The 57,671-nt window shown below is 39.8% G+C and carries 59 protein-coding genes (1 of these 59 running past the window's edge); 35 read left to right on the forward strand and 24 right to left on the reverse strand.

Features of this window, described 5'->3' with window-relative positions:
- Window positions 1–308, reverse strand: a 308-nt coding sequence (locus BMW42_RS12560) for a transposase (protein ID WP_171260729.1), incomplete at its 3' end; no start/stop codon positions are given.
- A gap of 116 nt (window positions 309–424) precedes the next feature.
- Here BMW42_RS12560 and BMW42_RS12565 point away from each other — a divergent pair.
- Complete coding sequence (locus BMW42_RS12565) at window positions 425–691, forward strand: hypothetical protein (protein ID WP_092768375.1); 267 nt, start codon at window positions 425–427, stop codon at window positions 689–691.
- Window positions 692–1,363: 672 nt separating this feature from the next.
- Here the strand turns inward: BMW42_RS12565 and BMW42_RS14990 are convergent.
- From BMW42_RS14990 to BMW42_RS12600, 7 genes are all read right to left on the reverse strand, one after another.
- Window positions 1,364–1,480 carry a hypothetical protein gene (locus BMW42_RS14990; protein WP_416224331.1) on the reverse strand — a complete coding sequence of 39 codons (117 nt, stop codon included), beginning with the start codon at window positions 1,478–1,480 and terminating at the stop codon, window positions 1,364–1,366.
- 16 nt (window positions 1,481–1,496) lie between these two features.
- Window positions 1,497–1,832 carry a transposase gene (locus BMW42_RS12575; protein WP_092768285.1) on the reverse strand — a complete coding sequence of 112 codons (336 nt, stop codon included), beginning with the start codon at window positions 1,830–1,832 and terminating at the stop codon, window positions 1,497–1,499.
- Between the two features lie 28 nt (window positions 1,833–1,860).
- Window positions 1,861–2,175, reverse strand: a complete 315-nt coding sequence (locus BMW42_RS12580) for a helix-turn-helix domain-containing protein (RefSeq protein ID WP_092768287.1) — start codon at window positions 2,173–2,175, stop codon at window positions 1,861–1,863.
- Window positions 2,176–2,325: 150 nt separating this feature from the next.
- Window positions 2,326–2,805: a GFA family protein gene (locus BMW42_RS12585; protein WP_092768289.1), complete on the reverse strand. Its 480-nt coding sequence runs from the start codon at window positions 2,803–2,805 to the stop codon at window positions 2,326–2,328.
- Window positions 2,806–2,958: 153 nt separating this feature from the next.
- Window positions 2,959–4,128 carry a zinc-binding dehydrogenase gene (locus BMW42_RS12590; RefSeq protein ID WP_092768291.1) on the reverse strand — a complete coding sequence of 390 codons (1,170 nt, stop codon included), beginning with the start codon at window positions 4,126–4,128 and terminating at the stop codon, window positions 2,959–2,961.
- A gap of 153 nt (window positions 4,129–4,281) precedes the next feature.
- Complete coding sequence (locus tag BMW42_RS12595) at window positions 4,282–5,484, reverse strand: MFS transporter (RefSeq protein WP_092768293.1); 1,203 nt, start codon at window positions 5,482–5,484, stop codon at window positions 4,282–4,284.
- Window positions 5,477–5,929, reverse strand: coding sequence for a RidA family protein (locus BMW42_RS12600; protein ID WP_035265310.1), 453 nt, complete (start codon window positions 5,927–5,929; stop codon window positions 5,477–5,479). The genes BMW42_RS12595 and BMW42_RS12600 overlap by 8 nt, the downstream gene beginning before the upstream one ends.
- Before the next feature lie 66 nt (window positions 5,930–5,995).
- On the opposite strand from BMW42_RS12600, the gene soxR reads away from it, so the two are divergent.
- Entirely contained in the window at window positions 5,996–6,496 is a 501-nt protein-coding gene (gene soxR, locus BMW42_RS12605; protein ID WP_092768295.1) for a redox-sensitive transcriptional activator SoxR, read from the forward strand.
- Between the two features lie 53 nt (window positions 6,497–6,549).
- Here the strand turns inward: soxR and BMW42_RS12610 are convergent, their stop codons facing one another.
- Window positions 6,550–7,473: a DMT family transporter gene (locus tag BMW42_RS12610; protein WP_092768297.1), complete on the reverse strand. Its 924-nt coding sequence runs from the start codon at window positions 7,471–7,473 to the stop codon at window positions 6,550–6,552.
- Between the two features lie 797 nt (window positions 7,474–8,270).
- Here BMW42_RS12610 and BMW42_RS12615 point away from each other — a divergent pair.
- From BMW42_RS12615 to BMW42_RS12625, 3 genes are read left to right on the forward strand one after another with little or no spacing between them, the layout of a single operon-like run.
- Window positions 8,271–9,398, forward strand: coding sequence for a Re/Si-specific NAD(P)(+) transhydrogenase subunit alpha (locus BMW42_RS12615; RefSeq protein WP_092768299.1), 1,128 nt, complete (start codon window positions 8,271–8,273; stop codon window positions 9,396–9,398).
- An 11-nt stretch (window positions 9,399–9,409) separates the two neighbouring features.
- Window positions 9,410–9,733 carry a proton-translocating transhydrogenase family protein gene (locus BMW42_RS12620; RefSeq protein WP_092768301.1) on the forward strand — a complete coding sequence of 108 codons (324 nt, stop codon included), beginning with the start codon at window positions 9,410–9,412 and terminating at the stop codon, window positions 9,731–9,733.
- 3 nt (window positions 9,734–9,736) lie between these two features.
- Complete coding sequence (locus BMW42_RS12625; RefSeq protein ID WP_092768303.1) at window positions 9,737–11,182, forward strand: NAD(P)(+) transhydrogenase (Re/Si-specific) subunit beta; 1,446 nt, start codon at window positions 9,737–9,739, stop codon at window positions 11,180–11,182.
- A gap of 41 nt (window positions 11,183–11,223) precedes the next feature.
- Here BMW42_RS12625 and BMW42_RS12630 read toward each other — a convergent pair whose 3' ends face one another.
- The 6 genes from BMW42_RS12630 to BMW42_RS12655 form a co-directional block, all read right to left on the reverse strand.
- Entirely contained in the window at window positions 11,224–11,841 is a 618-nt protein-coding gene (locus BMW42_RS12630; protein ID WP_143047418.1) for a GNAT family N-acetyltransferase, read from the reverse strand.
- A 103-nt stretch (window positions 11,842–11,944) separates the two neighbouring features.
- Window positions 11,945–12,352: a ribosome silencing factor gene (rsfS, locus tag BMW42_RS12635; RefSeq protein WP_035265319.1), complete on the reverse strand. Its 408-nt coding sequence runs from the start codon at window positions 12,350–12,352 to the stop codon at window positions 11,945–11,947.
- Between the two features lie 99 nt (window positions 12,353–12,451).
- Window positions 12,452–13,225 (reverse strand): hydroxypyruvate isomerase family protein, encoded by a 774-nt coding sequence (locus BMW42_RS12640; protein WP_092768307.1) that lies wholly within the window; start codon window positions 13,223–13,225, stop codon window positions 12,452–12,454.
- 12 nt (window positions 13,226–13,237) lie between these two features.
- Window positions 13,238–14,113 carry an NAD(P)-dependent oxidoreductase gene (locus BMW42_RS12645; RefSeq protein WP_416224332.1) on the reverse strand — a complete coding sequence of 292 codons (876 nt, stop codon included), beginning with the start codon at window positions 14,111–14,113 and terminating at the stop codon, window positions 13,238–13,240.
- A 35-nt stretch (window positions 14,114–14,148) separates the two neighbouring features.
- On the reverse strand, window positions 14,149–14,937 hold the full coding sequence (locus BMW42_RS12650; RefSeq protein WP_092768311.1) for a crotonase/enoyl-CoA hydratase family protein: 789 nt from the start codon (window positions 14,935–14,937) through the stop codon (window positions 14,149–14,151).
- A gap of 110 nt (window positions 14,938–15,047) precedes the next feature.
- On the reverse strand, window positions 15,048–17,852 hold the full coding sequence (locus tag BMW42_RS12655; protein WP_092768313.1) for a GacS-like sensor histidine kinase: 2,805 nt from the start codon (window positions 17,850–17,852) through the stop codon (window positions 15,048–15,050).
- Window positions 17,853–18,003: 151 nt separating this feature from the next.
- Between BMW42_RS12655 and cysM the strand changes: the two genes are divergently transcribed.
- From cysM to BMW42_RS12675, 4 genes are read left to right on the forward strand one after another with little or no spacing between them, the layout of a single operon-like run.
- Entirely contained in the window at window positions 18,004–18,924 is a 921-nt protein-coding gene (gene cysM / locus BMW42_RS12660) for a cysteine synthase CysM (RefSeq protein WP_092768315.1), read from the forward strand.
- A gap of 16 nt (window positions 18,925–18,940) precedes the next feature.
- Window positions 18,941–19,762, forward strand: coding sequence for a 3'-5' exonuclease (locus tag BMW42_RS12665; protein WP_035265329.1), 822 nt, complete (start codon window positions 18,941–18,943; stop codon window positions 19,760–19,762).
- A gap of 9 nt (window positions 19,763–19,771) precedes the next feature.
- On the forward strand, window positions 19,772–21,139 hold the full coding sequence (gene rlmD, locus BMW42_RS12670; RefSeq protein WP_092768317.1) for a 23S rRNA (uracil(1939)-C(5))-methyltransferase RlmD: 1,368 nt from the start codon (window positions 19,772–19,774) through the stop codon (window positions 21,137–21,139).
- A gap of 53 nt (window positions 21,140–21,192) precedes the next feature.
- Entirely contained in the window at window positions 21,193–23,499 is a 2,307-nt protein-coding gene (locus BMW42_RS12675; RefSeq protein ID WP_035265331.1) for a RelA/SpoT family protein, read from the forward strand.
- A gap of 54 nt (window positions 23,500–23,553) precedes the next feature.
- Here BMW42_RS12675 and BMW42_RS12680 read toward each other — a convergent pair whose 3' ends face one another.
- The gene (locus tag BMW42_RS12680) at window positions 23,554–23,985 is read right to left on the reverse strand and encodes a hypothetical protein (RefSeq protein WP_092768319.1); all 432 of its coding nucleotides are present in this window, start codon (window positions 23,983–23,985) and stop codon (window positions 23,554–23,556) included.
- A gap of 79 nt (window positions 23,986–24,064) precedes the next feature.
- Window positions 24,065–24,841 (reverse strand): SDR family oxidoreductase, encoded by a 777-nt coding sequence (locus BMW42_RS12685; protein ID WP_092768321.1) that lies wholly within the window; start codon window positions 24,839–24,841, stop codon window positions 24,065–24,067.
- A gap of 107 nt (window positions 24,842–24,948) precedes the next feature.
- Here BMW42_RS12685 and mazG point away from each other — a divergent pair, with 107 nt between their 5' ends.
- The 9 genes from mazG (at window position 24,949) to yjgA (ending at window position 31,627) form a co-directional block, all read left to right on the forward strand.
- Entirely contained in the window at window positions 24,949–25,743 is a 795-nt protein-coding gene (mazG, locus tag BMW42_RS12690) for a nucleoside triphosphate pyrophosphohydrolase (RefSeq protein ID WP_092768323.1), read from the forward strand.
- The gene (locus BMW42_RS12695; protein ID WP_092768325.1) at window positions 25,736–26,146 is read left to right on the forward strand and encodes a ComEA family DNA-binding protein; all 411 of its coding nucleotides are present in this window, start codon (window positions 25,736–25,738) and stop codon (window positions 26,144–26,146) included. The genes mazG and BMW42_RS12695 overlap by 8 nt, the downstream gene beginning before the upstream one ends.
- A 153-nt stretch (window positions 26,147–26,299) precedes the next feature.
- Window positions 26,300–27,757: a polynucleotide adenylyltransferase PcnB gene (pcnB, locus tag BMW42_RS12700; protein ID WP_092768327.1), complete on the forward strand. Its 1,458-nt coding sequence runs from the start codon at window positions 26,300–26,302 to the stop codon at window positions 27,755–27,757.
- Window positions 27,754–28,242 (forward strand): 2-amino-4-hydroxy-6-hydroxymethyldihydropteridine diphosphokinase, encoded by a 489-nt coding sequence (gene folK / locus BMW42_RS12705; RefSeq protein ID WP_092768329.1) that lies wholly within the window; start codon window positions 27,754–27,756, stop codon window positions 28,240–28,242. The genes pcnB and folK overlap by 4 nt, the downstream gene beginning before the upstream one ends.
- A 40-nt stretch (window positions 28,243–28,282) precedes the next feature.
- Complete coding sequence (gene panB / locus BMW42_RS12710; protein WP_035265341.1) at window positions 28,283–29,092, forward strand: 3-methyl-2-oxobutanoate hydroxymethyltransferase; 810 nt, start codon at window positions 28,283–28,285, stop codon at window positions 29,090–29,092.
- Between the two features lie 2 nt (window positions 29,093–29,094).
- Window positions 29,095–29,934, forward strand: a complete 840-nt coding sequence (gene panC / locus BMW42_RS12715) for a pantoate--beta-alanine ligase (protein WP_092768331.1) — start codon at window positions 29,095–29,097, stop codon at window positions 29,932–29,934.
- 39 nt (window positions 29,935–29,973) lie between these two features.
- Entirely contained in the window at window positions 29,974–30,825 is an 852-nt protein-coding gene (rapZ, locus tag BMW42_RS12720; protein WP_035265345.1) for an RNase adapter RapZ, read from the forward strand.
- Window positions 30,822–31,091, forward strand: coding sequence for an HPr family phosphocarrier protein (locus BMW42_RS12725; RefSeq protein ID WP_035265349.1), 270 nt, complete (start codon window positions 30,822–30,824; stop codon window positions 31,089–31,091). Before rapZ ends, BMW42_RS12725 begins: the two co-directional genes overlap by 4 nt.
- A gap of 2 nt (window positions 31,092–31,093) precedes the next feature.
- Window positions 31,094–31,627 (forward strand): ribosome biogenesis factor YjgA, encoded by a 534-nt coding sequence (yjgA, locus tag BMW42_RS12730; protein WP_035265351.1) that lies wholly within the window; start codon window positions 31,094–31,096, stop codon window positions 31,625–31,627.
- Between the two features lie 57 nt (window positions 31,628–31,684).
- Here yjgA and BMW42_RS12735 read toward each other — a convergent pair whose 3' ends face one another.
- Entirely contained in the window at window positions 31,685–33,325 is a 1,641-nt protein-coding gene (locus BMW42_RS12735) for an acyl-CoA synthetase (RefSeq protein WP_092768377.1), read from the reverse strand.
- Window positions 33,326–33,589: 264 nt separating this feature from the next.
- On the opposite strand from BMW42_RS12735, the gene BMW42_RS12740 reads away from it, so the two are divergent.
- From BMW42_RS12740 to BMW42_RS12750, 3 genes are read left to right on the forward strand one after another with little or no spacing between them, the layout of a single operon-like run.
- On the forward strand, window positions 33,590–35,332 hold the full coding sequence (locus BMW42_RS12740; RefSeq protein WP_092768333.1) for a neutral/alkaline non-lysosomal ceramidase N-terminal domain-containing protein: 1,743 nt from the start codon (window positions 33,590–33,592) through the stop codon (window positions 35,330–35,332).
- A complete protein-coding gene (locus BMW42_RS12745; protein WP_092768335.1) occupies window positions 35,329–36,618 on the forward strand; it encodes a D-arabinono-1,4-lactone oxidase in 1,290 nt (429 codons plus the stop codon). The genes BMW42_RS12740 and BMW42_RS12745 overlap by 4 nt, the downstream gene beginning before the upstream one ends.
- 3 nt (window positions 36,619–36,621) lie before the next feature.
- Complete coding sequence (locus BMW42_RS12750; protein WP_092768337.1) at window positions 36,622–37,821, forward strand: alanine racemase; 1,200 nt, start codon at window positions 36,622–36,624, stop codon at window positions 37,819–37,821.
- A gap of 59 nt (window positions 37,822–37,880) precedes the next feature.
- Here BMW42_RS12750 and BMW42_RS12755 read toward each other — a convergent pair whose 3' ends face one another.
- Complete coding sequence (locus BMW42_RS12755) at window positions 37,881–39,500, reverse strand: glutamate synthase-related protein (protein WP_092768339.1); 1,620 nt, start codon at window positions 39,498–39,500, stop codon at window positions 37,881–37,883.
- A gap of 325 nt (window positions 39,501–39,825) precedes the next feature.
- Between BMW42_RS12755 and thrS the strand changes: the two genes are divergently transcribed.
- Together thrS and infC are read left to right on the forward strand one after the other, a co-directional pair.
- Entirely contained in the window at window positions 39,826–41,748 is a 1,923-nt protein-coding gene (thrS, locus tag BMW42_RS12760; protein WP_092768341.1) for a threonine--tRNA ligase, read from the forward strand.
- Window positions 41,749–41,819: 71 nt separating this feature from the next.
- Window positions 41,820–42,305, forward strand: a complete 486-nt coding sequence (gene infC, locus BMW42_RS12765) for a translation initiation factor IF-3 (RefSeq protein ID WP_373683335.1) — start codon at window positions 41,820–41,822, stop codon at window positions 42,303–42,305.
- Between the two features lie 369 nt (window positions 42,306–42,674).
- Here infC and BMW42_RS12770 read toward each other — a convergent pair whose 3' ends face one another.
- Window positions 42,675–43,184 carry an Hsp20 family protein gene (locus BMW42_RS12770; protein ID WP_092768343.1) on the reverse strand — a complete coding sequence of 170 codons (510 nt, stop codon included), beginning with the start codon at window positions 43,182–43,184 and terminating at the stop codon, window positions 42,675–42,677.
- Window positions 43,185–43,464: 280 nt separating this feature from the next.
- Here BMW42_RS12770 and BMW42_RS12775 point away from each other — a divergent pair, with 280 nt between their 5' ends.
- The 6 genes from BMW42_RS12775 to BMW42_RS12800 all read left to right on the forward strand — a co-directional run bounded on the left by BMW42_RS12775 (window position 43,465) and on the right by BMW42_RS12800 (window position 46,223).
- Window positions 43,465–44,082, forward strand: a complete 618-nt coding sequence (locus BMW42_RS12775; RefSeq protein ID WP_035265364.1) for a glutathione S-transferase family protein — start codon at window positions 43,465–43,467, stop codon at window positions 44,080–44,082.
- A 72-nt stretch (window positions 44,083–44,154) separates the two neighbouring features.
- Window positions 44,155–44,454 (forward strand): hypothetical protein, encoded by a 300-nt coding sequence (locus tag BMW42_RS12780; RefSeq protein WP_092768345.1) that lies wholly within the window; start codon window positions 44,155–44,157, stop codon window positions 44,452–44,454.
- Window positions 44,451–44,876, forward strand: coding sequence for a YqaA family protein (locus BMW42_RS12785; protein ID WP_092768347.1), 426 nt, complete (start codon window positions 44,451–44,453; stop codon window positions 44,874–44,876). The genes BMW42_RS12780 and BMW42_RS12785 overlap by 4 nt, the downstream gene beginning before the upstream one ends.
- 158 nt (window positions 44,877–45,034) lie before the next feature.
- Window positions 45,035–45,229 carry a 50S ribosomal protein L35 gene (rpmI, locus tag BMW42_RS12790; protein WP_004278281.1) on the forward strand — a complete coding sequence of 65 codons (195 nt, stop codon included), beginning with the start codon at window positions 45,035–45,037 and terminating at the stop codon, window positions 45,227–45,229.
- Between the two features lie 11 nt (window positions 45,230–45,240).
- Window positions 45,241–45,600 carry a 50S ribosomal protein L20 gene (gene rplT / locus BMW42_RS12795; RefSeq protein WP_004867327.1) on the forward strand — a complete coding sequence of 120 codons (360 nt, stop codon included), beginning with the start codon at window positions 45,241–45,243 and terminating at the stop codon, window positions 45,598–45,600.
- An 83-nt stretch (window positions 45,601–45,683) separates the two neighbouring features.
- Complete coding sequence (locus BMW42_RS12800) at window positions 45,684–46,223, forward strand: adenylate kinase (RefSeq protein WP_092768349.1); 540 nt, start codon at window positions 45,684–45,686, stop codon at window positions 46,221–46,223.
- Here the strand turns inward: BMW42_RS12800 and BMW42_RS12805 are convergent.
- Window positions 46,208–47,233 (reverse strand): hypothetical protein, encoded by a 1,026-nt coding sequence (locus tag BMW42_RS12805; RefSeq protein ID WP_092768351.1) that lies wholly within the window; start codon window positions 47,231–47,233, stop codon window positions 46,208–46,210. The genes BMW42_RS12800 and BMW42_RS12805 overlap by 16 nt on opposite strands.
- Window positions 47,234–47,402: 169 nt before the next feature.
- On the opposite strand from BMW42_RS12805, the gene pheS reads away from it, so the two are divergent.
- From pheS to BMW42_RS12820, 3 genes are all read left to right on the forward strand, one after another.
- Window positions 47,403–48,383: a phenylalanine--tRNA ligase subunit alpha gene (gene pheS / locus BMW42_RS12810; RefSeq protein WP_035265373.1), complete on the forward strand. Its 981-nt coding sequence runs from the start codon at window positions 47,403–47,405 to the stop codon at window positions 48,381–48,383.
- A 120-nt stretch (window positions 48,384–48,503) separates the two neighbouring features.
- Window positions 48,504–50,885, forward strand: coding sequence for a phenylalanine--tRNA ligase subunit beta (gene pheT / locus BMW42_RS12815; RefSeq protein WP_092768353.1), 2,382 nt, complete (start codon window positions 48,504–48,506; stop codon window positions 50,883–50,885).
- The gene (locus BMW42_RS12820; protein ID WP_035265376.1) at window positions 50,882–51,178 is read left to right on the forward strand and encodes an integration host factor subunit alpha; all 297 of its coding nucleotides are present in this window, start codon (window positions 50,882–50,884) and stop codon (window positions 51,176–51,178) included. The genes pheT and BMW42_RS12820 overlap by 4 nt, the downstream gene beginning before the upstream one ends.
- A 140-nt stretch (window positions 51,179–51,318) precedes the next feature.
- Here BMW42_RS12820 and BMW42_RS12825 read toward each other — a convergent pair whose 3' ends face one another.
- From BMW42_RS12825 to trxA, 3 genes are all read right to left on the reverse strand, one after another.
- A complete protein-coding gene (locus tag BMW42_RS12825; RefSeq protein WP_035268570.1) occupies window positions 51,319–51,603 on the reverse strand; it encodes a hypothetical protein in 285 nt (94 codons plus the stop codon).
- Between the two features lie 401 nt (window positions 51,604–52,004).
- Entirely contained in the window at window positions 52,005–53,273 is a 1,269-nt protein-coding gene (gene rho, locus BMW42_RS12830) for a transcription termination factor Rho (protein ID WP_035268567.1), read from the reverse strand.
- 319 nt (window positions 53,274–53,592) lie between these two features.
- Window positions 53,593–53,919 (reverse strand): thioredoxin, encoded by a 327-nt coding sequence (gene trxA / locus BMW42_RS12835; protein WP_035268564.1) that lies wholly within the window; start codon window positions 53,917–53,919, stop codon window positions 53,593–53,595.
- Window positions 53,920–54,188: 269 nt separating this feature from the next.
- Here trxA and ppx point away from each other — a divergent pair, with 269 nt between their 5' ends.
- The 3 genes from ppx to tilS all read left to right on the forward strand — a co-directional run.
- Complete coding sequence (gene ppx, locus BMW42_RS12840; protein WP_092768355.1) at window positions 54,189–55,709, forward strand: exopolyphosphatase; 1,521 nt, start codon at window positions 54,189–54,191, stop codon at window positions 55,707–55,709.
- Window positions 55,710–55,776: 67 nt separating this feature from the next.
- Window positions 55,777–56,601 (forward strand): acetyl-CoA carboxylase carboxyltransferase subunit alpha, encoded by an 825-nt coding sequence (locus tag BMW42_RS12845; protein ID WP_092768357.1) that lies wholly within the window; start codon window positions 55,777–55,779, stop codon window positions 56,599–56,601.
- Window positions 56,538–57,671: the 5' portion of a tRNA lysidine(34) synthetase TilS gene (gene tilS / locus BMW42_RS12850; RefSeq protein ID WP_092768359.1), read on the forward strand. 219 nt of this gene lie beyond the right edge of the window; 1,134 of the gene's 1,353 nt are visible here — the first part of the coding sequence; the start codon lies at window positions 56,538–56,540; its stop codon lies off the right edge, out of view. Before BMW42_RS12845 ends, tilS begins: the two co-directional genes overlap by 64 nt.

Consider the following 57,671-nt stretch of genomic DNA (forward strand, 5'->3'; position numbering starts at 1 on the left):
ATATACTTTTGTCTTCTACAAAGTGTACTGTAATCTGGCGCTGTCCAATTTAATCCGCAAAGTTTAATCAGACTTTGCACAAAGCCAGTGACCATACGTAAAGACAGACGAAATAAGGATTTAATCATTAAGCAGCATTGGATGGCTGCGTCGGAGTAGGTTTGATTTCGTCCTTGTTTGCCTTTTGATAGAGCATACCATTGCGTAGTAGGATCAAACCAAATGGCAATATTTCCGCGATTAATGAGTGCTCGGTTATATGCGGGCCAATTGGTTGTGCGGTAGATTTTGTGTGTAGGCTTCTTCATTTGAAAATTATATGGCTGAAGAAGCCCTTAAGAATAGCTTTGTGAAACAAAGCCTAATGGAACTAAAACACATTATTTATTTGATAAGAATGGGAAATATACTGGGAAATGGTGTTATGAAAATATTTTTATCAGATGTACAACAAGTATTCAGCGGCTTATTGACCCATAAAATCAGTCGAGAGGAAGCTGAAGAGTGGGCAAGAATAAGGAGGAATGCGCTTGACCATAATGAATTGTTTTTTGATCCTCCTACTGAAGAGGAGCTTCTATGGAAAGCAATAATTTATTTGAGTGGTGTAGCTTTAAAAATATCACCTGAGGAATATATGGAAGATGATGATGGTATCAAAGAGATGTTTAATACTTATTGGTCAAAGTGATGTGGCGTCATGTATTAAACTGGACGGTATATTTAGCCAGACTTTGAGGAAGTTTAATACACTGCTTTATCGAATAGATAAAGGATGTGTGGATATGGGCTATGAAGCCAAATGTGGGTTTTCAAAATGATGAGTGGTTTTAAAAACCCAGGAGACTTTTTACTCATTTTGACTTATTTTTTTATTTTTCAGGCTACATTGACTCTCTTTGGTTGGCAATTAAAAGAGAAAAGAGAAAAGATATTGAACTGGAATATTGTAATTGGCTCGCTTCCATTTGTACTCAGTATTGAATTGTTGTTTGATCACTATCAGAATTCATTTTTTGGGGAACTAACATTAATTCTCACTTATTTTTGTATATGTTTTGCTTTAAATACATTTTTTTGGATATTTAGTTTTTTATTTAAATTAATTCTACTTAAAATTAGATGGTATTTTTTTTCTTATATCAATGTTATAGGCGGTTGGATATTTTCAATATTAATTTAAATATTATCAGAAGCTTTGGCTTTGTTATATAAATTTTTTTATATGAATAAATCTTTATTAATTATAGGAAATATAATTTTTTATTTTAATTGATTTGAATCAGGCGGTTATGAATTATTGTTTGAAACAAAGCCTCTTGGTTATTATATTTTTTTGCTTGGTATAAATATTAGGGTTCTTTCATAAATCATTTTTACTCAGTTCTAAATTATAAATCCCTGCGATTAAACTGAATCTTAATCCCAAACTTTTGCCACGGTTGCGATATCGCTCAGCAAGGATTTTGAAGGTCTTCAAAGTCCCAAATACATGCTCAATTCCAATTCTTCTTTTCTTGATTGTAAACTTTTAGCTCGGGATCTAGTTTACAGTACTTTTTTGCTTTTAATGGAAATAGACTATTTGGATACACCGTATAAATCCCTTGATAGCCTTTATCTGCAAGGATAAAAGACCCTTTAGGAATTTGATTCATGTTGCGTTTGAAAAGCTCGAAATCATGTACAGCACCACAACTCGTGCATAAACTCAGAACTTGCTGTGTTCTATAATGGATAAGGGCTTGTACTTTGAAAGTATGAGCTTTCTTCTTACCACTATAGCTTTTCTTCTGTTTTTTTAGGTCTTTGTATTGGAATTTCTGTAGCATCTACGATCACCACATTCCAGTCGATACCTTAGCCTTCAGGCAAACTCTTGGGTAAATTAAATAGATTGGACTTGATCAGGCAATCCTCTACGTGGAGGACGATTCTTGAAGCAGTAGGCTCTGACATACCATAACTTGTTGCGACATGAAACAATGTTCGATATTCACGCCAATAACTTAAGCACAGAAGGATTTGATCTTCTACACTTAACTTAGATGGTCTACCTTTAGCAGGTACAAGCATTTTTAGCTGTTCAGCCATTAAATCAAAGGTTGACCATGAGATGCCTGTATATCGCTTAAAATGTGTTTCAGAAAGCTTCTTTGAGTCGATGTATTTCATTCGAAAATTATGTATGAATATTTAAAATTATTCGGTACAAATAATCAGTAAAGGATAGATCTTTTTTCGATTTATGAAAGAGATCTAATTTAAATTTTTCAATCATTGGTTTAAACAGTGTTCAAGTGAAGTCATATTTTATTAGTGATTTTATTTTAGGATTCTATTAGTTAACCCTTTTAAAATAAACTTAGCTGCTTGAGTTTGACTCTGGATAAAACCATTATATTTTGGCAAATCATCAGCTACATCTTGCACACGACGATGGTAAAAAATATGCATATTTTCAGGGGGAACTTGCGAGAAGTCTTTTAAGTTCCATTTAGGAATAAATACCAACTGATCTAATATTCCAAATTCAATAGAAGGGGAATGACATTGTTTGCATATCCCACGACGGATATTGGGTGGTGATTTCAAACGTTTAAAATTAGTCTGTTCAATATTTAAATCACAAACATCTTGTTTCAAGAATACTAAAACATCTGAAAATGCCTTACTTGTATATTCTTGGCAAACTTGGCAGTGACAAATAAAATGTGCGATAGGGGCATGAGAAAAGCGAAAAGTATTTGCGCCACAAGAACAACTTGCTTCAACATTGAAAGGCATGTGATTTACATTTGACATAAAACTTCCTTATTTAAGATCTATTCATAGATGAAATTAAAAATTTAAAGTTCGATTGAGTATCATGCAGGATGAATGAGGGAATCTGATGAAGTCTGAATCTTCTAGTTAAAATTCCATGAGCACTGATATCGTATAGAACCTAAAGAATATCTAAAGTGCACTGATATCAGATCCGATCTTTTTGGGGTCGACCAAAATTTTAGCGTGTTGTTCAGGATCACCTAAGGCCTGAAAAGCATCTTTAACTCCTGCAAGACCTACAACGCCCGTTATCAGAGGAGAACAATCAATTTGACCTTCAGCGATCATATGGAGCGCGTCTCTGAACTCCAGTGGCGTATAACCAATCACAAACTGGATTTCGATTTCTTTGTTTAAAGCCAAAGCGGGTTCGATGCTGTCGGATTGCATACATACACCCACACCGATAATTTTAGAAAATAATGGCGCACCGTTAATAATCTGTTGAAGGATGCCTGGCATCCCGACACATTCAAAAATCACAGGACGTTTGGGTAAAGCACCTAATTTGTCAGCCACACGCCACGCATGCCACCATGGAATATGCATAGACTGAATCTTTTCAAAAATACCGATCCCATAGTTAATCGCTTCAGAAGCATCACCCAATAAACCGTATTCTTTCCAACTCTCAAAAGGCGATGATTGTTTAGGATCAATGACGACATCTGCGCCACAAAGTTGAGCCAGCCGACGGCGATTTGGTGAAAAGTCACTGGCAATAATTTTTTTAACACCAATCGCTTTGAGCATTAAAATGACACCTAAGCCTACTGGACCACAACCAATAACAATTGCAGGTTCTGATTTCTTTATTCTGCTCCGACGTACTGCATGTAAAGCAACCGCCATTGGCTCGGTCATTGCCGCAAGATCGGGATGTAATCCATTTGGCACCGCAAACATGAGTTGAGATTGCACCAAGATTTGTTCGGCATAACCACCAGAAGCTTGAGGGGAAAGACCAGTCGCTTGATAACACCACTGATCAACTTTCAATAGTGGCATCGCACAAACTAAGGTATCTATTTTAAATTTTTTTCTAGTTTTAGGACCATAATCTAGAACACGACCGCAAAATTCATGCCCCATGACAAAACGGTCTGTTGACTTTGCAACACCTTTTAGACCCACTTTAGCCGTAAGTTCATGCATGTGGTCACAACTATGTTGCATATGTAAATCACTGCCACAAATACCACATCGCACAACTTCTAATAAAGTTTGTCCTTGTGATGGTGTTAGATGGCTGACATCTTCAAGTGTTAATTCATTTTGATGACATACAACAGCTTTCATTCTTGTCCACGAATATTTTTTATAATGATAGTGAACAGTGTGTGTGATTACGCACAAGAGATACACAGCTTTAGAGGACTGAATGATGACTGCAGAGGCTAAATTATTGAAAAAGCCTCCATTTATAGAGGCTTAACATGCATATTTTATGAGCTAGCTGAGTTGGGCTCGATGATAACGTTGATCCACTAGCGTGAATAGTGCCGTACAACTGACCAGAATTAATCCTACGATACACGCCATTGCCCATCCACCATGATCCCAAGCATAAATTCCTAGCGCGGAACCACTTGCGCCACCAATAAAATAGCTGGTCATATAAAGTGAATTTACACGAGATTTAGCATCCGGTCTTAAATTAAAAATCACATTCTGGTTGCTACTATGCACCAATGCTAGACCGAGATTCATCAGTCCAAAACCGATGATATAGCAACTTAAATAGAATGCACCTAAATAAAGGAATATCCATGCGCTACCTAGGATTAAAATGCCAAACCAAGTGATTTGTTTGACGTAACCACGATCGGCGATCTTACCAATTTTCTTGGTGGACAAGGCGCCAAATACGCCAACCAGAGTGACTAAACCCACCATGACATCTTCAAGAGAAAAAGAGGATTTAAGTAAAATAGAAATGGTGGAGAAGAGGATGCTCATCGTTGCAAATGCAAAGGCACCAATGATAGAGCGATAGATTAAACGAGGCTCTTCTTTAAGTAGCAACCCCATGGATTTAAACACAGCATAATAATTAATTTTAGAGCTAGGAATATAAGGCAGACGAATATTAAGTACCACAGCGACCATTAACATCAAAATTCCACTGACGATATAAATGAGCTGCCAATTAAATAAGTTGGATAACAAACCAGCTAAACTGGTCGAAATCAAAATACCAACCAATAATCCGCTCATCAGTAACCCGACCACTTCGCCTGTTCGTTCTGGTCGAACCGCCATCGTGGCAAACGGAATCAAAATTTGTGCTGCAACCGAGAAAAGCCCAGTGATAATTGTGCCAGCCCATAACATATAAAGGTTGAGCGAAAAAGCACAAATAAATAATCCCACTGCTGCAAAGAACATTAAAAATGGGATTAATTTCGTTTTATTGAGAATATCACCAAGTGGTACGATAAAAAGCAGTCCGACAGCATAAGAGACTTGAGCCAAAGTAACAGTTAATGCCACATCTGTTGCAGGGGCATTAAAGTAAAGTTGAACAGAGTGAATTAAGGGCTGCGAATAATAATTAGCGCCTGCACAAATACCACAAGCAATGGCCATCAACCAAAGTAAAGCAGTGTCATTCGTGATGTCTTTTTTATTTAAATCGTCAAGATCGTTATACATGAATAAATGGCTCAGTGGATGAGGAGCAGTAAGCTGTGGCTTCGATTTCAATTTGCATGGCGTCTAATGCCAAGCGAGACACAGGGATTAGTGTGCATGCTGGGAAATTTTGATCTTTCCATATTGTATTCATTTTCAGATTTAACAGGTGATGTTTTTGTTGGTCAAAATTGACAATCAAAACGCTTAGAACAGCAATGTTATAAAAGTCGATATGTGCATAGCTGAGAGCGATTTTGAGATTTTCGAAGACTTGGTTGAGTTGTTCTGAATAATCAGTGGAATAATGTCCTTCGGCATTTTCACCACCTTGACCTGATATATGAACGACTGTGTTGAAGTGTTTGACCTCACAGATGTGGCTATATCCAAGTTGCCTTGGAGAATAAAGCTGAGGCGGATTTTTAGTGGTTAAACTAAACGTTGGCTTATTTGGTTTTGTCATTCTATCGTCTCTGTATTAAGCTTAGAAAAGAATTATGAAAGCTCAACTTAACTTGAGGTCAAGAGCATGGAAGAACAAAAATTACAACAGTGGCTCAGTATAGGCGCGTTAGCTGCTCGAAGTGGTGTATCGGTCGCAGCACTCAGATTTTATGAAGACAAAGCACTTATTTGGAGTGTGCGGACGGAAGGAAATCAACGGCGATATCCACGATATATGCTGAGAAGGATTGCCATCATCAAAGTGGCACAGCAGGTTGGGATTTCACTCTCTGAAGTGAAGCAAGCATTTAACATACTCCCTAAGAATAAAACCGCGACTAAATCAGATTGGACCGCATTATCGAGTGCATGGCAAAAAATTTTAGATCAAAAAATCTTAAATATGCTTCAACTTCGTCAACAACTGGATTGGTGCATTGGTTGTGGGTGCTTATCTTTAACTGAATGCCCACTAAGAAATGAAAATGATCAAATGGGGTCTACATCGTCGGGTTCTCACTTTGTTCCACTCGACATTAAATTTGACGATAATCAAGGTAAAATAGAAATTCACTATGAAGACTAAGCTTGATCGTGAAGCGCTATTTTGAAATTTGAACTGTGAGGTTAATGTTGTCTTTATTTCAGTTTAGTTTTGGAAAGCGTAATCATCATCACGCCCAATATATTCAGCGCACAACCAAACCATTGAATCATATTCATTGATTCCCCTAAAAAGATAGTCGCCAATATAATGGTCAGAATTGGTCCGAGTGAACCAATCATGGCTGTTTGAGAAGCACCTAAACGAGCAATACTTTGCGCAATGAGAATAGTTGGGATCACCGTTACCCCAATGCCTAATGCAACACCATATCCGATTACTTCCATGGGTTGTTGAAGGATATTGGATACAGGGCTTGGCTGAGCAATAAAATAGTGAAGAATCGTCCCTAAGCAGGCGATAGACATCGCTAAGCCTGTAAAATTCCAGGATCCAAATTTCTGAATTAATTTTGGAGTCATTAATAGATAACTTGCAAAGCAAATCGCACTTGCGAAAACTAAACTCACACCTAGCCAAAAATTACTTTCATGAGGCACATTGCTTTGTTCTTGGAACATCACAATAAGCGTACCGCCATAACTTAGTCCAATTGCAAAAATAGTCTTCAGTGAAAGAGGATGTTTGAAAATTACACTTGATGCAATTACTGTCATGGTGGGATATAGAAATAGGATAATACGCTCCAAAGAGGCACTGATGTACATCAGACTCATAAAATCGAGCCAACTTGAAAAATAATATCCAATCAAACCAGCAACGAGGAGTAGTGCCCAATCCTGCGCTGAAAATCCACGATTACGGTGTCGGTTCAACCAACAAATAAAAAGAAAAACGGGTAAGGCACTGAGCATCCTTAAGGCAACCAGCAATGTTGCATCAACATCTTCAGAAACTGCATAAGCTTGTTTGATTAAGATCGCTTTACTACTAAACAAGAATGCTGCCAACAGCGCATATAAACTCCCTAACTGAGTGGGAGTCAGCTTAAGTACCATAAATGTTAAAAATCAATTTTAAATAATGAAAGTATAAGCCAATCTTCATTTTAAGCTCTAAAATTCAATCTCTAATTTTCGCTTAATCACCTACCTAGCGACATAAGGAGTTTTGATTTTTTGTTTAAATGCATCATTGTGGTGCGTAATATGAAAAAAACAGTGGTCTATCAACCCAAAAAATACATCAAAAAAATATTTCAAATTTTTTTTGCACGGTTTGTAAGCATTCTTTTCAAGAATCTGTCATCTTGTATTTCATCTTTAAGCCAAAATCTAAGCCCAATGTGTAAACCTAGATTTATCTAAATTTTGTCTTATTTATAATTTTTAAGAATGTCGTGAGAATTTGAATCGATTAGTCTGATTTTTTGTCAATTCGGCAAATTGAGATTTATGAGAATGAAAGAAGCAACTAAAAATGTGACATGCACGGCGCTTTAACACAATCAAAAGGGATAAAAAGAAAGCTAAAAAATGTCAGAATGATCAAAGCTTAATAAAGTCAAGCTCCCTATACTGACGATAAATTAGAAAAAAGTTTCTTTTTTGTTAAAAAATGGATCGAAAATTAAACGAATATGAAACTATTTTTTATGAAAATGATAGATCAAATACCATGAAATTTTGTGATGATTGTGAATCATGAGTTCAAAATGAGGGTATTTATTAAATAAATATTGGGTGGTAATTTAAAAAAGTTCAATTAGAATCCAAAAAATTCACATGAATACATCCAGGGGTATATCGCAGGAATGCGATATCTACTTTAAAAAAAATTAGCTTGAGGAATGCTCATGCAGATCGGAATCCCTACCGAAACTGTAGTTGGTGAAAGTCGTGTAGCTGCGACACCAGAAACAGTAAAGAAGTTAATTGGTGCTGGTCACAGTGTCGTTATCCAACGTAATGCAGGTGTTAAAGCTGCTTATATTGATAGTGCCTATGAACAGGTTGGTGCAAAAATTGTTGATGATGCTTATACCGGCAGTCAATTGGTTTTAAAAGTTCGCGCACCTAAAGGCGAAGAAATACAAAAATTAGCCCCAAACACCACAGTGGTTGCGATGTTTGATCCGTACCGTAATACGGAACTTGATCAATTCGCTGCTCAGCAAGTGTCTGCATTTGCACTTGAGTTATTACCACGTACGTTATCTCGTGCCCAAAATATGGACGTGTTGTCATCACAAGCAAACTTGGCAGGTTATAAATCTGTGCTTCTTGCGGCGGCAGAGTACCAACGTATGTTCCCAATGTTAATGACAGCGGCGGGTACGGTTAAACCAGCTCGTGTAGTCATCATGGGTGTTGGTGTAGCAGGCTTACAAGCGATTGCAACAGCCAAACGTTTAGGTGCTATTGTTGAAGCGACAGACTTACGTCCAACAGCTAAAGATCAAGTTGAATCTTTAGGCGGTAAATGGTTAGACGTACCAATGTCAGCAGAAGAGCAAGCGCGTGCTGATGAAGCTGCTAAAAATGGTTATGGTTGGATGCCTGGTGAACAATATATTAAAGACCAAGCTGCAATTGTAGACAAAGCGGTATCGAATGCTGACATCGTGATCACGACGGCGCTTTTACCAGGTCGTGCTGCACCGCGCTTAATTAAAGCTGAAACAGTTGCCAAAATGAAACCAGGTTCAGTCATCCTCGATATGGCAGTTGAAACTGGCGGTAACGTTGAAGGTTCAAAATGCGGCGAAACTGTTGTGACTGATAATGGCGTGAAAATTTTGGGTGTCCCAAATATTCCAGCGACCGTTTCTACAGAAGCTTCAGCGCTATATGCACGTAACGTTTATAACTTTGTTGAAACGCTTTTTGATCAAGATAAAAACTACAGTATCAATCAAGAAGACGAAATCCAAAAAGCATTGCTTGTCACTCATGGTGGTCAAGTGCTGTTGAAGCGTGGCTAAGGAGACTGATCATGGTTGAAACTATTACAATTTTTGTCCTCGCAATCTTCGTAGGTTATTACGTTGTTTGGGGAGTGACACCTGCGCTTCACACGCCACTGATGGCCGTAACGAATGCATTGTCTTCAATTATTATTGTCGGCGCGATGATCCAAACTGTTGGTCTACCTGTTATGGGTGTTGAGGGGGCTGTGAGTTTCGATACCATCAATGTGGTGAGTGTATTAGGTGCGATCGCTGTTTTCTTAGCAAGCATTAATATTTTTGGTGGCTTCGCTGTAACCGCTCGTATGCTTGAAATGTTTAAGCCAAAGCAAAAGAAAAAAGAGGGTTAATACATGGAATTTATTCGTGAGTATGCGGATTGGTTTTACCTAATCGGTGCCGTTCTTTTTATCTTAACTTTGCGTGGCTTGTCTGGTCCTAAGACAGCAATTGCAGGTAACCGTTACGGTATGATTGCAATGGCAATCGCCGTGTTAACAACTTTCTTTGTTGCTGATAATCCTGTGGTATGGATGATTGTCGGTGCAATGGTATTGGGTGCGGTCGTTGGTATTGCTCGTGCTCGTACAGTGCCTATGACACAAATGCCAGAAACAGTTGCTCTCATGCACTCACTCGTGGGTCTTGCTGCAGTGTTGATTGCGATCGCTGCAATTATTCACAACAACAAGCTCATCGAGCTTGAGCCAGACTTACTGGCTGCAAATGGTGTGAACTTCCATGAAATGAGTCGCGTACATTTATTCGAATTATTCGTAGGATGTTTCGTTGGTGCCATTACATTCACTGCATCGGTATTTGCTTATGGTAAATTGGCGGCAAAGAAATGGGCAAAAACGATTTCAGGTGTATGGGTTAAACCTGTTCAAGCTTTGATTTTTATTGCGATGCTAGCAGCAGGGATTCACTTCTTCTTGACGAGTAACATGACCTCTTTCTGGGCAATGACAGCACTTGCTTTAGCCTTTGGTTGGGTATGGATTGCACCTGTTGGTGGTGGTGATATGCCAGTTGTGGTGTCTTTGCTTAACTCATTTTCTGGATGGGCGGCAGCAGGGATTGGTTTCACGCTTGAAAACAACATGTTAATTGTTGCAGGTTCGCTTGTAGGTTCATCAGGTGCAATTCTGTCTTACATTATGTGTAAAGCAATGAACCGTTCAATCATCAACGTATTGTTTGGTGGTGCAATGGGTGGTGCTGCAGCACCGACAGCAGCAGCTGGTGCAGCAGTTCAACGTAACTACCGTTCTGGTTCTGCTGATGATGCTGGCTTCTTAATGTCAAATGCAGACAGTGTTGTTATTGTACCGGGTTATGGTATGGCGCAAGGTCGTGCTCAAAATGCGGTGAAAGAGCTTGCAAACTTATTGAAAGAGCAAGGTGTAACTGTACGTTTTGCGATTCACCCAGTGGCAGGTCGTATGCCTGGTCATATGAACGTTCTTTTAGCTGAAGCAGATGTTCCGTACGAAGACATCTTAGAGATGGATGAGATTAACTCAGACTTCCCAGCAACAGATGTGGTATTGGTCATCGGTGCGAATGACGTCGTTAACCCTGCAGCGAAAGATGATCCAAACTCGCCAATTTATGGTATGCCTATTCTTGAAGCACATAAAGCTCGTACCATTATGGTGATCAAGCGCTCTATGGCAACAGGTTATGCGGGTCTTGATAATGACTTGTTCTATAACGACAAAACAATGATGATCTTTGGTGATGCGAAGAAAGTTGTTGAAGATATGACGAAAGCCATCAACGGTACAGGTCACTAATTCATAGCTTGTTTTTAAAAAACCACCTTCGGGTGGTTTTTTTATTTTTCATGCGTAGGTTTTCGCCACATTCCCCAAATTTCAGGTGCATCGTAGGGCAGATCGCGAAGGTGAAAGATCACTTCAAACCCATAATGACGATAGAGTCCAACATTGCTTGGTGTTGCAGTTTCTAAATAGCATGGGATATCGTTTTGATCGCTCTTTGTGAGAATAGGTGCTAAGACTTTGCTGGCTAAGCCTTGTCCTTGGTGGTCAGGACTTACACCTATGAGTTGTAAATAATAATGCGCCTCACCGGGATGATGTTTCTGCACCAGATTAATGATGTGAATAAATTTCACCAGTTGTCTTAAACCGATAATCTTCGTTAATTGAGGGAGTAGTTTAACCTGCTGAATGAGGTTTAAATCCCACTGATTTGGCGGAATCCAAAGTGCAGCAACTGAGCGATCGGGATTGGTATAGACTTCATCATATGGTTGAGCGATATCTTTCAATTGGATACTAAAGAATTGCTCAAGTTTTGTATGTTTTTGTTGGAAACTCAGTTTTTCAGCTTGGATCGCCCAGTTGCAAAACTCTTCGTTCCAAAAGGATTGCATTAATGTTTCTACCAATGCATCGTGATCTATTCTTGTGGCTTTTATCATGGTCATATCAAGGTAAACCAAATTAGTGAGTTCTTTTTTGTTGGCTTTATTGTTATTAATATAAAATGCACAGTATAAAAAAGCGACCAAGAAGGTCGCTTTAATATGTTTATGCTACAGAATCTGTAGTTGAAGCATTACGCCATAAGTTTTCTAGATCATAAAACTTACGTGCTGTAGGTAACATCAGATGTACTACAACAGTGCCAAGATCAACAAGGATCCATTCTGCATCGCTTTCGCCTTCAATACCGATAGGGCGAAAACCTGCTTTACGTGCTTCATCAGCGACGTTGTTTGCAAGCGCTTTCACGTGACGTGTAGAAGTACCTGAAGCAATGACAATTGCATCTGCAACATTGCTCACTTCGCTAACATCAATCGTTGTGATTTCTTTTGCTTTAACGTCAAGCAATGCTTCTTGAACAACTTTTAAGCAAGCTTGAACGTCTTGTTTTGGAGAATTCAAAGAGAGTTCGTGAGAATTAGAAGCGCCGGGCGATGGTTCTAAATTCATGAGAAGTGTATTTTCCTGACTATAACTCATCTTTCACTATAGCGCTTTCTGCTTGAAAATTCAAACTTTGAACAAATTTTATACCACAATATGATGATATTAAAGAAGTTTATTTTTCCATTCGAAAGAATCTGTTGAATGAGATTGGGGGCGATATTCGGCTGCGACAAATCCTTCATACATGCTATTTGCAATGCATTCAAAAATAGCGGGATAGTCAATTATCCCTGTGAGTGGTTCATGGCGACCTGGTACATCTGCAAATTGGATATGCCCAATGTGTTGCATATTTTCTTTGAGTGACAGAATCAGGTCTTCTTGCATTCTAGCCATGTGATAGCAATCGAATTGCATTTTTAGAGCTGGATGATTGACGTCTTTCAGTAACTCTTTGGCTTGATGCATTGTTTGAATCATGAAGTTGGGCATATCAAAGCCATTAATCATCTCAAAAACGGGTTGAATCCCATGCGCTGTGAGGATCTCGCTGACATATTTAAGATTTGAGACCAAGGTTTCATAGCAGACCTGATATTCAACATTATCTGGTTGCTTACCAGCCAAAATATTCACTCGAGGTATATTGAGTGAGCATGCATATTCAATCGCTAAGTCAACAGCTTGTTTAAATTCATCAGTTTTACTTGGGATACTTGCTAATCCGCATCCGCCTTGCATTAAATCTCCGGCAGGAACGTTGATGAGACACAAGCTAAGTTGATGTTCATTAAGTTCATGCTGAATTTGCTCAATACTCAGCTCATATGGAAATTGAATTTCTACATGTTGGAATCCATATTCAGCAGCTAGCGCAAAGCGTTCAATGAGTGGAACTTCTGTAAAGATCATCGATAAATTAACAGCGAGCTTCATATTGAATGCGACCTATTTATTATTTTGTTCAACTTGCAGAATGACTGAGGCAAGGTCTGATTCAGAAAAGCCATTGGATTGATGCGCTTTCAATTGTTCTAAGGCTTGTTGAGCGACAGGAATATTAAGGTCAAATTTTCGAGCCAAACTCAAGGCGTTATTTAAATCTTTAGACAGGGTCTGAACTTTCCATTGCACAGGCTCAAACTCATGCGTTGCCATACGTGGTGTTAAAATTTGAAAAGGTTTAGAGTCGGCGAATCCACCTGCTAAGGCGGGTGCAAGCAGTTGAGTATCAACACCCGCCTGATCTGCTAAAGCAACAGCTTCTGCGATAAGTGTGCTATTTGCAGCAACGATCAGTTGATTACAAATTTTGGTGGCTTGTCCTGTTCCAGTTCCACCCATACAGGTTATACGCTGTGAAAGAACTTGATACATTGGTTGTAAAGATTCGATGATGCTCGATGGTCCGCCAGCAAAAATAACTAAACTGCCATTTTCAGCACCAGCTGTTCCACCTGACACAGGAGAATCTATCCAATGCGCTGATTTAGCAGTTGCACGTTGTGCAAGATTTTTAGTTTTATCCACAGATAGACTCGAGAAGTCCACAATAATCTGCTCGGGTTGAATCAGTGATTCAATTTGAGAAAAAACAGCCTCTACCGCATTGTCATCGGCTAAACAAGTTAGGATCAGATCAAATTGTGCTATCTCAGAGAGTTGAAGGGGATGTGCCCCAAGCTGGATTAACGGCTCACATGCGTTTGGACTTCGGTTCCAGACAGCAGTGTAAAACCCAGCCTGTATCAATCGAGTCGCCATTCTGCTACCCATTAAACCCATACCTAAGAATGCGATTTTAGTTTGACCGTTAATCATTATTGAAGCTAATCCCTGATCTAAGTTTGAAAACCAATTTATTTGAATTGACGTGGTAGAAATTCCAAATCTGGATTTTTATCTTTTTTACGCGCAATTTGACTGTTTTTGCCAAGGAGTAATTTGAGTTGCCAAATTTTCTCAAGACGAAGTGATTTTTTGGGTGCGTGTTCCATCGCATCTAAGACTTGTTTTACTGCAGCTAAGGCATCAGGTGAGCGCTGCAACATTTCGTCGGCAAGCTGTTGAGCTTTTTGCATCGGCGCGTTATCAACATGTGTGATCAATCCAATTTCTTTGGCATATTGACCATCAAATACACGTGCTGTTAATGATAATTCTTTGGCTAGGTCGACTCCAATAATACCTTTGATTGAGCGTGTTAACCCCATATCTGGAACTAAGCCCCAACGGGTTTCCATAATCGACATTTGGGTGTTGGGGTGAGCAATTCGAATATCAGCCGCTAAAGCCAATTGCATACCTGCACCGAAGCAATACCCTTCAATAGCTGCAATGACTGGAACAGGGAGTTCTTGCCAGATTAAAAAAGCTTTTTGAAATAGACTTTGACCAGGCTTAATGAGTTCCCATGCGGCATAAGCACGATTTTGTGGATTATTCAGGTCTGTTAAATCAATACCTGCACTAAATACGTTGGCTTCACCAGTGAGAATCACACAGCGGATAGTACGATCAGATTTAATTTTTTTTGCGACTTGCACCAACTCTTTCAAAAGTTGAAAGCTCATCGCGTTACGTTTGTCGGGACGATTCAGAAAAACCGTCGCAATTCCATTATTTTTTTCTACACGTATTACAGCCATTATTGTGACTCGAGTTTATTGTTCCTTGTTTTAAGCATAACATGTCCAAAATAGACTGTCGTGACAGTAGAGTCATCACGTATTGCCTAATACAGTGCGTTGATCGTCTATTAATGATTCAAAATAGACTCGGCTGCTTCTTTTACTTGTCCAATCGCATCTTTTAATTCATCCAGTCGTTTCATCACATTTTCAATAAATTGCTCATCTGCTTTTCTACGCTCTTTACGCAGCGTTGAAACGAACTGTTCAAATTCACCTGTGATGCTTTGTAAATTCGGAGTGCCGACGTAGCGTGTTGCCCCATACAAACGGTGTAATACATGTTCGAGCTGCGGATAATCTTCAAGTTCGATGAGTTGTTCTATTTCAGCAAGTTCATTCGGGAAGCTGTCCACCAGCATCTTCAATAAATCTTGTGCTAAGTCTTCTTTATTCGCTGCCAATTGAACGCACTGTTTCCAATCTAAAACCTGATGATCTAAGGTTTCGATACGTAAAGTTTTTTCTTGGGATTTAATTGGATGAATAAACTTATCACTGCTCCAATGGGTCAGAATTTGAATAATCTGATCCATTTGGATTGGTTTGGTGACATAGTCATCCATGCCAACTTTAAGCAACTTTTGTTTCTCATCTGCTAAAGCATGTGCTGTGAGTGCAATGATTGGTGTGTGACGTCCCTCGATGGTGGATTCTAACGATCTGATCGCACGAGTCGTATCGATGCCAGACATCACTGGCATTTGAATGTCCATAAATATCAGATCAAACGGCTTTTCATCATTTTGAATCTGTTGTTGTAAAATTTGTAGTGCCTCTTGTCCACTTTGCGCTTTAGTTGTTTGAACATTAATTTCGCCGAGCAAAGCTTCTAAAACGATTAAGTTTGGTAGATGATCGTCTACTGCAAGTATATGTAAATTAAGGGCTTTAAAGTTATCATGAGGTTCAACTTCAAATATTGGCTGATTTTCCAAGAGCTGAATTAATGATGAGCGGCTCAGAGGTTGATACAGTGGCCTCGCTTTGTATTCATTCAACATGTTGAGGTCGAGCGCCATCTGATAGCCATATACGGCTAAGTGACCTTGATAACGTCCGCGAATCTCTTTTAATAAAGCCTCTGGATCACCACTGTGATCTACAATCAACCACGTATTTTCAGGTTGATGTGTCAAACCGTTTAGACGGCTGAATAAATCTAGAATGGATTGAGCTTCTGTGTGTTCAACACCATAATTTTCTAAATAATGACGTAAAACATTCGCAGTTGCAGGGTGGGCTAAATAGGAGATGACACGCATGTCATGGAATTGCGGATGAATAATTTCATATTCATCAACCGCAAATTTCGCAGTAAACCAGAATGTTGAACCCTTTTCAGTTGGGGCGCGTTCTTGGTTATCTTCAAAGCCAATTTGGCCATGCATCAGATTAACCAATTGTTTTGAGATTGCTAACCCTAAACCTGTGCCACCAAATTGACGAGTAACGGAAGCATCGCCTTGAGAAAATGATTCAAATAACCGTTTACGATCTGTACCACTTAATCCAATACCACTATCTTGAACACTGAAATGCAATAGGCAATGTTCTAGATCGTCATGCTCCATGCGAACACGTACAATAATTTCACCATCAGGAGTGAATTTGATGGCATTTGAAATCAGGTTAGTCAAAATCTGTTTACAACGTAAAGCATCGCCAATCACATACTTTGGAATGTTATCGGCATAGTAGAAGGCCATGTCGATATTTTTTTGGGCGGCTAATGGCGACAACATGTCCATAACATCGAAGATCGCTTCTTCTAAATCAAATGATGCGGTTTCTAATTCAAGTTTACCGGCATCAATTTTTGAAAAGTCTAAGACATCATTGATCAGTGCTAAAAGATGTGCAGAGGATTTGCGAATCGTTTGCAAATACAGGCTTTGATCATTGCTGAGATTCTCTTGGCGCAATAACAAGTGAATAAAACCATCGATACTATTCAGCGGGGTACGCAATTCATGACTGATATTGGCAAGAAAAACAGATTTTGCCTGATTGGATGAGATGGCCTGATCGCGTGCTTGTTTATAAGTAATATTTTGCACTTCAAGTGTATCAAGCGTACGTCTTAAATCGTCTTCGGTCTGCTCGGTATGTTCCTTCAGCTCTAAAAAGCTGAAATGTAGACGCTTCACGACATTCGCAATATCACGTTGGAGTAACCTTAACTCGCCAGTACTATTGATGACCATGTGTTGGTCGAGTGTGTCTGCATTGAGTCGCTGTAATTGCATACGTATTTCGTACATAGGCGCAATCCAACGTCGTGAATAAAAGTTCAAGCACAGTAATAAGAGTAAAAGTGTCAACAAACCCGTCGTGATCAGTACAATGAAAACACGATATTGAGAGATGGCGAGAGGTTGATTATCTAGCTCGATAACAAGCCATTTTTTACTTTGATCAGGCGTATTTAATGCTAAGCCATAAATATGATTATGTTGATCTTTAATCGGACCAAATGTTTGTACATTGGTCGGGAAGCTAGGCCAAGGTTTTTCATTGCGATAGCCTAACCCAAAATATGGTTTTTGTTGTTGGTCTAGGACTGCGACACTGAGTAAATATTTTTCATTAAACATCTTTTGTAAGATGCTTTTAGCGCGGTCTTGTTGCGCTTGTGAGGGGTTTTTTTCAAGCGCAATAAGTAGGTTTTCTGTCGTGTATTTATAACGACTTAAAATTGCATTTGCGGCAAAGCGTTGTTCTGATTTTGCAGAATTGGAGGTTTCTGTGAGCACCAGTGCAGAGCCGACGCTTGCCAGTACTGCAATGGGGACAAAAATAAGGGCAATCAATTGCCCATAAGCATGGTTTAGTTTTAAGCGATTGAAGATTTTTTTATTCAAATTCGACATGTGCAGAGTGACTCATTCCCCATGTTAGGCATATTAGCACGCTTTAAAAAAATGATGGTGCTTTAATCACCCTCATTAAAAAGCCTTTGAAATTGATGCAGTGAGATACTTTTTTTCATACAATACCTGCACCTCAATATAGGTGCAAATAATGAGTAATACACAAGTAGATTTTCAATCAGACGATTTTTTATTAGACCACTATGTGGGTAAAACCCCATTGGTTAGGTTACAGCGTCTGGCAAGTCATACTCAAGCGACTGTATTGGCAAAACTGGAAGGTAATAATCCAGCGGGCTCTGTCAAAGATCGCCCAGCATATAACATGATCATGCAAGCTGAAAAACGTGGTGACATTAAGCCAGGTGATACGCTGATCGAAGCGACTAGCGGTAACACAGGTATTGCATTAGCCATGGTTGCGGCAATGCGTGGCTATAAAATGAAATTGATTATGCCTGCAAGCTCTAGTCAAGAGCGCAAAGATGCAATGCGTGCGTATGGTGCTGAGCTTATTGAATCCGAGAATATGGAAGAAGCTCGTGATATCGCATTGCAAATGGAAAAAGATGGTCTAGGTTTAGTACTCAATCAATTTGGTAATCCAGACAATGTCCAAGCACACTATTTGACAACTGGTCCAGAAATTTGGCAACAAACTGGCGGTAAAATTACGCATTTTGTAAGTTCGATGGGAACAACGGGAACCATCATGGGGATTTCAAAATACCTCAAAGAACAAAATCCAAATATTCAAATTATTGGTCTACAGCCATCTGAAGGGTCGAATATTGCTGGTATTCGCCGTTGGCCTCAAGAATATTTACCGACGATTTTTGATGCTTCTCGTGTTGATCAAATTATGGATATTCCACAAATTGAAGCTGAAAAAATGGCTCGTCAATTGGCACGTAAGGAAGGAATTAGTGCTGGTACTTCTTCTGGTGGTGCAGTTTGGGCATCAATAAAAATCGCTGAACAACATCCTGGTGCTGTGATTGCGTGTATCGTGTGTGATCGTGGTGATCGTTATCTCTCTACGGGGTTATTCTCTGTAGAAGATGAACAATAAATTCGAGTAAATCTATATGCGCTTACCTGTTTTAGTGTTTGATATTGAAACATTGACCGATCTTAAATCAGGAGCGCATCTATATGGCTTAGATTTACCAGAAGATAGTATTGAACAAGCGCTGAGTAAGTTAAGACGTCAAGAAGCGGGCACTGACTTTCAGCGACTTGCTTTACATGAAATTGTCTGTATTTCAGGACTATGGATTGATGAAAAGGCAGGAATGAAATTATTTTCATTCAGTCGTGAACATTATTCAGAACCTGAAATTTTACAAAAATTTCTATCAATTTTTGATAAACGTAATCCGACTTTAGTCAGTTGGAATGGCTCCCAATTTGATCTGCCTGTTATTATGTATAGAGCAATGTATCATGGGTTGTCTGCGCCAAGTCTGTTTGATCAAGGCGAAATTGATACACAAAAGCGCTATAATAACTACCAGAATCGTTACCATCATCGTCATATTGATTTGATGGATTTTATGGCAATGTTTAATGCGCGTCACTTCCAAAAACTGGATGATGTCGCTTATATGCTCGGTTACCCGGGTAAGCGCGGAACACCAGGTTATTTTATCCCTGAATATGTTCGTAACAATAATTGGATAGAATTAACCAGTTATTGTGAAGGGGATGTTTTAAACACATGGTTAGTCTATCTACGCTATGTATTGTTAAAAGGACAGATTTTGCCTGAAGATCATCGTCTCTGGATTCAAGCGACGATTCATTATCTTCAAGGTCAACCACAGCAAACAGAATTTTTGCGTATTTGGCAAGAAACTGCTGAAAAAACTGACTTCACCGCTTCGGATTTTAAATCAACTCAACATTAGGTTATCTCTTTGAAACAACGTGCCGCACATCGCTCATCTCAACTTCCTCGTTATACATTTACAGTTGAGAGACTTTCACACGAAGGGCGAGGGATCGCACATTTTCAAGGACAGGAACATCCTCAAGACAAATTGGGTAAAAAGGTCTTTATTCGTTTTGCACTGCCAGGAGAAACAGTAGAAGCTCAAATTACCCATCAGGCAAAAAAATTAGAAGAAGCTGATTGTGTGCAGTTGATTGGGGCGCCGAGTCCAATTCGTACACAGCCAGTTTGTCCACATTTTGGAAAATGTGGAGGCTGTAATATGCAGCACATAAAATTAGATGAACAAATTCGTTTAAAACAATCAGTTTTAGAGTCGCATCTCACCCACTTTGCAGGTGCTCTTCCAGAGTCGTGGCTAGAACCATTGCGTTCGACACGTGAAGATTATCGTCACAAGGCTCGTATTGGCGTTCGCTACATTGCTAAAAAAAATAAATTAGTCATGGGTTTTCGTGAGGCTCAATCTAATCAGCTTACTGAAATTAAAACCTGCAAAATTTTAGATGCAGAGCTAGATGCTGCGTTACCTCACCTCAAGGTACTCCTTGAAAATCTAAAAGCAAAAGCAGATATAGGTCATATTGAATTGGCGAAAGGAGATCAAGAGGTTGCACTTTTGATACGTCATACCAACAAATTACTGCAAAATGATGTCAACCAACTGCGTGAATTTGCGTTAGAAAGATCATGGCAGCTTTATTTGCAACCAGCTGGTGTAAGTAGTGTTCATCGTGCGGATGGTGACCTATCTGAGCGATTACATTACTCACTACCTGATTTTAACGTGACGTTTGGTTTTAAACCGACTGACTTTACTCAGGTGAACCCCACCATTAATCCACAAATGGTGAAGCTGGCATGTGAATTGCTTGACCTGAGCGGAAATGAGCGTGTTCTTGATTTATTCTGTGGTCTAGGGAATTTCTCATTGCCACTTGCACGTTCTGTAACACGGGGTGAGGTCGTCGCGGTGGAGGGAAGTGAGGAAATGGTGATGCGTGGGACAGAAAATGCACTGAAAAACGGCATCACAAACGTAAAATTTTATGCTCAGGATTTAACGCAAGATTTTTCGCAACATTCTTGGGCAAATCAAGGGTTCGATGCACTCTTAATAGACCCACCACGCGCTGGAGCTGAAGAAATTATGCACTATGTGCCAAATTTTGGTGCAAAAAAAATCGTCTATGTTTCCTGTAATCCTGCTACATTAGCACGTGATACAGGGATTTTAGTACAACATGGTTATCAGTTGAAGAAAGCTGGTGTGATGGATATGTTCAGTCATACAGGCCATGTTGAATCTATTGCTTTATTTGAAAAAAGCTAGTGCTAAGTGTTGATTTAATAAAATGAAGATTAGATTTAAAAAAGGAGAAGGGTATGGTCACAGTACGTGAGCAGTTACCTGGACGACTGACTGAGTTGTCTGAGGAAACGACTGTAGAACATGCCGCTGAAGCGCAACTTGGTTTAGCAACTTGGCTAGACCGTGCGCGGATTATTTTAGACGGTGCAGAACTTAAAAAATTAGAAGAAGTCGCTCTTAGTGTTTTAAAAAAAGAACTGACTTCTGATCACCATCATAAAACCAATACCTTCGCGACTGGCTTAGGTATGGCAGATATTTTGGCTCACCTACATGTTGATGAAGATACTTTGTCAGCAGCGATGCTTTATCGTAGTGTGCGTGAGGGCATGACGTCGCTTGAGGAGATTCGTAAAAGCTTTGGTGAAAGTGTCTACAATTTGGTGAAAGGCACTTTGGCAATGGGTAAGTTGTCAGAGCTGATCGAAAAAAATAAACGTTTAGAAGATCACTTCAATAATAATCAGCGTGAACATTTAACTGGGATTTACAAGATGTTGATCTCAGTAACAGAGGATGTTCGCGTTGTATTAATCAAGTTGGCTGAGCGTACGCTGGCTTTGCGTGAGTTGGCAAACTCTCCAAAAGAGCGTCAAGAGCGTGTCGCACGAGAAATTTTGACCATTTACTCGCCCTTGGCGCATCGTCTTGGTATCGCGCAGTTAAAATGGGAACTTGAAGATCTTGCGTTCCGTTATTTAGCACCAGAGCGCTATAAAGAAATTGCATCTTTACTCAATGAAAAACGCTTAGAGCGCGAACAATATATTCAATTCGTGGTCGATAAGCTGAAAAGTGAGTTGTTGAAGCATGGCATTGAGGCTGAAATCTCAGGTCGTGTGAAACACATTTATTCGATTTATCGAAAAATGAAAAGTAAGAACTTAAGTTTCGATCAGCTATATGACATTCGAGCTGTTCGTGTACTGGTTCAGAATGTATCTGAGTGTTATCACGCTTTGGGGATCGTACATCAAATCTGGCGTCATATTCCCCATCAGTTTGATGATTACATCACTAACCCAAAAGCCAATGGCTACCGTTCTTTACATACTGCAGTGATTGCTGAAAATAAATCTTTAGAGATACAAATCAGAACCACTGAAATGCATGAAGAAGCTGAGTTAGGCGTTTGTTCTCATTTCAATTATAAAGAAGGTGCCAAAACTACAGATTATTCATTTAATCATCGTTTGCACTCTTTACGTTCCGTGCTTGAACATTATCAAGAACGAAATGAAGCAGGTGCGCATCCGAATGAAGACGAAACTGAAAATTTCAATCAGCTTCAAGATTTTGAAGATTTTGAAAAAATTTATGTTTTTAGTCGTGATGGTGACATTAAAGAATTACCGCGTAATTCAACCGTTTTAGATTTTGCATATCATGTGCATACTGAGGTTGGTAATAAGTGTTATGCAGCACGTGTGAACCAACGTTATGTGCCACTGACTTATACATTAAAAACAGGTGAACAAGTCGAGATTCTGACCAAGAAAGATCGTGAGCCAAATCGTGATTGGTTGGTGAACTCTTTAGGTTATATCAAGACAGCACGTGCAAGAGACAAGTTGCGCCATTGGTTCAGACAGCAAGACCGTAGTAAGAACTTAGAAGTCGGTCGAGAGATTCTCACCAAGGAATTATCACGTCTTGCAATTCACCCAAAAAGTATTGATTTGAGTGATTATTGTGCTCACTTTAACGTTAAAACAGGTGAGGACATTCTTGTATCCTTGGTGAGTGGAGATATCAGTCTTCATGCATTGATTAATCAAGTCAATCGTCATATGCACTTGGATCAAGATGAGCCTGAGTTAGTGCTGAAGCCAGCATTAAATCCACGGGCGAGTCATACATTATCAGCGCATGGGATTCTGATTGACGGTTTGGATAATGTTGAACTACATATTGCACAATGTTGTCAGCCTGTTCATGGTGAGTCGATTGCTGGATATATCACACTCAATCGTGGCGTGAGTATTCATAAGGTGGCTTGTCCGGATTATGTGCGTATGATCAGCCAAGAACCTGAACGCGCTGTTGAAGCAGATTGGGAAATGCAACCGACAAGAGGACAGAGTGTCCAAATTGTGGTTGAGGCTTATGATCGTCGAGGACTGCTGAAGGATCTAACCCAAGTGATTTTTTCAGATCAGATTAATATTCGCCAAGTGAATACCATTTCCGAAGCGGATGGTATTGCCAATATGAAGCTGTTGATTGAGGTTAAAGGTTTGGCTCAATTGTCTCGTTTATTAGCTCGATTGGAACAGCAACCAGGCATCATTAGCGCAAGACGTTTGGTTCAAGGAAATTAAAAAAAGCCTGCTTTAGCAGGCTTTTTTATGACTGATCACTCAAATAGCGTTAAATCAGATTTTGCATTTTTTAGAACCTTGATAGATTCCAATATTATCGATGTTTGCTTGCGATGCAGCTTTGATCTGTTGCTGTAATGGAATATTTGCAGCATCAGAAGTATCGCTTTCACCCGCTACAGAGTTTGCAACTTGCCCCATTTTTGTTGCTTTTTCTGAGTTGCCACCGAAAGTAGATAATGCATTACCTGCCATACCCGCCCATTTGCTCAATGATTTAGCTGGCGTTTGGGTTGCAGCAGCTGCAATATTTTTATCAGCATTTTCTAAGTTACGCTTAGCATTGGCTTTTTCAACAGCTAGTGTTGCACAATCCATTGCCTTGAGTTCAGCAGTTGAGTGTTGTTTCGTTGGTAGTTCACCCGCAGCTTGAGCAAGAGTCGTTGTTAAAGCAGTAGCGATAGCTAAAGTTAAAATTTTTTTCATTATATATTCTCATTTGTAACGCATTGTTATAAATGCCCCTGTTGGGGCGAGAGAATATTACGCAAATGTGACTAATTTATCATTTCTTTTTACTTAATAATAAATTTGTCACTCTGTTGATCAATTGGGGACTGAATCTTGACAGGTGATACATCAGTTCAGTTTTGATGCCAACCGTATGGTGAGTTACGGTTAAGTGATGGTTTTTTAAACGTGCGACACTGTAAATTTCCTGAGCAACGTCTTTGGCGCTGAGACTGACTCCTATATTTTGAATCGTACCCGCATCCATGCCTTTTACCATGGCAGTCTGAACAAATAATGGCATGATGTCTAATACGCGTATTCCATATTTTTGCCATTCAACATCAAGACCTTCTGTAATGCCGCGAACAGCAAATTTACTTGCTGAATAGGACACTAAATCAGCTTGACCATAGATAGCAGAAGCAGAGGACATATTGATGATACGTGCGTGGGAGGCCTGTTTTAAGAAAGGGAGCGCAGCGTGACAGCCATTGAGAACACCGTTAACATTGATATTAAATGTTCGATGATGTGATGAGATATCTGTATTTTCGAATGCCCCTGAATATAAGATGCCAGCATTATTTAATAATATATTTATTTCACCAGCCCATTCGTTGAACTCAGTTAAAGCACTTTGCCATTGGTCGTATTGGGAAACATCTAGCAAACCCGCTTTAGCATTTGGCCCTAAAGATTGAGCCAATTGTTCAGCTTGTTCGAGATTGATGTCATAAATACCGACTTTATAACCTTGCTGATAGAATAGTTTTGCGGTAGCTGCGCCAATCCCTTGTGCTGCGCCACTGATAAAAATGCTAGATGTCATCGAAAATCCTTGTTGTTTTACATCATTTTATGTTCCTAGTTGAGCATAAGATTGTTCATTGAATCAACAATAACTTTAAACTCATCATTCACTAGAGATCAACTTTCATGGAAAAACTTTTAAATATCATGCAAGAGCTTCGTGCGAAATGTCCATGGGATCAAAAACAAACGCCTGAAAGCTTGACTCGCTATGCGATTGAAGAAGCTTATGAGGTTGAAGAGGCAGTTCGATCACAAAATACAGCGCATATAAAAGAGGAATTAGGAGATCTTCTGCTGCAAGTTGTATTTCAAGCGCAAATGTATAGTGAGCAAGGAGCATTTAATTTTCATGATGTGGTGGAAACGTTGTGCGACAAGTTGATTCGAAGACATCCTCATGTCTTTCAATCGGCTCAATTTGAACAACTGAATGAACAGCAGGTGAGTGAACTTTGGCAAAAAATTAAGGCTGAAGAGAAAAAAGACAAAACTAAATCACGTTTAGATGAAATTAAAGCGGGTCCTGCCTTAGATCAAGCCGAACAAATTCAAAAAAATGTAGCTCAGATTGGATTTGATTTCGAAAATGTTGAGCAAGCGTATGAAAAGTTAGATGAAGAGTTATCTGAATTGAGAGAGGCGCTCAACCATCGAAATTCCGACGAAATACAAGAGGAGTTTGGAGATTGTTTATTTTCTTTAATCAATGTTGGACGTAAAATCGGCATTTCAAGTGAGATGGCTCTACTTGGAACCATCCACAAATTTAAACAACGTTTTTCATACATTGAGTTGCAGGCAAAAAATAGAAATACGCCCATTGAAAATATGAGTCTCAAAGAAATGGACCAATTGTGGGATCAGGCAAAAGTATATCTAAAGCAACATAACAATAACATTCAGGTTCAACATGAATAGCATCATTTCTTTTCTTCTTCTGATATTTACTGCATGTGTGAGTTTAATCAGTTCGGCATATCCACAACAGTTTGATCAATCTTACTTAAAATGGAAAGCAGAGCAAGAAGCTCATGATCAACGACTTAACCGGCAAAGTGCGAACCATTATTTATCTCGACCAGCCGTAAATACATCATCAAAGCAAGCAGCTGGTGGTGTCGGGCAATCAACTAAAGTTCGTCTTAATACGGCTTCAATGGTTGAACTACAAATGATTAAAGGAGTGGGTGAGAAGAAAGCTGCTGCAATTATTGAGTATCGGCAAAAGCATGGCAGTTTTAAGTCAGTAGATGAACTTCAAAATGTCAAAGGAATAGGTCCAAAGTTTATCGAAAAGAATCGCAACCAGTTAGCCCTCTAACACATTTTTATAGAGATCAAATGGCACTAAGGGGTGTTGAAATTTAATCAATTTTGACGGTGAATCTTGGAGAATAAAATTGCCCTTTGATTGTGTTAGAGCTATGATTAGCACAATTATGATTTTACGTTCTGACGTAGGAGACAGCGTCTTTTGCAAACTTTGCACGCGTCAAAGTGCGGTTTATCCACTGCACAATTACCTTCTTCCATTTTAGATGTTATTGATTCTTTAACTAAAGCCGGCTATGAAGCTTACATCGTCGGTGGTGGTGTCCGTGATTTGATGCTTGGACTTGCGCCTAAAGATTTCGATGCTGTAACCAATGCGACACCTTCACAAATTAAAGAAGTATTTGGTCGTCGTTGCCGAATTATTGGTCGTCGTTTTGAGTTGGCTCATGTCTATTCTGGTCGTGAATTAATTGAAGTGGCCACTTTCCGAGCTCCTCCTAAAAAAGCAGTGACTTCTGCCGCAGGGATGATTCTAAGAGATAATAATTGGGGCTCAATTGAAGAAGATTTTGCTCGTCGAGATTTCTCAATCAATGCGATGTATTACCAACCGCGTAAGGGTATCGTTCTTGATTTCTGTAACGCTATTGATGATATAAAAACAAAAACATTGCGTTTATTGGGTGATCCAAAGTTACGTTTTGAAGAAGATCCAGTTCGTATGTTACGAACACTGAGATTTGCTGCGAAACTTAACTTTAAAATTGATCCTGCAATTTTAGATGTATTTACACCTGAAGCAACCTTGCTTTTACGTGATGTATCACCGCATCGTTTATATGATGAATCTCAAAAGTTATTCACAATGGGGCATTTGAATCGTGTGCTCCCGATGTTGATTGAGTTTGGAATCTGGAAGCAATTATTTGCAGATATTCCTCCTCATATTGATGCATTTATTGAACGTGCAGCAAAAAATACAGATCAGCGAATTCAAATTGGTAAAACGATTAACCCTGCATTTTTCTATGCGGTATTGTTGTGGAAACCGTTCCTTGAGCGTTGTGATTTTTATATGCACAAAGGTGTTGTGGCAGCTGAAGCACGTGCTCAAGCCGGCTTGGATGTGCTGAAGCGCCAAGCGACACGCACGATTATCCCGCGTTTTGCAGAAACCTTTATTCGTGAAGTCTGGGAAATGCAAACTCGTTTGTTGAACCCAAAACCTCAGCAAATTGAAGCACTCTCAGGTCATGCTCGTTTTAGAGCAGGTTTTGACTTTATGTTGCTGCGTGAAAAGTCTGGAGATCAGACGACCAATGGCATGGGTCAATGGTGGGATGCTTATCAGTTGATGTCTTTGGACGAAAAAGAGCGTGTGATTGCGCAGTACAATCGTCAACGGACTAAATCACGACGTAAAGTTGCCGTGACCGAAGATGTTGTGGAAACAAAGCCTCAGCAGATTGAACCGCTAGTTAAAGAAACGGAGTCACGTAGCCGTCGCAGTCGTAAGGCCGCTTCAGCGAATGAGCGAAGAACAGAGCAAAATGCGAGTATCGCTTTGGATAATGGTATTGCAGCTGATCATCCTATTTTGAAGCGTAAACGTGTCAAACGCGATTTAAATACAGTGGTGTTTGGTCCTATCCAATGACAGTACGAACATATATTGGACTGGGAAGTAATTTAGGTGATTCTCAGCAGTTGATGGCAGAAGCCTATACGAAACTGGCAATGCTGGGTGTGGTGAAAGCATCAAGGCTTTATCATAGTCCACCTATGGGTCCTCAAGACCAACCACATTACCACAATGCGGTCGTTCGTTTAGATACGAGTCTAACGGCGCTTGAATTATTAGATGAATTACAAAAAATAGAAAATGAAGCAGGGCGGGTGCGTTTACGTCGTTGGGGTGAACGCACACTCGATTTAGATCTATTGTTATATGGTGATCAAACGATTCAAAATGATCGCTTAACTATTCCGCATATCGGGATATTTGAGCGAGATTTTGTCATACTGCCGTTATTAGATCTGGATGTCGAATTAGAAATTCATGGACAGAAAATTCGAGAAACGAATATTGCAAAACACAGCCAATTGGATGTTTTAGCAGATTCATCTTGGATCAATATTTAAACTTTAAAATGTTCTAAGGAACTGTGTTAGAGGACATCTTATGATCAGTCTGAGCGATTTAAGACAATTCAAACAGCAAGGTCGAAAATTTTCATGTCTGACTTGTTATGACGCCAGTATGGCGAAGGCAATGGAAATTGCTGAAATAGATACCATTTTAATTGGTGATTCGCTTGGGATGACTATTCAAGGCCATGATTCAACGTTGCCTGTGAATGTGGAAGATATGGTCTATCATACCTCAGTTGTACGTCGTGGAAATAACCATGCTTTCATCTTAACTGATCTGCCTTTTATGAGTTATGCCACACTCAATGATGCACTAGTAAACTCGAAAAAAGTGATGCAAGCTGGCGCACAAATGGTCAAGCTTGAAGGTGGTGCTTGGCTTGCTGAAACGGTAGAAGTATTGACTCGCAATGGTATTCCAGTGTGTGTCCATCTTGGACTAACGCCACAATCCGTTCATGTATTTGGTGGCTATAAATTACAAGCCAAAACGCGTGAAGCTGCGGATCAGCTGATTGCTGATTGTAAAGCCGTTGTTGAGGCTGGGGCTGCAGTGTTATTGCTAGAGTGTGTACCTGCACAATTGGGTCAAGAAATTACAGAACTATTTCCGCATGTACCTGTGATTGGTATTGGTGCTGGAGCACAAACCGATGGTCAAGTTCTGGTTGTTCAAGATATGCTGGGATTAAACTTCGGTCGTGTTGCACGTTTTGTACGTAATTTTATGAAAGAACAGTCTGGTGAAACGGCCATTCTTGATGCAATCAAATCGTATCATGTTGCTGTACTAGATCAATCTTTCCCTGCTAAAGAACATACGTTCCAAGTTGAGCTTTAATCATGAAAACTGAAACAACAATCCATGGTTTAACCGCATCACTTCATGCTGCTCGTCAAGCACGAAAGACTATTGGTTTTGTCCCGACCATGGGGAATCTACATCAAGGTCACTTAAATTTAGTACGTGAAGCACGTAAATTATGTGATGTGGTTGTGGTCAGTATTTTTGTGAATCCGATTCAATTTGGCCCAAATGAAGATTATGACAGTTACCCACGCACACTTGATCAAGACAGTCAGTTGTTGGCTGAAGAGGGTTGTGACATTATTTTTGCACCTTCAGTTGAGCAAATGTATGGCAGTCAACCTCGCTTAACAAACATTAGTGTCGGTCAAATTACCAATGATTTATGTGGTGCTCAACGTCCGGGGCACTTTGATGGTGTTGCGGTAGTGGTAACGAAGTTATTTAATATCGTACAACCACATTTTGCATTTTTTGGTCAAAAAGACTACCAGCAGTTGGCTGTGATTAAGACAATGGTACGTGACTTGAACATGCCGATTGAAATTATTGGTGTGCCAATTGCACGTGCTAAAGATGGTTTGGCATTAAGTTCACGTAATGGTTATCTTTCGGCTGAACATCGTCAAATTGCACCAGTCATTTATCAATCTTTAAAAACTGCTGAAACAAATTTAAAACAAGGTCAAGCGCTTACAGAGGTTCTTGCTGAGATAAAATCAACTTTAAGTGATGCTGGCTTTGTCGTGGATTATGTTGAAGCACGTAATCCAATGTTGCAGGCAGTAGAGCAATTTGACCAAGATATTGTGTTATTTGTTGCTGCGAAAATTGGTTCGACACGCTTGATCGACAATTTACAAATCAGTCATTAAAACAGGATTAAACTCGATGATGATAGTCAGGTGTGGTGCATGAAGCGAATTCTTATTGTTACAGGACAATCCGGTTCAGGGAAGTCATCTGCATTGCAGGTTCTCGAAGATTTAGGTTATTACTGTATCGATAATTTGCCGCTAGCATTACTTCCTGAGATCGTTGGAAAGTTAGATCAAGAAAATAATTTAGAACAATTGGCTTTAGGGGTTGATGTTCGGAGTACACGCGCTGATTTGCAAGAATTTGAGCAAGTTTATCAGCAACTGGAAAAACATGGTGAGGTCGAGGTGATTTATCTCACCACCAAAGATCAAGAGTTAATTGCTCGTTTTAGTGCTTCGCGTCGACCTCATCCACTGGCGAATCGTTTTAAAAGTCTGAATGAGTGCATTCAGGAAGAGAAACAATTACTGTTGCCGATTCAATTAAGAGCAACTGTACAGATTGATACATCAGATAAAAGTGTCCATGATCTTAAAGATACATTATTATCCCGCTTAGGGCAGGTAGATAACTTAATTGTTATTTTACAGTCTTTTGGATATAAGCATGGTATTCCGTTGGATGCTGATTTTATTTTTGATGTGCGGCATTTACCCAATCCACATTGGGATTTAGAGCTTAGAAAATATTCGGGTTTAGATGAGCCCATTGAAAAATTCCTGACATCATTTGACCAAGTGAATATGATGTTTGAGGATTTAAAGCAATTTTTAGAGAAGTGGTTGCCTGCCTTTGCAGAAGGGCATCGCCATTACATTACGGTTTCGATTGGATGTACAGGTGGTCAGCACCGCTCTGTATTTATTGTGGATAGACTCAAAAAGGCGCTTGAGGCACAATGGTCTATTCAGGTCTTGCATAGAGAAATGAAGCACTGGTCATGATTGACACAACTGTTGACGTAATTAACAAATTAGGATTACATGCGCGTGCGTCAGGCAAGCTCATTGAGGTCACTACCAAATTTCGAAGTTCGATTAAAATTGGTAAGGGCGATAAATTAGTCGATGCCAAAAATATTATGTCTTTGCTCATGCTCGGTGCAGGCAAAGGAACTACATTAAGGCTAGTGATTGAAGGGGCAGATGAAGAGAAAGCTTTATCTGAAGTTCAAGCATTATTCGCAGCAAAATTTTACGAGGCTGAATAATCGTGGCACGTCGATCGCAACGTTTTACTGAAGATGATTTTGAGTCTTTAGAAGGACGTGCAAGTAAAACTGAACAAAAGAAAGCTGTACAACGTATGGCTGCTTTAGGGGCTCAACTTGCTGAGTTACCCAAAAAAAAGATTGAAAGCCTTCCTGTGGAAGAGCGCTTAATTGAAGCTTTATTGGATGTTCAATTGATAACATCAGGTGAGGCTCGTCGTCGTCAATTTTTGCGTATTGGTAAATTATTACGCAATGAAGACGAGAGCATGATCTTATCTTATTTGACACCTCAACAAGGGGCGAAAAAGACAGCACAATTGCACCGCTGGGTCGATCGTATGATTGCACAAGGTGAGCCTGTTATTAAAGAATTTATGAAGACTTACAATGCTGCAGAGCATCATGCAATACGTCAGCATTTACTTCGTATTGAACGTGATATTCAAAAAAACTTAGGTGAGGATGCTGTTGCACAATCTAAGTTAAATTTGCTGAATTACGTTCAGCAAGTTGCACTTATCTCTGATCGTTAATGGTCAAAAAAAAGGTCTGATGTTTCAGACCTTTTTTATTTCTTAGATGCTTAATATTTAGAGTGCAGCACGATCTTTTGCCCAATCTCGCAACACAAACTTTTGCAGTTTACCTGTTGAAGTTTTAGGGATTTCAGTAATCACTACGTCTTTAGGTACCTTGAATCGAGCAAGATGTTGTTTGCAGTATTCAATGATTTCTTCAGGTGTAGCTTGTTGCCCTTGCTTCAATTCAATAAATGCGCATGGAACTTCTTGCCAACGTGGATCAGGTTTTGCAACAACTGCAGCTGTCAGCACGGCAGGGTGTTGATAAAGTACTTCTTCCACTTCAAGTGAAGAAATATTTTCACCACCAGAAATAATCACATCTTTCGAGCGATCTGTGATTTTGGCATAACCATCAGGCTGGCATACGGCAAGATCGCCAGTATGGAACCATCCACCAGCAAATGCTTCAGCGGTGGCTTCAGGATTCTTCAAGTAACCTTTCATGACAATGTTGCCACGGAACATAATTTCCCCCATGGTCTGACCATCGTTCGGTACAGGCAGCATCGTTTCAGGATCCAATACTTTCATCCCATCTTGAAGTGGATAAGGTACACCTTGGCGTGAATGTAGTTGAGCTTGTTCTTGGATGCTTAAATCACTCCAGCCTGCTTGCGAAGCACATAGCGCTGATGGTCCATAGGTTTCAGTGAGACCATAGACGTGGGTAACATTGATTCCTAGATTTCGCATACCTTCAATAATGGCAGCTGGTGGCGCTGCACCAGCAACCATCACTTCGACTCGATGATTAATTTCGCGTTGTTGCTCTTTTGGTGTGTTGATCAACATGGACAATACAATTGGTGCACCGCAGAAGTAATCGACTTGATGATCCGCGATCAATTGATAGATCTGTGCTGGATCAACTTTTCGAAGACAAACATTTGTGCCACCGTTGGCGGCCATGGTCCAAGCGAAACACCATCCATTACAATGGAACAGAGGCAAAGTCCATAAATAGGTGGCACGGGGTGTCATACCACAAGCAATGATATTACTCGCTGCATTAATATAAGCCCCACGATGATGATAGACCACACCTTTTGGATTCCCAGTTGTGCCTGAGGTGTAGTTTAAGCTGATGGCATCCCATTCATCCTGTGGTAATTGCCACTCAAACTCAGGATTACCTTGTGAAAGCCAAGATTCATACTCAATTTTTCCAATACGGGGCGCTTGATCATTGAATTCATATTCAGGATCTGCAACATCGATAACATAAATGTCCTGAGGAACTTGTGCTAAAGCTTCCTGTGCTAATTCTGAGAATTCAGGGTCAACTAAAAGTACTTTCGATTCAGCATGTTCAAGCATAAATGCGAGTGTTTTTGCATCTAGGCGCGTATTTAATGTATTGAGTACAGCGCCTGCCATAGGCACTGCAAAATGCGCTTCGATCATGGCTGGAATATTTGGAAGTAATACCGACACAGTATCATTTTTTTGAATACCAAGCTTTTGCAGCTGATCGGCAAATTGACGGCAACGTTTGTACTTTTCTTTCCAGCTAATCCGGCGTGTACCATGAATAATTGCATCTTGCTGAGGGTAGATATAGGCCGCACGCTCTAAATATCTGAGTGGAGAAAGGGCAACAAAATTTGCTGGCGTTCTAGGTAGTTCGTCATACGGACTTAAATTCATTTTAGTATCCATCTTCATTTTTATAATCCTGAGTAAAAGATAAGCAAAAAATAAACGGAATACATTTATCCTTTAGTCGAGCAAACGTGACATTTTGTCAATTAGGCGAAATTTCATATTTATTAACTTCATTTTATTGCGATTTATTCGTGAAGTTGGTGATATTTATTTGTGCTGAATAATGTAATTGATCGAGAAATAGGGTAAATTTTAAACAGATTTTAAGTTTCAAAATCGAATAATAAAAGCAAAAGGATTTTGCATATGTATATTGTTGGGTGGGGGAAAGATGAAATTAACATCGAACCCAAAGGCTATGCCATGTTTGGCTATGGGATGTGGCATCACCGTGCCTATAAAAAAAGAACTGCGCTGTATGCGAGAACAGTGACCATTCAAAAAGATCAAGATGCCCCATTGATATTATGTTGTCTAGATTTTGGCTGTATTACTTCAGCAATTCGAATCAATGTAATTCAACGCTTGAATGAAACGTTGAGGGATCGTTTCGATCCGCATCGTTTGGTTCTAATGGCAACGCATACCCATTCAGGTCCAGGCGGTTGTGGTTATGAAGCTCTTTATAATATGCCGACACCAGGATTTGTGCCTGAGCACCTTGATGCAGTTGTGGATGCTGTGCAATCCAGTATTCAACAGGCATTATCCAATCGCGATTTTACAGAGATTCGATTAGCGACAATTGACATTCCTGAGCAAGTCCCTGTGGCATGGAATCGCTCGATAAAAGCGTATAATCGAAATCTCGATACTGCATTCGTCGATGAATCTGAAACTTACAAAGCAATCAATCGACAAATGCAAGTCCTTGGCTTTTATCGTGGGGAAAAGCTTCATTCTCTGTTGTCACTGTTTGGTGTGCATGCGACATGTTTGGGCAATCAATTAGACGCTCATGATGGTGATAATAAAGGCTATGCCGCAACACTTTCGGAAGAGACCTTAAGTGCTGCTGGGGTGGATGGACCAGTTTGTATATTTGCGCAAGCAACAGCAGGCGATGTGTCACCACACTTCCATGGAAAGAATCAGACTAAGATCAGAAAAAAGATAAAAGGAGAAGCAGAATACATCTATGCGAGAAACAATGGTCGTATACAGAGTGAGTATGCTTTAGCCGCTTTACTTGAGAAACAGAATCAAAACATCCAATATCAAGATTTGGATGCAGTACTCGAGTATGTGGATATGGCAAATACTGTGGCTGATCCAGAGTTTTCAGGTGGATATAGCAATGCGATAACAAGCCAAGCTTGTCATGGGACAGCATTTATTGCGGGCACACCAGTCGATGGTGTGGGTGCTGCAAAGCCATTGATCATGGCTATGAATTTACTTTCAAAACAATTCAAACGAAGTAAATTGAATTCAAAAGATCCAGTGGAAAGTGCTTATTATCAGAAGCTTTATCATGCTCAAGGACCCAAAAATATTATTTTTGAATCGGGTCAGCATCGGATATTAGGAAAAAAATTAGGTTCACTTCCTGGTGTTTTAGATCCACTCATTGCTGAAATGAATGCTCAAGTTCACGCTGGCGCAATTCAAGAAAGCGATTTAGTGCCACATATTGTGCCAATTCAGCTCATTCGAATCGGTCAACTTTTTTTGGTATGTGTTCCCGGAGAGTTTACAACAACTTCAGGTAAGCGCGTATTAAATACCATTCAGAAAAGTGTATTACCGACATTTCCTAACGCAAAAATTTGGTTTGCATCTTATTGTAATGACTATATGGGCTATGTCACGACATTCGAAGAATATCAAGAACAAGCCTATGAAGGTGGACACACTTTATTTGGTCAATGGACTTTGGCAGCTTTTCAAACCTATTTTAAACATTTGGCTAAACAGATTTGTTTGCCACCTGAACAACGTCAATTATCAAATTGCGTACCTAAAGCAGTACCTCAAAAAGAATTAGAGAAAAGAACCAATCGGGGAAATGTTCAAACCGCCGTTGCACAAAAGGAGTTGGCAACATGAGTAATCTGACACATCATTATTGGTCTAACTGGTCGGGATATTGCCACTCAAACCCGCAACATATCTTATATCCAGACCAATTACATGAATTACAGGATATTGTGATTCAACATCCTAAAGTTCGTGTGGTTGGTGCAGGGCACTCATTTACTCCGTTGGTAAAAACGGATGCGTCTATTATTTCTTTAGACCGATTTTCAAGTGTCTTAAATGCTGATCAGGCTAAATGCCAAGCGACGTTATGGGCAGGTACTCGACTATTCAATTTAGGCCAGCATCTTGCGCCTTATGAGCAGTCGCTTATGAATCAGGGTGATATTGATCAACAAAGTTTAGCTGGTGCTGTGTCTACAGGAACACACGGGACAGGTGCAGCGCTACATTCTATTTCAGGCTATGTAGAAGATTTTGAGCTATTACAGGCAAATGGAGAGTTAATCCAGTGCTCCAAGACGGAGAACCCTGAAATTTTTCAGGCAGGAAGAGTATCGTTGGGATCGCTTGGGATATTAACGAAAATAACCATGCAAAACCGCCCTAGATATAAATTGAAAGAGAAAATTCATTTAGCCCCTGTAGAAGAAAGCCTTGATCAATTTCTCCAATTGATGCATCAACATCGGCATTTGGAATATTTTATTTTCCCTTTTACAGATCAGCTAATTTTTAAAACACTTGATGTTACAGAGGGTGAGGTGAAGCCAAGAGAAACTTCTTGGCCATCTGAGGATCAACTTTTAACATGGTGTTGTGAAATTTCTAAAAAAACCCCTTTTTTGACGAAATATCTTCAAAAATTAGTCGGTGTTTTTGTGAAGCCAACAGAATTCATTGATTGGTCGGGTGATATTTTTGCAACTCCTCGGAATACCAAATTCAATGAAATGGAATATCAAATTCCAATTGAGAATGGTATTCAATGCATCAAAGAAGTGATTGCAACGTTTAGAAAATATCAAATAAATTCTTTTTTCCCTATCGAATTCCGCGTGGTCAAAGGGGATGATATTTGGCTAAGTCCTTTCTATCAGCAGGACAGTATTTCGATTTCCATCCATCAATATTATAAGCAGTCACCTCAAAAAGTATTTGATCTTATTGAGCCGATTTTTCAAAAATATCGAGGCCGTCCACACTGGGCTAAGATGCATCAACTGTCTCACCAAGAGATTCGAGCTCTTTATCCGAAATGGAATGAATTTATGCAAATCAGAGAAGCGCTCGATCCCCATCGAAAGTTTCTCAATCCCTATCTTGAAAAACTATTACTTGGGCAACAAGGATGAGAGATGAATAGTTTTTTTAATCAAATGAATGATGATTTGCGGGCACATGGTTTAGGTCAACCTATGCTCTTGATCGATGACGATGCATTAAACTTTAATATTGCTTATGTAAAACAGCAGCTAGCTTCGGCAAAGCACTTAAAACCGCGGTTAGTCGTTAAATCTTTGGCTTGTTTGCCTTTGTTAAAAAAGCTAAGTTTCGATTTAGACACCCAACACTTTATGGTATTCCATATTGATCACTTACAATTGATGTTCAATCATTTTGATCAAGCTGATTTACTCTTTGGCAAGCCGATGCCAATTCGTGCAGTAGAAAGGTTTTATCAAAACCATCACACGCCAATCAAATGCAAGATACATTGGTTAATTGATTCCTTTGTTCGCTTGCAACAATATCATGCCTTGGCTGATCAACTGGGACTTAGCTTCAATATCAATCTTGAAATTGATGTGGGATTACATCGTGGAGGCGTTCAAAATTCTGCTGAATTTATACAAATGCTCAATTATATTCAGCAGCATCAAAAAACGCTAAATTTGAGTGGCTTAATGGGCTACGATGCGCATGTCACTAAACTACCTAAGGTGGTGAAGCGTGCAGAAACAGCTTATGCTGAATCTCAACATATTTATCAAAATTATCAGCACATCTTAAAGCACCAATTCCCAGATTTAAATCATGCTCAGCTGTGTTTTAACGGAGGAGGAAGTCCAACCTTTAGTTTTCACGTGAAACATAGTGTGTGTAATGATCTGTCATTTGGCTCAATGTTGCTTAAGCCCAGCGATTTTGATTCTGAATATCTTTCTTCACTTAAATCTGCTTTATATATAGCGAGTCCCGTACTGAAAGTTTTAGACCAAGTTTCATTGCCAGGAATGCCTTCATTTAAAAAAATAAAATTCTTTCAGAAGCATCAATCGGTTTTTATCTATGGTGGCTACTGGATGGGTCAATATGTTTATCCAGTAAAATCTCATCCGCATATGTTGTATGGACGAAGCACCAATCAGGAAATGATTTGTGTCGATCGTAAAATTGATATCCATCCTGATGACTATGTATTTATTAGACCGAGCCAGAGTGAGGTGGTCATCCCGCAGTTCAATCGCACGTACCTTTATCGAAAAGAAAATGAGTGGAATTCATCTGATTTGGAAACGAGTAGATTTGAACCTTGGGAAAATTTTAGACAGTAGTGATTAAAAGAAAAAAAAGGGATGAAGTTAATCATCCCTTTTTAGCATTGGATTGAGACTTAATGGATTCCACCGTAGTGGATGCCCGTTAATTCACTGATTTCTTTTTTCCAAGTGGTTAAGTCATCTAAATTAAATTTACTTAAATGGTCATGCCCACAAGCACGCGCCATTACCTGCATCAACTCGACTGAAGCATTGAAAAAGTTGGCGAGTTGCTGTGCTGATTTTTCTATTTCGAGTCTTCGACGCAAATGATCTTTTTGTGTTGCAATACCGACAGAGCATTCATTTGTATTACACGCGCGCATTCCCAAACAACCAATTGCCTGCATGGCAGAGTTAGACAGGGCAATGGCATCTGCACCCAGCGCTAAGGCTTTAATAAAATCAGCAGGGACACGTAAGCCACCTGTAATGACCAAACTAATGTCACGACGTCCTAAACGATCTAAATGACGACGTGCCCGTGCTAAAGCAGGAATGGTCGGCACTGAAATATTGTCACGGAATAATGTTGGTGCTGCACCTGTACCACCACCACGACCATCTAAAATAATGTAGTCCACACCTATCGCAATCGCAGCATCAATGTCTTTTTCGATATGCTGTGCAGACAGTTTAAAGCCAATCGGAATGCCACCTGTCTGCTCGCGTATATAGTTTGCAAACTCCTTGTACTGTGAAAGTTCAGTCCAATCCGGAAAGGTTGCGGGAGAAATCGCAGATTGTCCTTCTTCTAAACCACGTACTTCTGCAATTTTTCCGACCACTTTATGCCCGGGTAGATGTCCGCCTGTTCCTGTTTTTGCTGCCTGTCCACCTTTAAAGTGAAAAGCTTGGCATTTTTTTACTTTTTCAATGTCATAGCCAAAACGACCAGAGGCCAACTCGTAAAAATATCGTGAATTCGAGGCTTGTTCATCATCTAACATTCCACCTTCACCAGAACAGATGCCAGTACCTGCCATTTCCGCACCCATTGCCAGTGCAGTTTTTGCTTCTTGCGATAAAGCTCCAAAACTCATGTCGGAAACAAATAATGGAATATTGAGTCTCAATGGTTTTTTTGCATTTGGTCCAATAATCACTTCGCTTGCAACGGGGGCATCATCCAGTAGAGGAACTTTCCAAAGTTGAGCTGTGACCAGTTGAATATCTTCCCATTTTGGAAGTTTGTCAAAAGGCACACCCATGGCTGCGGTAGGACCATGATGACCGAAATTTTTTAGACCATTTCGAGCTAATTCTAAGATGAATCTATTGTGTGGCTCTTCAGGAGCAGGCTGAGAATCTGCGTAGAGTCCTTGATAACGATCACGATTGAATTGCTGTGGATTTCTTTTTTCCCAAGCTTCGATTTCTTCTAAGTCAACATAGACATGATCATCATGAATCCAAGCTTTAAATTTTTGCAGATTTTTATTGAGATATCTCGGGTTAATGCCAGTTTTATAGAGGTAATGAGAGCCGTGAAGGCCACATACAATTTTGTCGCCTTGAATATGGGCATCGGACATGAGTGCTCCGCGATGCTGACAACGACCATACATGACAACGACTTTTTCTTCATCATGATCTTCAAGACGAAGAACAACAAGATCCACATTGGCTGCTAAAGCATATGCGGGTTTAAGCGGCTGGAGTGTAGACCAAGCAATTAGTGGGTGAGATTTCATATGACCTGCCTAATGATTTCAGTGGGTTATATTTATTTGTTTAAAAGTATGTTGATCATCTAATAGAAAGTATAAAAGATTATTTTTCTATAATTGGGATAATATTGGTTTAAATATTAAATTGGGAATATATTTTAACTATTTTTGTCACAATTAAAACTGCTATCGCCTAATGCTCGATTAACGGTTTATTAAACAACGTGACACGTGTAAAATCTCTAGCGATTTTATTTATCCACCGTTTTTATCTTTTGAGGTTCGCCTCGATCATAATCTCGCGGTGACATGCTCCATTGTACGGGGCATCACTCCTTAAGGATTTTTTATGCCAATTATTACTTTGCCAAACGGCGATCAAAAACAATTTGATCAAGCTGTCTCTGTCATGGAAGTTGCTCAAAGCATCGGTCCAGGTCTTGCAAAAAATACGGTTGCAGGTCGTGTAAACGGCCATCTAGTTGATGCATGTGACTTAATCACTGATGATGCCACGTTGCAGATCATTACGCCTAAAGATGATGAAGGTGTTGAAATTATTCGTCACTCTTGTGCCCATTTAGTTGGTCACGCAGTGAAGCAGCTTTTCCCCGAAGCAAAGATGGTGATTGGACCTGTCATTGAAGATGGTTTCTATTACGATATCTACAGTGAAAAACCATTTACACCAGATGATATGGCTGCCATCGAAGAGCGTATGAAAAAGCTCATCGATCAAGATTATGATGTCATTAAAAAGATGACACCTCGTGATGAAGTGATCAAAGTATTCACTGAGCGTGGTGAAGATTATAAATTACGCCTCATCGAAGATATGCCAGATGAGACTCAAATGGGTCTTTATTATCATCAAGAATATGTGGATATGTGTCGTGGTCCACACGTACCAAACACTAAATTCTTAAAGTCATTTAAGTTGACGAAGATGTCAGGTGCTTACTGGCGTGGTGATGCGAAAAACGAACAACTTCAACGTATTTATGGTACGGCTTGGGCGGATAAGAAGCAGTTGGCTGCTTATATCAAACGTATTGAAGAAGCTGAAAAGCGTGACCACCGTAAAATTGGTAAAGCGCTTGATCTGTTCCACATGCAAGAAGAAGCACCAGGCATGGTGTTCTGGCATCCAAATGGCTGGACGATCTATCAAGTTTTAGAACAATACATGCGTAAAGTTCAACAGGACAATGGTTATCAAGAAATTCGCACACCTCAGGTGGTCGATTTTAGTCTGTGGGAAAAATCAGGACATGCTGCAAACTATGCAGAAAACATGTTTACTACACATTCTGAAAACCGTAACTATGCCGTTAAACCAATGAACTGCCCATGTCATGTTCAAGTGTTTAACCAAGGTTTAAAATCTTACCGTGATTTACCAATTCGTCTTGCTGAATTTGGTTCATGTCACCGTAACGAACCATCGGGTTCATTACACGGGATTATGCGTGTTCGTGGTTTCACCCAAGATGACGCACACATTTTCTGTACAACTGAGCAAATTGGTCAAGAAGTTGCTGACTTTATCAAACTGACTTTAGATGTTTATAAAGATTTCGGTTTTGAAGAAGTGCAAATGAAACTCTCAACACGTCCAGAAAAGCGTGTAGGGGATGATAAGCTTTGGGATGTTGCTGAAAAATCTTTAGCTGACGCACTGGATGCAGCAGGTCTCGCTTGGGATTTACAACCTGGTGAGGGTGCGTTCTACGGTCCTAAAATTGAATTTTCTTTGAAAGATTGTTTAGGTCGTATCTGGCAGTGCGGTACAATCCAATGCGATTTTAACTTGCCATTACGTTTAGATGCATCTTATGTCACTGAAGACAACGATCGTGATCATCCTGTGATGCTTCATCGTGCAATTCTTGGCAGTTTTGAACGTTTTATTGGTATACTTATTGAACACTACGCTGGATTTATGCCACCATGGTTGGCACCAATTCAAGCATGTGTGATGAATATTACCGATTCTCAAGCAGATGCTTGTCAGTCAGTCGTCGCTAAATTGCAAGAAAATGGCATTCGAGCGATTTCAGACTTGAGAAATGAGAAAATCGGCTTTAAGATTCGTGAGCGTACTTTAGAGCGTATTCCATACCTATTGGTGCTTGGGGATCGAGAAGTAGAGGAAGGTACAGTGAATGTACGTACTCGCTCTGGAACAAATTTAGGTACTATGTCTATCGATGCATTCGTTGACTTAGTGAAAGTAGCCGTAGCCGAACGCGGCCGGTATATTGTGGAGTAAGAAAGATTAAACAGCCTGACCGTAACCAACAACAAGGTGCTAAAAGCAATCGTCCTGCATTAAATGATGAGATTCGTGCGAAAGAAGTGCGTCTCGTTGGCGCTGACGGAGAACAAAAAGGCATCGTTTCACTTGCTGAAGCGTTGCGTGCTGCAGAAGAAGTTGATCTTGACCTCGTTGAGATCGTTGCGAATGCAGAGCCGCCTGTTTGTAAAATCATGGATTACAACAAGCATTTATTTGATCTGAAGCAAAAGCAAAAAGATGCTAAGAAAAAGCAGCATCAAGTTCAGGTTAAAGAGATCAAGTTGCGTCCTGGTACAGACGTTGGTGATTACAATGTTAAGTTGCGTGCTATTCTGAAATTCCTTGAAGAAGGCAACAAAGTTAAAATTACTCTACGTTTCCGTGGTCGTGAGATGGCTCACCAACAATTGGGTCTTGCTCAATTACAAAAGATTGAAGCTGATGTGGCTGAAATCGGTGTAGTGGAACAAGCACCAAAAATGGAAGGCCGTCAAATGGGTATGTTACTTGGTCCTAAAAAGAAAAAGTAAAACCGATTTAGAGAAAAAGCCCTGCACATGCAGGGCTTTTTTATATGTTGATTGAAGGGATATAGGTACATCCTGAGTTAGTAAAGAGAGGAACGACTGTAGTTGGGGTATAAATCATCAGTTGAATATTTCCATCAGGCAGTACTTTAGTGAAGTCTAATAAACGTATATTTTAAACTTCTCGAATCATTTTGTGGCTTGAGTAAAAAATGTAATTATTTCGACAGGTAAACTCGTACTTATGCATAGAAAATTCTAGATGGATGGTAAAACTGAATAGGTTTAGAGTGTTTACTGTCTTGAAAGATGACCCAAAAAGGATTTTTTATATTGCACATCAGCACATCAGCACATCAGGAAATTCGTTGCTCAAAGTACCTGTAGATTTGATCTATAAAAAAAGCCGATACTTTTGCATCGGCTTTTTTTGTGACTCATTAAGTTCGATGCTTTATTCGACATGAACTGTTTTTTCAGTAGACTCTGTATTTTCTCTTCTGGAATGATACGCTCTAAGTCGATCACTAATAAGCCATTTTCATAATCTGCTTGTTGAACTTCAATATGTTCATCTAAGCGAAGCGATAATTTAAATGAACGACGCGCAATTCCTTTATGAAGATATTCGGTTTGTTCAGATTGAATAGCTTCTGGTTTTCCTGTGATCGAGAGAAGCTGATTTTCAAGACTGATATTTAACTCATCTTGACTAAATCCTGCAGTAGCGACCACGATGCGATATTTATTCTCACCTTTTTTTTCAATGTTATAAGGTGGGTAGTTTGGAGCATCACTTTGCATTGCATAATCAATAAAATCGTTTAAACGATCAAAACCAATGCTACGACGAAACAATGGATGAAGATTTAAGTTACTCATGATTAAAACCTCCTGAGGTCAGCAAAGTCATAAAAATAAGAATGTTGTTCTGTCATGACTATCATCAACAGAACCAGATGATCATCATAAATCTGGCAAGTTTTTATATAGGTTCAGACCGAAATTTTTCAATAATAAATTCAAAAAATTTTTAAAATATTTTATAAATAATTGATTTTTTATAACTTATAAATAAAGAATTTCTATCCTTGTTGTTTGGTCTGAAATGATTTATGGTGGATAAATCAATCAACAAAGGGCATATGGAGCCTGAACTGTAATGATCGATTTATATTACTGGGGAACACCCAACGGATTAAAAATAACAATTGCACTCGAAGAAATGGCTTTAGATTATCAAATCTATCCAATCAATATATTAGAAAATGATCAGTTCCAAACTGACTTTCTTGCGATCTCTCCTAATAATAAAATTCCTGCGATAGTTGATCAAAATGGACCGAATAATCAATCGATTTCGATTTTCGAGTCTGGTGCAATACTGCAATATTTAGGACGTAAAACGGGACAATTCTATCCTCAGCACGAAATCGCGAGGATTCAGGTTGAACAATGGTTGATGTGGCAAATGGGTGGTCTAGGACCGATGTTAGGTCAAAATCATCATTTTGCTAAATTTGCTAAAGAGAAAATCCCTTATGCGATCGAGCGCTACATTACAGAAACTAAAAGATTATATGGGGTGCTCAATAAGCAGTTAGTTGGGCAAGACTATGTGGCTGGTGAGTACTCTATTGCGGATATGGCAATTTTCCCTTGGTTGATGCGGCACGAGTGGCAAAGTATTCATTTAGCAGAGTTTCCTGAAGTGGAAGCTTATATTCAACGTATCCAACAGAGACCAGCGGTACAAAAGGCGCTTGCACTACTAAAGTAGATCACGGATTTAAGTGTGCTAAACTCTATACATCTAAACCACCATTTGGTGGTTTTTTTATGGAGAACTGCCATGAAGGATTTTTTTTTAAATTTCAGCAAAATTGTTGAATCTAATTCAAAAGTATACTGGGCAATTATTGCTGGTATTTTACTCTGTGTTGCTTCTTATATCGTCGAAATATTTCATGTGCAAAATATTATTGCAGCAATCGAACCAGATTCTAGGGATCAATTAAAACAGGTGATTCCAGCGATAACGAATAAATATACGGTGCTACGTGCCATCATAGTAGTGTTGGCAATTGCTTGGTCGATAAAAGAATATCGCAAAACGCAGAAACTTTTAGCGGCGAACAAGTCCAGTAAATGAATCTGATTTTATTGTTTTTAAGTGCCTTTGGAGCCGCCACTTTATTGCCCTTACAGTCCGAAGCAGTATTGTTGGGGTCATTTGCTTTAAAACAATTTTCGCCGTGGATGCTTATTTTTGTTGCAAGTGTAGCGAATGTGATGGGTTCATGCGTCAATTGGTGGTTGGGCTTAAAAATAGAGCAGTTTAAAACCAAAAAGTGGTTTCCATTTAAGTCAGATCACATGATTCGTGCTCAACGGGCTTATCAGCAGTATGGTACATGGTCACTTCTTTTAAGTTGGGTGCCTATCATTGGTGATCCAATCACCTTAATTGCAGGAATTTTGAAAGAAAAATTCTGGAAATTTATCTTTGTGGTGGGTATAGCGAAAACAGGTCGGTATCTATTTATTTACTGGGTGTATCTTGGTTTGTTCTAAATTTTCGTAGAGTAAAACTCATCAAGATTAATTTGTCTGAATCAAGATTAACGGTGCTTTTGTTTTGCGCAAAGATGCTATAGAATACTCGCTCCCTTACCTGCAGGTCGTATTGTAATGGTGCAAACGAGCCGAACAGGTGTTCAAAAGAGGTTGTTATGCCTAAGATGAAAACTCGCCGTGGTGCAGCAAAACGCTTCAAAGCGACTGCTAACGGTTTTAAGCGTAAACAAGCGTTCAAACGCCACATTTTGACCAAAAAATCTGCTAAGCGTATTCGTCAATTGCGCGGCTGTGTAATGGTTCACGTAAGTGACGTTGCTTCAGTTCGTCGTATGTGCCCGTACATCTAAGGAGATTATAAATGGCTCGTGTAAAACGTGGTGTACAGGCTCATCGCCGTCACAAAAAAATTCTTGCTCGCGCTAAAGGTTACTATGGTGCTCGTTCACGTGTTTACCGCGTAGCGTTCCAAGCGGTAATCAAAGCAGGTCAATATGCTTACCGTGACCGTCGTCAAAAGAAACGTCAATTCCGTGCTTTATGGATTGCGCGTATCAATGCTGGTGCACGTCAAAATGGTTTGTCGTACAGCCGTATGATCGATGGCTTGAAAAAAGCTCAAGTGATCATCGACCGTCGCGTACTTGCTGACATCGCTATGCATGACGCAGTTGCATTTGCTGCTTTAGCTGAAAAAGCTAAAGGCGCATTAGCTGCTTAATCATCGTAGATGAGAAAAAGACCGCTTTTTAGCGGTCTTTTTTATTTTCATTGTTTACGACCAAATAAAGCCAAGAGATTAGTATGAATAAAATTATGGTCGTCGGTACAGCAGCATCTGGGAAAACAACCTTTGCACGTAAGTTGGCTGTTCAACTGCAAGTCGATCATATTGAACTTGATAATCTCTTTTGGTTGGATAACTGGACTGAGTCATCTTCAATAGAATTTCAAGAAAAATTTATAAATCGTGTTAGGTCTATGAATAAGGGCTTCGTGATTGATGGTAATTATTCTCTGATTCAAAATTTAATCTTAAGTGAGATCGACACTGTGATGTGGTTGGATTTTTCACTACGCGTAAATCTTTATCGTGTGATTAAGAGGTCGCTATACCGTGTGATTAGCCAAAAGAAAATATGGAAAAATTCTAACAATAGAGAACATTGGGCGAAATTGTTAAGTAAAGACTCAATAATATTGTGGGTAGTCCAAACACATGGGAAAAATAGACTTAAATATTTGCAGATGATGAATGCCACTCAATATCATCATATAAAGTGGCTACATTTTCATAAAACTGAACAATTAGATGAATTTTTAAAACATCACAGTCCAAAATAGTAAGCGCAGAAACAGATTATTGCAGTGACTAAAATGAGGGCAAATACATTTGATTTACCTGTTTTAGGTGTGGGTTGGTGAGAACTGGAATCATTGTTGAAAAAGCGTTTTCCATGTTGAGTATGTGTTAAGGTTTCATCCAAAGGGGAGTGAATTTCGGGGCTTTTTAAATGAGCAGTTTTATAGTGATTTGCTACTTTAGTAATGAATTTTGCACTCAGGTCATCTAACTTTTGTTGAAATACCTTCAGTTGTTTTTCTTCCTCAAGAGATTCTTGATGATCTTGCTCCAAAAGCTTTCGTTTTTGAATCTTTAAATGTTGTTCTAGATGCATGAAACGCACTAAGGTTTCATTGGCATAAGGTGCTGCATAATCTTGTGGCAGTAATGGTAAGGCAGCTCCAGCGTTGGAGGGTGATTGATCGTCAGTACCATAAAAGATTGCGCCACGTTTAACGGATTCCACCCCTTGTGCTAATGCGCGATCGAACAGCTCATTCTCTGTGTAGTCGTGAATATCATTCCAATTAGGTGCTTGAAGATCTGCCTCAACACGTTTGATATGTTGGGTGGATAGATCAAAACGCCAAAATGTTTCAATTCGTGCAGGGAGTGTTTGGTTGTTTGGTATGTCGAAGTCTTGTTCAGAACTATACCATTCGGCAAGTTCTTTACCACAGATCCATGCTGTTTTTACATTGCGGTGATGACTGACAATGAAATGGGGATATGGTAAAAGCTCAACATTTGGATTGGGATTTTTTTCATCGATTAATAAACTTGAGTTATGTAGGCTTAAGCGTGTGACACCCTGACGTTTTAAGCTTTCTAACCAAACTTGGAAATGTTGTGCCAATAAGTGTTGCGTATTTAAATCTCTAAAAAGGAAATGGTGCTGATTAAAAATCGCATGATTTTTCCAGTGTTGAAAACTTAAATCCTGACTTAAAAACTCATTGCCATAAGTCACGAGTGTGAGCTGTTGTTTCCAAATTTGATCTAATGCCATGACATATCTTCTCAATGATCATTGCGCATATCTTAAACTTTTTATAAATGTAATTTCCAATTTAATTCCACATCCAATTTTAACACTTGCTGATCTTCATACGGAGCTATAAAAGCTGTTAGAATGCGCAGTTATATTATTTTTTATATTTGTTGCTTTGAGAGTTACTATGTCACTGGAAGCCCTGACCACTGAAGCGCTCGCTGCCATTGCAGCAGCTCAAGACCTTGCAACACTCGATCAGGTTCGAGTGCAATTTACGGGTAAGAAAAGCCAGCTTGCTGAACAATCGAAAGCACTGGGTAAAATGGATCCGGAAGAGCGTAAGGTTTTTGGTGCGCAGATTCATTCAGTTCGAGAAGCGATTAATGGCGCATTAACTGAGCGTCAAACTGCATTACAAAAAGCTGCACTAGAACAAAAATTAGCAAGTGAACAGATCGACATCACGTTGCCTGGTCGTGGACAACAGGTGGGCAGTATCCACCCAGTGACCCAAGTACAAGAGCGTATTTGTCAATTCTTCACGAAAGCAGGTTTTTCTGTTGCGACTGGTCCAGAGGTTGAAGATGATTATCACAACTTTGAGGCATTAAATATTCCTGGTCATCACCCTGCGCGTGCAATGCACGATACCTTTTACTTCGATGTAAACCATTTGCTTCGTACGCATACCTCTGGTGTACAGATTCGAACGATGGAAACACAGCAACCACCAATTCGTATTGTATGTCCAGGTCGTGTGTATCGCTGTGACTCAGACCAAACACATTCTCCGATGTTCCACCAGATTGAAGGTTTGTACGTTGCAGAAAATACGAGCTTTGCTGAGTTAAAAGGATTATTGGTTAATTTGCTGAATGAGTTCTTTGAAAAAGACTTGAAAGTACGTTTCCGCCCATCTTACTTCCCATTCACAGAACCAAGTGCTGAAGTCGACATCATGGATGAGCGAGGAAAATGGTTAGAAGTATTAGGTTGTGGCATGGTACATCCAAATGTTCTTCGTTCAGCGGGTATTGATCCAGACAAGTACAAAGGCTTTGCATTTGGTTTAGGTGTTGAACGTTTTGCAATGCTTCGTTATGGCATAAACGACTTGCGTATGTTCTACCAAAATGATGTGCGTTTCTTACGCCAGTTTGCTTAAAACTTTTTATTAAATCCTCTCCTAACTTGAGGAACTCCACAGAATCATTTGGGGTTCTCTCCCTTAGCAAAGGGGGTTAGAGGGAGGATTCTAGAGATTTGAATTACAGGTTTTATATCAATGAAAATTAGCGAAAATTGGCTACGCACATGGGTTAACCCAGCCATCGATAGCGATACTTTATCTGACCAACTGACCATGCTTGGCCTTGAGGTAGATGATTTATCTCCTGCTGCAAAACCATTTACAGGTGTGGTTGTAGGTGAAGTACTTACGGTAGAACAGCACCCAGATGCAGATCGTTTACGTGTAACGACTGTCAACATTGGTGTGGGTGAACCATTACAAATCGTCTGTGGTGCACCTAATGTACGTGCAGGAATGAAAGCACCCGTAGCAACCATCGGTGCAGTATTGCCAGGTGATTTTAAAATCAAAAAAGGTAAGCTTCGTGGTGTTGAATCACAAGGTATGCTGTGCGGTGCATCTGAAATTGATTTAGAAGATAAAATCGACGGTCTACTCGAGCTTCCTGCGGACGCGCCAGTCGGGGTAAACGTACGTGAATATCTAGACCTTGATGACAACGTGATTGATATTAGTATCACACCAAACCGTGGTGACTGTTTCAGTATTCGTGGGATTGCACGTGAAATTGGTGTGATTAACCAACTTCCCGTGACTGCGCCTGAAATTAAAGAAGTGGCTGCAACGATTGCTGATGAAAAGAAGGTCGTTGTATCTACTGAAGGTTGCCCACGTTACTTAGGTCGTGTGATCAAAAACGTCAACACCAAAGCGCCAACTCCTGAATGGATGGAACGCGCACTGGCTCGTTCTGGTATCCGTCAGCACAGTATCTTAGTTGATATTACCAACTATGTATTGATGGAGTTGGGTCAACCGCTTCACGCATTTGATGGTGGTAAAGTTCAAGGTGCGGTACACGTTCGTCAAGCAACTGCAGGTGAAAAACTTGTTCTCTTGAATGAGCAAGAAGTTGAAATGCAAGACAACGTGATGGTGATTGCAGATGACGAAAAAGCATTAGCAATTGCGGGCATCATGGGTGGCTTGTCTTCATCGGTGACAGACGCAACGACTGAAATCTTCCTTGAATCAGCATTCTTTGCACCACTTCATATTGCGGGTCGTGCGCGTAGCTTCGGTTTACATACAGATGCGTCTCAGCGCTATGAGCGTGGAGTAGATTTCGAACTTCCAATGATCGCAATGCACCGTGCATCTCAGCTGATTTCTGAGCTTGCAGGTGGTGAATTTGGTCCAATTACGGTAGCAGAAAATCCAGCACTATTACCAACACGAGAAGCAATCGAGCTTGAGCAGGCGCAAGTTGATCAACTTCTTGGTTACAAAGTTGACTCTGACTTTATTACTGATGCGTTAACACGTCTAGGTTGTCAGGTAGCAATTAAAGCACAAGGTCAATGGTCTGTCGTACCGCCATCACATCGTTATGATATGGCAATCTACCAAGACTTAATTGAAGAGGTTGCGCGTATTCATGGTTATGACAACATTCAAATCAGCTTGCCTGTGATTGATGTGAAACTTGCAAAATACCAAGATCAATTTGAAGTTGCACAATTACGTCAAACTTTGGTTGCACTTGGTTATCAAGAGGCAATCAGCTTTAGTTTTGCTGATCTAAAACTTGAAAAACAGTTAAATCCAAGTGTAAATCCTTTGGCATTGGCAAATCCAATTTCAAGTGATTTGGCGGTAATGCGTTCGACTTTACTTTCAAGCTTAATTCCTTGTGTCCAATACAACGTTAATCGCCAACAAAGTCGTGTGCGCTTCTTTGAACTTGGCTTGCGTTTTGATTATCAAGAAGCAACCAGTATTCATGATCTTAAGCAAATACCTACACTAGCGATTGTGGCAACAGGTGCGAAGAATCAGGAATCTTGGCATGCTAAACCTCAGTCAATGGATTTCTTTGATTTTAAAGGTGAAATTGAGGCTGTATTGGCGGCTGGACGAGTTCAAGTAGAATATGTGCGTTCAGAGTGTTCATGGTTGCATCCAGGTCAATCTGCTGAAATTTTAGTGGACGGACAATCAATTGGTTATATTGGTCGTTTACATCCATCGCTTGAAGATGAGCTTGATCTCGCACCGACATGGGTAGCAGAACTTGATCAATCGTCTGTTTTGCAAACTTATGTATCTAATTTTACAGAATTATCACGATTTCCTTCAGTGAGACGTGATATTGCAGTTTTAATTAGTGATAAGATTAATGTTAGTGAAATTCAGCAACTTATCGAAAAAACTGGAGGAGAGTTACTTGATTCTTCTTGGTTATTCGATGTGTATACGGGTCAAGGTGTAGAAGAGGGTAAACGTTCATTGGCGTTTGCACTTTTATGGCAGCATCCGAGTCGCACGCTTGAGGATGCTGAAATTAAATCTGGTATGGATAATATTTTACAAGTGTTAGAAAACACTTACCAAGCGACATTGAGGGCCTCATGACAGCATTAACAAAAGCAGAAATGGCTGATCATTTGAGTGAGCTGACGAGTTTAAATCGTCGTGAAGCTAAACAAATGGTTGAGTTGTTTTTTGATGAAATTAGCCAGGCATTAATTGCAGGTGAACATGTCAAATTATCGGGTTTTGGTAATTTCGAACTGCGTGACAAGCGTCAGCGTCCAGGGCGTAATCCAAAAACAGGTGAGGAGATTCCTATTTCTGCTCGCCGTGTAGTCACCTTCCGTGCTGGTCAAAAGTTTAGACAGCGTGTAGGGACAGAGCAAGTCGATTAATCGCTTGATCAAATAGCATAAAAAAACCTGAGCTCAGCTCAGGTTTTTTTATGCTCTTAACTTTATGCGTATTCATAAAATTCAGCGCATAAAAAAGAGAACCAAAGGTTCTCTTTTTTTCGAATAATCTAAACTTTAGATTATTGAGCAGCAGAAGCAGCAGCAGTAGCGTCAGCAGCAGCGTCAGTAGCTTCAGCAGCAGCATCAGTAGCTTCAGCAGCAGCAGCGTCAGCTTGAGCAGCAACTTCAGAAGAAGCTTCAACAGCAGCAGCGTCAGCAGCTACAACAGCTTCAGAAGCAGCTTCTACAGCTTCAGATGCAGCAGCGTTTGCGTCAGCAGCAGCTTCTTCAGTTTTTTTAGCACAACCAACGAAAGCTAAAGTAGTAGCAACGGCAGCAGCAATAGCAATTTTTTTGAATAACATGGCATCACTCTCATTAAAATAAATTGAGACAAAAAACCCGGTTAGTCTGTTGTGTGCTTTTATTATTCCTAACGTTAGTAAGGTTAATAACGCATGGAGCAGCCTAACTGGTATGCCGACATGCTATCACTGAGTATTTTGAATTACTACTAGGCGAGATGAAAAAATGCTTAAAAAATGAGAAATTTGAACCTATTTTTAACAGAAAATTACAATCATTTTTGCATTTTGAATTGGAGAAATACTAAGTAAATACTTAAAAAATAAAGGGAATTAAAAAACAAGATGATAAAAATCACATACTTGCAAGAAAAGTTACATTCAAAAGTTAGTATTGTGTATTTATGTAAATGGTGTCAACCCAAATAAAAGGCCATCAATAAATGATGGCCTTTTGCGTATTAGTTGGCAGCTTTGCGTTTCATTTGATCGAAGAAATCATCATTGGTCTTGGTTTCCTTCATGCGATCAAGTAAGAATTCCATCGCAGCAAGTTCGTCCATAGGATGGAGAAGCTTACGTAAAATCCAAACCTTACGTAGTTTATCTTCATCCATGAGGCGTTCTTCACGACGTGTACCAGATTTCTTGATATTCATCGCAGGGAATACACGTTTCTCAGCAATACGGCGATCAAGCGTAATCTCTTGGTTACCTGTACCTTTGAATTCTTCGTAGATGACTTCATCCATTTTACTGCCAGTTTCAATTAAAGCAGTAGAAATGATCGTAAGTGAACCACCTTCTTCGATATTACGTGCAGCACCGAAGAAACGTTTTGGACGTTCTAAAGCGTGGGCATCAACACCACCAGTTAAAACTTTACCTGATGATGGAATAACAGTGTTATATGCACGTGCTAAACGTGTAATTGAGTCAAGCAAAATAACAACGTCTTTTTTGTGTTCTACCAGACGTTTCGCTTTTTCAATCACCATTTCAGCGACTTGAACGTGACGTGCAGGTGATTCGTCAAATGTTGAAGCAACAACTTCACCACGAACGGTACGTTCCATTTCTGTTACTTCTTCTGGGCGCTCATCAATGAGAAGAACGATTAGGAAGCATTCAGGATTATTACGAACAATAGATTGAGCAATGTTTTGGATTAACATTGTCTTACCAGCTTTAGGTGGTGCAACAATAATTGAACGTTGACCTTTACCAATTGGAGCAACTAAATCGACAACACGCGCAGTTAAATCTTCAGTCGAACCATTTCCTAACTCCATCACTAATTGTTCAGTTGGGAATAAAGGCGTTAAGTTTTCGAAAAGAATCTTATTGCGAGAGTTTTCTGGCGTGTCGTAGTTAATTTGATTCACTTTTAAAAGTGCAAAATAACGTTCGCCTTCTTTTGGTGGACGAATCGTACCTGTAATCGTATCCCCAGTGCGCAAATTGAAGCGGCGAATTTGAGAAGGGCTGACATAAATGTCATCTGGACCCGCAAGGTAAGACCCTGCTGCAGAACGTAAAAAACCGAAACCATCAGACAGAATTTCAAGAACACCATCGCCGAAAATTTCTTCACCATTCATAGCATGGCGTTTCAAAATGGCAAAAATAATGTCTTGCTTACGGTTACGTGCCATTCCTTCAAGGCCCATGAACTCAGCAATTTTGATGAGTTCGCCTATCGGTTTTTTCTTGAGTTCAGTTAAGTTCATAAATGGTCGATTGAATTAAAAGGAAGTGTGGAACACAGATAGAATAGAAGCAAAAGACATCCGCAGTGCAAGAAAAGAGCAGCAATTGATTTGCACAATAACAAACTCAGAATCTAGTAAGTTCTTTCGAGGAGAAATGTGTAAACAATTTCTTTAGCCGAGCGGCGATCTTATGTTTTGTGTATTGTAAGAAACGAGGAGAAATTGTCCAAGTGTTTCTTGATCATGCAATATAAGTGAGATATGGCTCTTTGTCAATTTTACCGTCAAAAAAAGCGCCAAAAATTTGACGCTTTCAAGGCAATTAAAATTGAAAGAATTAGATATTTTCTTCAATAAAAGCTGCAAGTTTAGATTTAGGAGCTGCACCAACTTGTTGAGCAACAACTTCACCATTTTTAAACATCAATAAAGCTGGGATATTACGAATATTGTAATTTACAGCAGTTTGTTCGCATGAAGTTACGTCAACTTTTACGATTTTAACTTTACCTTCGTATTCAGTTGCTAAAACTTCAAGTACAGGAGCAATAGCTTTACATGGCGCACACCAGCCTGCCCAAAAATCAACAAGAACTGGCGTGTCAGAATTTAAAACGTCAGCTTCAAAATTAGCATCAGTTGTATTAACGATATTAGCAGACATGGAATTTGCTCCGAATAATTTTTTGAAAACGGTCTATCTATGTATATAAGTATTACATAGACCACTTTAACAAAGTAGGGGATAGGGTTTATTTTCGGACTAAATTCTGTAAATGTCTAATTGATGCTCACGATTTCCATGATCGGTGTAACACAATTGTCATATATGATGATTTTTTAAATAGTCGTTAAATTGACTAAATAAATGGCTTTTAAATTACAGTTATGTGAATTAATCTAGGCACAATTCTGGTTGAACTTAGCGCAACAATGTCTGATTTTTTGATTGATGAAGAACTCCTTGCAGCCATTGATATGGGCTCAAACAGCTTCCACTTGGCGATTGCTCGAGTTGATCATGGTGAGGTAAAAAAAGTCGCATCGATGTCTGAAAAGGTCCAATTGGCCGCAGGTTTAGATGAAAATAAAAATTTGACAGAAGCTGCTCAACAACGTGGTTTAGCATGCTTGGCTCGATTTGTAGGGCGCCTAAGTTCAGTCCAATCCAATCGCTTAAGAATTGTGGCCACCAATGCGTTGCGCCAAGCTAAAAATGGGCATGAATTCATTCAAAAAGCAGCTGAAATTCTGCCTAAACCTATTGAAATTATTGCTGGTCGTGAAGAAGCACGCTTAATTTATTTAGGTGTATCACATACTATGGCGAACAGCGGTCGCCGTTTGGTGATTGATATTGGTGGTGGCTCGACTGAGTTAATCATTGGTGAAGAGTTTGAGCCGATTCATACTGAATCCGTGCAAATGGGATGCGTTGCATTTACGAAGGCCTATTTTGCAGACGGAGATATTAATCCAAAAGCTTTCGATCGTGCGGTGACTGCCGCACGCAAAGAAATCTCGGGTATCGCGACTACTTACCGTGCGGCAGGATGGGATACTGTTGTTGGTTCAAGTGGAACCATTAAAGCCTGTCGTCAAATTGCGGTAAATATGGGTTGGAGCGATGATCAGGAGAACTTGACGCGAGAAGGCTTGGAAAAACTTAAAGATAAGTTACTCAAATACAAGCATATTTCAGACATGGAATTTGAGGGTCTTAAGGAAGATCGTCGTGCAGTCCTACCTGCGGGTATTGCGATTTTATACGCTGTATTTGAAGTTCTTCAAGTTGATAAGCTGGTCTATTCAGATGGCGCCTTACGAGAAGGTGTAATGTATGATTTACTCGGGCGTTTCCAGCATGAAGATATTCGAGATCGTAGCGTACAAGCCTTGATGGGGCGTTATGGTGCTGATCAAAAACAAGCAGAACGTGTTGTTGAAACGGCTCAACAATTATTTGATACCGTGGCAGGAACGCTTGGTCTAAATAATGACGATAGTGATTTGCTACGTCGAGCAGCTTATCTTCATGAAATTGGTTTAGCCATTAGTCATAGTGGTTATCATCGTCACGGCGCATATTTGCTTCAGCATTCTGACATTGCTGGTTTTTCACAAATTGATCAAAATCATTTGTCACATTTGGTCGCTCATCATCGCCGTAAATTGCGTGCTGAAGCAAAAAATGATGTGACGAAAGTCGGTGGAATTAAACTTGTCTATCTATGTTTGCTCCTTCGTCTCGCAATTTTGCTGAATCACAGCCGAAGCGATGAGATGCTTCCTGCCATTGAATTAAAGATATTAGATGAGCAACAATGGCAACTGAAAGTTTCTGGTGATGCAAAACAATGGCCTTTGTTGGTTGCAGAGCTGCATGATGAGCAGGTGCAATTTAAACATTGGGATATCGTTTTGAATATTCAGTCGGAACAATTTATTGGCTAACAGAAGCTGATAAGCGAATTTTATTAGTTAACTACGTCATAGTTAATTTAGGGATATTCATCGACTTATGAAAAATAAAGCTGCTCAATCTAAAGCATGGAAAACGGTTCAAATTGCGCGTCATCCAGATCGCCCACAATTTTTAGATTATGTGAGCGAAATTTTTACAGAATTTGATGCACTTCATGGTGACCGTTTATATGGTGATGATGGTGCAATGGTTGGCGGTTTAGCGCGTTTTAATGGTCAGGCTGTGATGGTGGTTGGTCAACATCGTGGTCGTAGTACACGTGAAAAGTTACAGCATAATTTTGGGATGAGTAATCCAGAAGGCTATCGCAAGTCTCAGCGTTTACTTAATATGGCTGAACGCTTTAATCTTCCAGTTTTCACATTTATTGACACCATGGGTGCATACCCTGGTGTAGGTGCTGAAGAGCGTGGACAAGCAGAAGCAATTGCTACGAGTCTAGCTCAACTCTCAAGTTTAAAAGTACCTGTCATCGCGACTGTTCTAGGCGAGGGTGGTTCTGGCGGCGCATTAGGCATTGGCGTTGCAGATCGTGTGATTATGCTCTCTCACAGTATTTACTCTGTGATTTCACCTGAAGGTTGTGCCTCAATTCTTTGGAAAACTGCTGAAAAAGCAGAGCAAGCGAGTGAAGCACTTGCACTCACTGCAGATAAACTGAAAGAACTTGGTATTGTTGAGTATGTTGTAGATGAAGGTGAGGGTGCTCATCTTCAGCCAGACGTAGTCATGGATAAATTAAAACATGTGTTACAAGCTGCACTTGATGAGCTTGTTCCAATGGATGCAAATGCAAGATGCGAAGCACGTTACCAACGTTTAATGAAGTTTGGCAGCGACAATTCAGGTCTAGCTTCTTAAAACAAATTGCCAAATTTGGTGATGAACACACGTTCTTAGTGGGATGTAGTGGCGGCATGGATTCCATGCTGTTGCTGTATCTCATGTCTCAATTAATTCCCCAAAAAATCCGTGCGATTAATATTAACCACCAGTTGCAATCTGCAAATCAGGAATGGGCTGAATTCGTCCATCAATTTTGTATAGCAGCGCACATCCCTGTGGTTCTCGAGACAGTTCAAGTTGCTGAGGGGAATTTGGAACAGCAAGCTCGAGCAGCACGTTATCAAGCTTTTAAACATCATTTATCCGACACAGATATTTTAGTACTGGCACATCATCAGCAGGATCAAGCTGAGACCGTATTATTACGTTTGTTCTCTGGTGCTGGAATACAGGGGTTGTCCGCGATGAAATTATTAGATTCACGTGACGACATCATTATTTGGCGACCATTATTGAATCTAAGTCGTGAGCAGATTTGCCAATGGGTAGAACAACTCAAATTGCCCTACGTGGATGACCCGACCAATTTTGATACGCACTATGATCGAGCTTGGTGCCGTCATGAGCTTTGGAATATTTTGCAAAGCCGATTCCCTAAAATGCAACATGCGATTGTGAGAACCAGCGTGTTGATGCAAGATGCGGATGAAATTTTGCAAGAGATTTTACAACAGGATTTGGCGTTCTGTGGCGATGATGATCATCTAGATTTACGACAACTCAATCAATTAAGTTTAGCAAGAAGAAGACAACTTTTATCCAATTGGATGAAAGGTAAGGATCAATACCGTCCTGCATTTGAGATGGTAGAGCGATTGACTGAAGAAGTTATTTTGGCGAAACCTGATGCACAAGCAGCATTGCATTGGAATGGACAATATTATGTTCGTTTCCAAAATATCTTATATCGAGTTCCTAAGGATGAATACTTAGCAGAATCAAACACAACTGATTCGGAAATAAAATTTGAAATCCAGCAAGTTGTTAATTTAGCTTCGGGTCAATTTAAGATCTGCCAACATCATGAAGAGTGTGGTCTGCGTACAGAACTTTTAAATCAGTCTCTGACATTGCATTATCGTCAA

This window comes from Acinetobacter sp. DSM 11652 (assembly GCF_900109815.1).
Lineage (GTDB): Bacteria > Pseudomonadota > Gammaproteobacteria > Pseudomonadales > Moraxellaceae > Acinetobacter.

Excerpts from the sequence above, each read along its gene's own strand:
- BMW42_RS12565 (WP_092768375.1), top strand. The coding sequence starts at position 425 with ATGAAAATATTTTTATCAGATGTACAACAAGTATTCAGCGGCTTATTG.
- BMW42_RS12575 (WP_092768285.1), bottom strand. The coding sequence starts at position 1,832 with ATGCTACAGAAATTCCAATACAAAGACCTAAAAAAACAGAAGAAAAGC.
- BMW42_RS12580 (WP_092768287.1), bottom strand. The coding sequence starts at position 2,175 with ATGAAATACATCGACTCAAAGAAGCTTTCTGAAACACATTTTAAGCGA.
- BMW42_RS12585 (WP_092768289.1), bottom strand. The coding sequence starts at position 2,805 with ATGTCAAATGTAAATCACATGCCTTTCAATGTTGAAGCAAGTTGTTCT.
- BMW42_RS12590 (WP_092768291.1), bottom strand. The coding sequence starts at position 4,128 with ATGAAAGCTGTTGTATGTCATCAAAATGAATTAACACTTGAAGATGTC.
- BMW42_RS12595 (WP_092768293.1), bottom strand. The coding sequence starts at position 5,484 with ATGTATAACGATCTTGACGATTTAAATAAAAAAGACATCACGAATGAC.
- BMW42_RS12600 (WP_035265310.1), bottom strand. The coding sequence starts at position 5,929 with ATGACAAAACCAAATAAGCCAACGTTTAGTTTAACCACTAAAAATCCG.
- soxR (WP_092768295.1), top strand. The coding sequence starts at position 5,996 with ATGGAAGAACAAAAATTACAACAGTGGCTCAGTATAGGCGCGTTAGCT.
- BMW42_RS12610 (WP_092768297.1), bottom strand. The coding sequence starts at position 7,473 with ATGGTACTTAAGCTGACTCCCACTCAGTTAGGGAGTTTATATGCGCTG.
- BMW42_RS12615 (WP_092768299.1), top strand. The coding sequence starts at position 8,271 with ATGCAGATCGGAATCCCTACCGAAACTGTAGTTGGTGAAAGTCGTGTA.
- BMW42_RS12620 (WP_092768301.1), top strand. The coding sequence starts at position 9,410 with ATGGTTGAAACTATTACAATTTTTGTCCTCGCAATCTTCGTAGGTTAT.
- BMW42_RS12625 (WP_092768303.1), top strand. The coding sequence starts at position 9,737 with ATGGAATTTATTCGTGAGTATGCGGATTGGTTTTACCTAATCGGTGCC.
- BMW42_RS12630 (WP_143047418.1), bottom strand. The coding sequence starts at position 11,841 with ATGACCATGATAAAAGCCACAAGAATAGATCACGATGCATTGGTAGAA.
- rsfS (WP_035265319.1), bottom strand. The coding sequence starts at position 12,352 with ATGAATTTAGAACCATCGCCCGGCGCTTCTAATTCTCACGAACTCTCT.
- BMW42_RS12640 (WP_092768307.1), bottom strand. The coding sequence starts at position 13,225 with ATGAAGCTCGCTGTTAATTTATCGATGATCTTTACAGAAGTTCCACTC.
- BMW42_RS12650 (WP_092768311.1), bottom strand. The coding sequence starts at position 14,937 with ATGGCTGTAATACGTGTAGAAAAAAATAATGGAATTGCGACGGTTTTT.
- BMW42_RS12655 (WP_092768313.1), bottom strand. The coding sequence starts at position 17,852 with ATGTCGAATTTGAATAAAAAAATCTTCAATCGCTTAAAACTAAACCAT.
- cysM (WP_092768315.1), top strand. The coding sequence starts at position 18,004 with ATGAGTAATACACAAGTAGATTTTCAATCAGACGATTTTTTATTAGAC.
- BMW42_RS12665 (WP_035265329.1), top strand. The coding sequence starts at position 18,941 with ATGCGCTTACCTGTTTTAGTGTTTGATATTGAAACATTGACCGATCTT.
- BMW42_RS12675 (WP_035265331.1), top strand. The coding sequence starts at position 21,193 with ATGGTCACAGTACGTGAGCAGTTACCTGGACGACTGACTGAGTTGTCT.
- BMW42_RS12680 (WP_092768319.1), bottom strand. The coding sequence starts at position 23,985 with ATGAAAAAAATTTTAACTTTAGCTATCGCTACTGCTTTAACAACGACT.
- BMW42_RS12685 (WP_092768321.1), bottom strand. The coding sequence starts at position 24,841 with ATGACATCTAGCATTTTTATCAGTGGCGCAGCACAAGGGATTGGCGCA.
- mazG (WP_092768323.1), top strand. The coding sequence starts at position 24,949 with ATGGAAAAACTTTTAAATATCATGCAAGAGCTTCGTGCGAAATGTCCA.
- BMW42_RS12695 (WP_092768325.1), top strand. The coding sequence starts at position 25,736 with ATGAATAGCATCATTTCTTTTCTTCTTCTGATATTTACTGCATGTGTG.
- folK (WP_092768329.1), top strand. The coding sequence starts at position 27,754 with ATGACAGTACGAACATATATTGGACTGGGAAGTAATTTAGGTGATTCT.
- panB (WP_035265341.1), top strand. The coding sequence starts at position 28,283 with ATGATCAGTCTGAGCGATTTAAGACAATTCAAACAGCAAGGTCGAAAA.
- panC (WP_092768331.1), top strand. The coding sequence starts at position 29,095 with ATGAAAACTGAAACAACAATCCATGGTTTAACCGCATCACTTCATGCT.
- rapZ (WP_035265345.1), top strand. The coding sequence starts at position 29,974 with ATGAAGCGAATTCTTATTGTTACAGGACAATCCGGTTCAGGGAAGTCA.
- BMW42_RS12725 (WP_035265349.1), top strand. The coding sequence starts at position 30,822 with ATGATTGACACAACTGTTGACGTAATTAACAAATTAGGATTACATGCG.
- BMW42_RS12735 (WP_092768377.1), bottom strand. The coding sequence starts at position 33,325 with ATGAATTTAAGTCCGTATGACGAACTACCTAGAACGCCAGCAAATTTT.
- BMW42_RS12740 (WP_092768333.1), top strand. The coding sequence starts at position 33,590 with ATGTATATTGTTGGGTGGGGGAAAGATGAAATTAACATCGAACCCAAA.
- BMW42_RS12745 (WP_092768335.1), top strand. The coding sequence starts at position 35,329 with ATGAGTAATCTGACACATCATTATTGGTCTAACTGGTCGGGATATTGC.
- BMW42_RS12750 (WP_092768337.1), top strand. The coding sequence starts at position 36,622 with ATGAATAGTTTTTTTAATCAAATGAATGATGATTTGCGGGCACATGGT.
- BMW42_RS12755 (WP_092768339.1), bottom strand. The coding sequence starts at position 39,500 with ATGAAATCTCACCCACTAATTGCTTGGTCTACACTCCAGCCGCTTAAA.
- thrS (WP_092768341.1), top strand. The coding sequence starts at position 39,826 with ATGCCAATTATTACTTTGCCAAACGGCGATCAAAAACAATTTGATCAA.
- BMW42_RS12770 (WP_092768343.1), bottom strand. The coding sequence starts at position 43,184 with ATGAGTAACTTAAATCTTCATCCATTGTTTCGTCGTAGCATTGGTTTT.
- BMW42_RS12775 (WP_035265364.1), top strand. The coding sequence starts at position 43,465 with ATGATCGATTTATATTACTGGGGAACACCCAACGGATTAAAAATAACA.
- BMW42_RS12780 (WP_092768345.1), top strand. The coding sequence starts at position 44,155 with ATGAAGGATTTTTTTTTAAATTTCAGCAAAATTGTTGAATCTAATTCA.
- BMW42_RS12785 (WP_092768347.1), top strand. The coding sequence starts at position 44,451 with ATGAATCTGATTTTATTGTTTTTAAGTGCCTTTGGAGCCGCCACTTTA.
- rpmI (WP_004278281.1), top strand. The coding sequence starts at position 45,035 with ATGCCTAAGATGAAAACTCGCCGTGGTGCAGCAAAACGCTTCAAAGCG.
- rplT (WP_004867327.1), top strand. The coding sequence starts at position 45,241 with ATGGCTCGTGTAAAACGTGGTGTACAGGCTCATCGCCGTCACAAAAAA.
- BMW42_RS12800 (WP_092768349.1), top strand. The coding sequence starts at position 45,684 with ATGAATAAAATTATGGTCGTCGGTACAGCAGCATCTGGGAAAACAACC.
- BMW42_RS12805 (WP_092768351.1), bottom strand. The coding sequence starts at position 47,233 with ATGGCATTAGATCAAATTTGGAAACAACAGCTCACACTCGTGACTTAT.
- pheS (WP_035265373.1), top strand. The coding sequence starts at position 47,403 with ATGTCACTGGAAGCCCTGACCACTGAAGCGCTCGCTGCCATTGCAGCA.
- pheT (WP_092768353.1), top strand. The coding sequence starts at position 48,504 with ATGAAAATTAGCGAAAATTGGCTACGCACATGGGTTAACCCAGCCATC.
- BMW42_RS12820 (WP_035265376.1), top strand. The coding sequence starts at position 50,882 with ATGACAGCATTAACAAAAGCAGAAATGGCTGATCATTTGAGTGAGCTG.
- BMW42_RS12825 (WP_035268570.1), bottom strand. The coding sequence starts at position 51,603 with ATGTTATTCAAAAAAATTGCTATTGCTGCTGCCGTTGCTACTACTTTA.
- rho (WP_035268567.1), bottom strand. The coding sequence starts at position 53,273 with ATGAACTTAACTGAACTCAAGAAAAAACCGATAGGCGAACTCATCAAA.
- trxA (WP_035268564.1), bottom strand. The coding sequence starts at position 53,919 with ATGTCTGCTAATATCGTTAATACAACTGATGCTAATTTTGAAGCTGAC.
- ppx (WP_092768355.1), top strand. The coding sequence starts at position 54,189 with ATGTCTGATTTTTTGATTGATGAAGAACTCCTTGCAGCCATTGATATG.
- BMW42_RS12845 (WP_092768357.1), top strand. The coding sequence starts at position 55,777 with ATGAAAAATAAAGCTGCTCAATCTAAAGCATGGAAAACGGTTCAAATT.